This is a genomic window from Bradyrhizobium sp. JR4.1, from assembly GCF_040548605.1.
Lineage (GTDB): Bacteria > Pseudomonadota > Alphaproteobacteria > Rhizobiales > Xanthobacteraceae > Bradyrhizobium > Bradyrhizobium canariense.
The window spans coordinates 1-54,324 of sequence record NZ_JBEPRY010000001.1 but is presented as its reverse complement, the minus strand read 5'-3'; the positions used below and the strand labels follow the sequence as shown (position 1 = coordinate 54,324).

Below are 54,324 nucleotides of genomic sequence, written 5' to 3'. Positions count from 1 at the left end.
ACATAAACGGTGCCATCCCGGCGAACGCCGGGATCCATAGCCACCCATCCCAAGTGTTGAAACACGATGTCGCCCCAGCCGGGCATAACGACAGGCTCCTGTGGTTATGGGTCCCGGCCCCCGTGCGCAATTGCGCACTAGGCCGGGACGACACCATTAGCGACGCAGCGGCTTACAGACGCTCCACGATCGTCACATTCGCCATGCCGCCGCCTTCGCACATGGTCTGCAGGCCATAGCGCTTGCCACGCTGATGCAGGGCATGCACCAGCGTCGTCATCAGCTTGGTGCCGGAGCAGCCGAGCGGATGGCCGAGCGCGATGGCGCCGCCATTGACGTTGAGACGTTCCGGATCGGCGCCGGTGGTCTTCAACCACCCCGTCGGTACCGAAGCAAAGGCCTCGTTGACTTCGAACAGGTCGATATCGTCGATCGTCATGCCGGCCTTTTCCAGCGCGCGCTTGGTGGCGTGCAGCGGAGCATCGAGCATGATCACGGGATCGCCGCCCATCATGGTCATGTGGTGGACGCGCGCCAGCGGCTTCAGGCCAAGCTGCTTCAGGCCACGCTCGTTCACCACCATCACGCCGGAGGCGCCATCGCAGATCTGGCTGGCGCTGGCCGCGGAGAGCTTGCCGTTCTCGGCGATCAGCTTGACGCCCTTGATGCCGTCGAGCGTGGCGTCGAAGCGGATGCCCTCGTCGATGTGGTGGGTGTCCTTGGAGCCGTCGGCGCGGGTGATCTCGAGCGGCACGATCTCCTTCTTGAAGTGGCCGGCCTGGGTTGCCGCGATCGCGCGCTGATGGCTGTTGTAGGAGTACTCGTCGAGCTCATCCTTGGAGAGGCCGTACTTCTCGGCCATCATCTCGGCGCCGGTGAACTGGCTGAACACGATGTTCGGATAACGGTGCTCGATACCCGGGCTCTTGTAATTGCCAAAGCCGTTCTTGGCGGGAAGCTGCGACGACAGGCCCATCGGTACGCGCGTCATCGATTCCACGCCGGCGGCGATCACCACGTCCATCGCGCCGGACATCACGGCCTGGGCTGCGAAGTGCAGCGCCTGCTGCGAGGAGCCGCATTGGCGGTCGATCGAGGTGCCCGGCACGCTCTCCGGCAGCTTCGAGGCCATGATCGCGTTGCGCGCGACGTTGTTGGACTGCTCGCCGACCTGCATGACGCAGCCCATGATCACGTCCTCGACCAGCGCAGGATCGACCTTGGTGCGGTCGACCAGCTCGTCCAGCACCTTCGCGGCGAGATCGGCCGGATGCCATCCGGCGAGGCGGCCCCCCTTGCGCCCACCGGCGGTACGCGCAGCGGCGACGATGTAAGCCTCGGCCATGTCGGTTTCTCCCTGGATTATTCTGAATGGTTGGTTGTCGGGGCGGATTTAAGGGGCGACTGGTCGTTTAGTCAATCGATCAATTAACTCTTGTGGAGAGGCGCTGCTTGGGCTTATCTGCGGCGGCTCTCGCGCTAAATCGGGGATCTCCGTGACTACCAGCGTACCGAACAGGCTCCCCAGCGGAAAGAATTCCACGGCAGAGAAATTGCTCGTGGCCGCGAGCGAGCTGATGATCGAACGCTCCTCGATCGAGATTTCGCTGAGCGACATCGCCCAGAAGTCCGGCGCCAACGCCGCGCTGGTCAAATATCACTTCGGCAACAAGGACGGCCTGCTGTTGGCGCTGCTCGAGCGCGACGCGGGGACGGAACTGTCCAATCTCGAATATCTGCTGGCTCAGTCGATCACGCCGACCGCGAAGCTGAAGCTGCACATCGGCGGCATCATCCGCGCTTATCACCGGTTTCCCTACATGAACCGGCTGATCCACTATCTGTTGCACGAGAGCGTCGCGGGCTCCGCGGACGAAGTCTCGAAATTCTTCGTCGCGCCGCTGCTGGATTTCCATCGCCGCCTGCTCGCCGAAGGCGTCAGCCGCGGCGAATTCCGCGCCACCGATCCGGTGCTGTTCTACACCAGCCTGATCGGCGCCTGCGATCATTTGTTCTTCGGCCGGCACGCGATGTCGCGCGCGACCGGCGTCGGCCCGGTCACCGACGACGTCTGCCGGCAATACATCAAGCACATGGAAACGCTGATCTGCGGCGGCATCCTCACGAATATCGAGGAAGCTGCCGCGGCCGGATAATCTGGCCAGAACGCAGAAGTCTAGAGAAGAAACGCCCAAGGAAAAGGTAGAGGAAAGGTATTTGCGATGCAGTTGAAAGACGTAGCCGTTCTTATCACCGGCGGCGGGTCGGGCCTTGGTGCCGCGACCGCCCGCGCCATGGCCGCCAAGGGCGCCAAGATCGGCGTGATCGACCAGAGTAAGGAAAACGCTGAGAAGGTCGCCGCCGAAGTGAAGGGCATCGCGCTCCACGCCGATGTCACCAGCGAGGAGCAGATCAAGGCGGCGATCGCCAAGGCGGAAGCCGCGCACGGCGTCGCGCGCGTGCTGATGAACTGCGCCGGCATCGGCGGATCGCAGCGCATCGTCGGCCGCGACGGCGTCTACCCGCTGGAAAAATTCGCGCGCATCATCAACGTCAATTTGATCGGCACCTTCAACTGCCTGCGTCTGTTCGCCGAGCGCCTCGTCACGATCGAGCCGGTCGGTGAAGAGCGCGGCGTCATCGTCAACACGGCGTCGGTCGCGGCTTACGAAGGCCAGATCGGCCAGATCGCTTATGCGGCGTCGAAGGGCGGTGTCGTTGGCCTTACCCTGCCGGCGGCGCGCGATCTAGCGAGCCAGAAGATCCGCGTCAACACCATCGCGCCCGGCCTGTTCCTGACGCCGCTGCTGATGGGCTTGAACGAAGAGGCCCGCAAGAGCCTCGGTGCCCAGGTGCCGCATCCCGCGCGACTCGGCGACGCCAATGAATACGGCTCGCTCGCCGTGCACATCGTCGAGAACCCGATGCTCAATGGCGAGACAATTCGCCTCGACGGCGCGATCCGCATGGCGCCGCGTTAGGGCTCTTTTTCCTTCTCCCCTTGTGGGAGAAGGTGGCGCGCGTAGCGCGCCGGATGAGGGGTCTCTATCCACGGAGACAGACCCCTCACCCAGGCGAATTCCGAGCTCACAGCGTACATGCCCTCTCCCACAAGGGGAGAGGGCGCAGCAATCGGCACCGCGAATGGCGGCAAGCACGAGGCGCCTCATGTCCCAACCGCTGCTGATCGAGCACAACGACGGCGTCGACACCGTGACGCTCAATCGTCCCGAACACCTCAACGCGCTCGATCCTGCGCTGATCGACGCGCTCAATGTCTACTTCCAGGGCCTTCAGCGCAACCGCGACACGCGCGTCGTGGTGCTGAAGGGCGCCGGCAAGAATTTTTGCGCAGGGCTCGATCTCAAGGCGGCGATGGCGCGTCGTGCCGGCCAGCAGGAGCCGCCCGGTGTCACGGAGTCGCTGGACTCGCAGCGGCGCATCGCCGACATCGTGATGCTGATGCGGCGCTGTCCGCAGCCGATCCTCGCGCTGGTACAGGGCGCGGCGGCCGGCGGCGGCTTTGCGCTGGCGCTCGCCTCCGACATTCGCATCGCGACGAGATCGGCGCGGATGAACTGCGCTTTCATCAAGCTCGGCCTTGGCGGCTGCGACATCGGCACCAGCTATTTCCTACCGCGCCTGGTCGGTGTCTCCGTGGCCTCGGAGCTGATTCTCACAGGGCGCTTCATCGGCGCCGAACGGGCGCTCGCGGTCGGGCTGGTCTCCGAGGTCGTCGAGGAGGACAAGCTCGATGATGCCGCCGAACCCTATGTCGACGCGATGATCACGGCCTCGCCCGTGGGCTTACGCCTGTCCAAGGAATGTCTCAACATGAGCGTCGATGCCGGATCGCTGGAAGCCGTGATCGCGATGGAGGATCGCAACCAGGTCCTGTGCAGCCGCTCCGAGGAGTTTTCGGAAGGCATCAGGGCCTTCCTTGAGAAGCGAAAGCCTGTCTATATCAGGCGCTGACAATGAAGATCCGTAAAGGACGAGAAATTCCGGGAGACGCACAATGAGTGGAAGCGCGGCGGCGGTGATGACGAAGCCCGCCTTTCGCAAGGTCAAGTGGCTTGCGCGCGACATCGATGTCGAGCGCCGCGACGACGGCACGGTGGTGCTGAAGTCGCGCATCCCGCTGCAGACCTACGAGAAGCATATCCCGGCTTCGCTGGCAAAATGGGCGAAGGAAGCGCCCGAGCGGATCTGGCTTGCCCAGCGCGGCGGCCCTAACCGCGAATGGCGTAAGGTGTCCTATGGGAAGGCCAAGCGCACCGTGGATGCGCTGACGCAAGGCCTGCTTAACCTTGCGCTCGACGGTCGCCCGGTCACGATCCTCTCCGGCAATTCGATCGAGCACGCGCTGATGACGCAGGCGGCGATGCAGGCGCGCGTCCCGGCCGCGCCGGTCTCGCCGGCCTACTCCTTGATGAGCCATGATCACGTCAAGCTGAAATATTTGTTCGACCTGATCAAGCCGGGCGTGGTGATGGTGCAGGACGGCCCGACCTTCGAGAAGGCGCTGAAAGCGCTCGATCTCACAGGCGTCACCGTCGTTCACGTCTTGCGGCCCTGCGAGGGTATCGCGAGCGTCAGCTTTGCCGAGCTCGCGGCGACGGCCGTGACTGCCGATGTCGAAGCGTCGATTGCGAAGATCACGCCTGAGACCGTCGGCAAGCTGCTGTTCACGTCAGGCTCGACCGGCATGCCCAAGGCCGTCGTCAACACGCAAGCGATGATGTGCGCCAATGCGGCGATGATGATGCAGGTGCGGCCGCGCGATCCCGGCGGTCCGATCTCGACCATGCTGGATTGGATGCCCTGGAACCACACCATGGGCGGCAACGCGGCGTTCCACCCGATCCTGGTCGATGGCGGCACGCTCTATATCGATGACGGCCGGCCGATGCCGGGCCAATTCGATGAGACGCTGCGCAATCTGCGCGAGATCTCGCCGACCTATTACGCCAACGTGCCCGCCGGCTATGCCGCGCTCGCCGCGGCCATGGAGAAGGACGAGGCGCTGTGCCGCTCCTTCTTCAAGAATCTCTCGATCATGGCCTATGGCGGCGCGCGGCTGCCTGACGATCTCTACGACCGCATGCAGGCCCTCGCCGTGAAGACCACCGGCGAGCGCATCGTGTTCTACACCGGCTGGGGCTCGACCGAGACCGCGCCAACCTCGACCGGCACCTATTGGGACACCGACCGCGTCGGCCTGATCGGCCTGCCGTTCCCCGGCGTCGAGTTGAAGATGGTGCCTTGCGGCTCGAAATACGAGCTGCGTCTGCGCGGCGTCAACGTGACGCCGGGATATTTCGGCCAGCCTGACCTGACGAAGAAAATGTTCGACGAGGAAGGTTTTTATTGCATCGGTGACGCCGGCGTCTTCGTCGACGAAACCGATCCGGTGAAAGGCATCATCTTTGCTGGGCGCGTGGTCGAGGATTTCAAGCTGACCACCGGCACCTTCGTCCATGTCGGCTCGCTGCGTACAGATGCGATCGCCGCCGCGACGCCGGTCGTGCATGATGCGCTGGTCGCGGGGCAGGATCGCGCCTTCATCGGCCTGCTGGCCTGGCCGAACCTGCATGCCTGCCGCCAACTCGTCGGCAAGCCCGACCTCAGCTTCGAGGATGCCGTGAAGCATCCCGAGGTGATCGCTTGCTTCAGGCGCGGGCTGGAGGCTCACAACAACGAGTGCGAAGGCGCCAGCAGCCGCATCATCGCCCGCGCCATGCTGATGGCGGAGCCGCCCTCGATCGATGGCAACGAGCTCACCGACAAGGGCTACATCAACCAGCGCGCCGGCCTGGAGCGCCGCGCGGGGCTGGTGGAGCGGCTTTATGCCGAGAAGCCTGACCAGGACGTCATCATTCTCAAGTAATCGACATCATCAACACGGATACGCGCCATGAACTTCGATTTCTCCGACGACCAAAAGCAGCTCCGCGATCAGGCGCGCAAATTCCTCACCGAGAAGTGCCCACCCAAAGCTGTGCGCATGGTTCTCGACGGCAAGGCGCCATACGACAAGGAGCTGTGGAAGAGCCTCGCCGAGATGGGTTTTCTCGGTGTCGCCATTCCCGAGGATTTTGGCGGCGCGGGCGCCGGTCATCTCGAACTTTGCGTGATCGCTGAAGAGATGGGCCGGGCGAACGCACCGGTGCCGTTTTCCTCCACCGTCTATCTCGCAGCCGAAGCGCTGCTGATCGCCGGCAGCGACGCGCAGAAGAAGAAATGGTTGCCGGCAATTGCCTCGGGCGAGGCGATCGGAACGCTGGCGCTGTTCGAGGGCAAGGGCAATCCGTCGCCGAAGAACGTCAAGCTGACGGCTGCGAACGGCGTGCTCAACGGTGTCAAGAAGCCGGTCCCCGATGGCGCGATCGCCGACTTCGCGGTGGTCGCGGCACGCACGGGATCGAGCGGGCGCGACGGCGACATCTCCTTATTCATCGTCGATCTCAAGGACGGCGGCGTCGAGGTGAAAAGCCTGACCAACCTCGATCCGACCCGCGGACAGGCCGAGATCACTTTCAGGGATTGCAAGGCAGAGCCGCTAGGCGCGGCCGGCGAAGGCTGGAGCATCTTGACTCAAGTGCTCGATCGCGCCGCGGTGCTCTGCGCGTTCGAGCAGGTGGGCGGCTCCGACCGCGCGCTGGAGATGGGCCGCGACTACGCGCTCGACCGCATCGCCTTCGGCCGACAGATCGGCTCGTTCCAGGCCGTCAAGCACATGCTGGCAGACATGTACGTGTCGGCGACGCTGGCACGTTCCAACAGCTATTACGGCGCTTGGGCGCTCTCGACCAATGCATCCGAATTGCCGGAAGCGGCTGCAGCCGCGCGCATCAGCGCGACGCAGGCGTTCCAGCACTGCGCCAAGAACAACATCCAGGTTCACGGCGGCATGGGTTTCACCTGGGAGTTCGACTGCCACATGTACTACCGCCGTGCCAACGCCATGGCGCTCGGGCTCGGCAGCCTGTCCTATTGGGAAGACCAGTTGATCGACCGTATGCGCAAGAAGAACGCGGCGTGACGTTATCGTCATTCAGGGGCGCCGCAGAGCGGCGAACTATGATGTGCAATTGCACATCCGAGAATCCAGAGATGAGTGAATAACGTCGAGATTCCGGGTTCGCGCTTCGCGCGCCCCGGAATGACAGAGAGAATAGAACCATGAACTTCGACGATACCCCGCAGGAAGCTGAATTTCGCGCCACTGCTCGCGCCTGGATCGCGGCCAATGCACCGAAGCAGTATGAGGAAGAGCTTCGCAAGTCCTCGCTCGGCCGCACGCAATTGAAGAACGCCAACATCCTCGACGTCGCAAAGGCCTGGCAGAAGAAGAAGGCCGATGCCGGCTGGGCCTGTCTGCACTGGCCGAAGGAGTATGGTGGCCGCGGCTCGTCGCCGATCGAGCGTGTGATCTGGCAGCAGGAAGAGGGGCCGTTCGGCCAGCTATCCCGCATGTTCATCATCGGCCACGGCATGTGCGGGCCGACCATGATGGCGTTCGCGCGCGAGGAGCACAAGCGCGCCTATCTGCCGCCGCTCGCCTCCGGCGAAAAGGTCTGGTGCCAGCTGTTCTCCGAGCCCGCGGGCGGCTCCGACGTTGCGGGCCTGCGCACGCGCGCGGAGAAAGACGGCGACGAGTGGGTCATCAACGGCCAGAAGATCTGGACGTCGGGCGCGCACTATTCCGATTACGGCATTTTGCTCACCCGCACCGATCCGACCGTGCCCAAGCACAAGGGCCTGACCATGTTCTTCCTGGACATGAAGAGCCCCGGCGTCGAGGTGCGGCCGATCAAGCAGGCGAGCGGCGCGTCCGACTTCAACGAGGTCTATTTCACCAATGTGCGCATTCCGGATCATCAACGCCTCGGCGAGGTCGGTGACGGCTGGAACGTCTCGCTGACCACGCTGATGAACGAGCGCAGCGCGATCGGCGCGGCCGTCTCGACCGGCTTCCCCGAGCTGTTCGAATATTGCACGAGCCTGATGCTCGATGACGGCCCGGCGATCGAGGATCGCGCGGTGCGCGCGAAGCTGGCGAACTGGGCTGTGAAGGCGAGCGGGCTGAAATATACCAGCATGCGCGCGATCTCGGCGCTGTCGAAGGGCGAGCGCCCGGGACCGGAAAACTCCATCGGCAAGCTGGTCGCTGGCTCGATGATCCAGGATGTCGCGACCTGCGCGCTGGATTTGCAAGGCGCCGCCGGTGTGCTTAGCGGTGCTGAAGATTCCGAACTCGCCGGCCGCTTCCAGGCGATGCTGCTGCGTGCGCCCGGTACCCGCGTCGAAGGCGGCACCGACGAGATCATGCGCAACATCATCGCCGAGCGGGTGCTGGGCCTGCCCGGCGACATCCGGGTCGACAAGGACGTGCCGTTCAACAAGATCCCGACGAAGGGAAGGAATTAGCCGTCATTCCGGGGCGGCTCGAAGAACCGAACCCGGAATCTCGAGATGTGTAGGTAAAGCTCTGGATTCCGGGTTCGCGCGTTGCGCGCCCCGGAATGACAATAAAAAGGAAGCGCCATGAATTTCGACGACACCCCGCAGGAAGCCGCATTCCGCGAGACCGCGCGCAAATGGGTCGAGGCCAACGCGCCGAAGGAGTTTTTGGCCGAGCTGTCAAAATCCTCGCTCGGCCGTATCCGGCTCGCCAACCACGACATCGTCGATGTCGGCAAGGCCTGGCAGAAGAAGAAGGCCGAAGGCAATTGGGCCTGCCTGCATTGGCCCAAGGAATATGGCGGCCGGGGTGCAACGCCGATCGAGCGGGTGATCTGGCAGCAGGAGGAAGGCGTCTATGGCAAGCTGACGCAGCCGTTCCAGATCGGCGAGGGCATGTGCGGCCCAACCGTGATGGCTTGGGGCAGCGAGGAGGCCAAGCGGCGCCATTTGCCGAAGCTGGCCGCGGGCGAGGAGATCTGGTGCCAGCTGTTCTCCGAGCCGTCGGCGGGCTCTGACGTCGCGGGCTTGCGCACGCGCGCGGAGAAGAAGGGCGACAATTGGGTCGTCAACGGCCAGAAGATATGGACCTCCGGCGCGCACTATTCGGACTACGGCCTTTTGATCGCGCGCACGGATCCGAATGTCCCCAAGCACAAGGGTCTCACCATGTTTTTCCTGGACATGAAGAGCCCTGGCGTCGAGGTGCGGCCGATCAAGCAGGCCAACGGCATGCAGGAGTTCAACGAGGTCTATTTCACCGATGTGGTGATTCCGGACAGCCAGCGGCTCGGCGCCGTTGGCGAGGGCTGGAGCGTGTCGCTGACCACGCTGATGAACGAGCGAATGTCGATCGGCTCGCGGCTTGCGACCGGCGTGCCTGAATTGTTCGAGTTCTGCTCCAATGTAATGCTGGAGGATGGGCTCGCGATCGACGATCCTGCCGTGCGCTCCAGGCTTGCGAGCTGGGCGGTGAAGTCGAGCGGGCTGAAATACACCAGCTACCGGGCGATCTCGGCGCTGTCCAAGGGTGAACGGCCGGGGCCGGAGAATTCGATCGGCAAGCTCGTGTCCGGCATGATGCTCCAGGACATCGCGACCTATGCCATGGACCTCCAGGGCGCGGCCGGCGTTCTCACCGGCACTGACGAGGAGACCGTGCAGGGCCAGTTCCAGCAGATGCTGCTGTCCTCGCCTTCGATGCGCATCGCGGGCGGCACCGACGAGATCTTGCGCAACATCATCGCCGAGCGCGTGCTGGGATTGCCGGGCGACATCCGCGTCGACAAGGACGTGCCGTATAACAAGATCCCGACCAAGGGACGGTGATCTAGCCTCTCGCTGCATCTCGTAGGGTGGGCAAAGCGAAGCGTGCCCACCATATGCAGATGCGCCGAGGTAAGTCTGTCGGTGGGCACGGCGCTATGCGCCTTTGCCCACCCTACGAGAAAAGTGCGAGCTGATCCATGGACGCTGCAGTCAATCAGAACAACCGCATCGGCGTGCTCGAAGAGCTGCTCAACGAGCGCTACTCGGTCCGTGCCTTCCTGGCCAAGGAGGTCGATCGCGCGACGATCGAGCATGTGCTGACCACCGCGCAGCGCACGGCGTCCTGGTGCAACAGCCAGCCCTGGCAGATCGTCATCGCCAGCGGCGAGGCCAAGGAGCGTTTCCGCAATCTGATTTATAAGGAGGCTTCGGGCGGTCTCGGGGACGACTATGATTTCCCGCCGCCACGCGAATATCTCGGCGCGTACCTCGAACGCCGCCGCGAGAGCGGTTTTCAGCTCTACAACACGCTCGGCATCGCGCGCGGAGACAAGACGGCGTACGCGAAGCAGGCGCTAGAGAACTACAATTTCTTCGGCGCGCCGCATGTGGCCATCATCCACACCGACGAGCCGCTCGGCATCTACGGTGCGATCGATTGCGGCGCCTATGTCTCGAACTTCATGCTGGCCGCGCAGGCGCTCGGGCTCGGTACGATTCCGCAGGCGGCGCTCGCGCGCCACTCCGGCCTGATCCGCCGCCATTTCAATCTGCCTGATGATCGCCGCATCGTTTGCGGCATTTCGTTCGGCTATGCCGACAACGCCCATAAGGTCAACAGCTACCGCACGTCGCGTGCGAGTGTGGCCGAGACCGTGACCTTCGTGGACAAGTAATCAGGCGTGGACCGGTGATCGAGGCGGCGCACGCCCCGCATCACGTTTCAGACGCGATCACGTCAGACATACGAAGACGGCCGCGGAAGCGGCCGCCTTCATCGCGGTCTCAATCCGAATAACGCCCGCCGTCAGCCGCCGCTGCCGCCGATCACGGCGCGAATGGTCTCGTCGGGCCCGAAATCCTCCGCGCCGTCGACATAGAGCAGCGCCGCGAGCTTGGAGCGCGCGCGGTTGACGCGGCTCTTGATCGTGCCCACCGCGCAGCCGCAGATCGAGGCCGCATCCTCATAGGAGAAGCCGGAGGCGCCGACGAGGATCAGCGCTTCACGCTGGTCCTGCGGAAGCTTGTCGAGCGCCGTGCGGAATTCCTCGAACTCGAGATGGGCGTTCTGCGAGGGCTGCGTCTTCAGCGTCTTGGCATAGTTGCCTTCGGCATCCTCGACTTCCCGCCGCCGCTTGCGATAGTCGGAGCGGAACAGGTTGCGCAGGATCGTGAACAGCCACGCCGGCAGATTGGAGCCGGGCTGGAACGAGTCGATGTTGGCGAGCGCGCGCAACAGCGTCTCCTGGACAAGATCGTCGGCGCGATCGGCATTGCCGCTGAGCGAGATGGCGAACGCGCGCAGACTGGGCACGGCCGCCAGGATGTCGTTACGCAGGGAGTCCGTGAGAGGCATCAATCCCTCCCATTGTTGTTGTCGTTGGAGCCGCCACCATTTTCCACTTGGGGTGTCGCTCCCGGCGCATCAAGTTTCTTGATCAGTTCCGCGAACCGGTCCGGAACCCCCTGCCGCACCACGTCGTCGTACATGGCGCGCAGCTGGTGCCCGATCCGGGACTGAATCTCCGGAGTGAGCCCTCCCTTGCCGGGGGTCGTGCTTTTGCTGGCTTGAGACTTGAGATCTTTCATGACCTGTTCCACGTTTCCCCGAGTTAAGTAACTGTAAAATCGAGAAGTTCTCTCAACCGGGAGCCGTTCCCTGGATAGGCTCAATGCGAGTTGCGAGAAAAAGTTCCGCCCCGATGCGGAACTTTTCTTGGTCTGAGGCGTAATCAGCCCAGCAGGGGAACCCGGGCCCCCCGCCTAACGCCTGCACGTCAAGGTCGGCCCGAAGATGATATGGAGTGGGGATGTCCCGTTCACAGCTCGTTGCTGAACACTTGCCGTTGTTGCGCCGGTACGCACGCGCCCTGACGGGCAGCCAGTCCTCCGGTGACGCCTATGTCGCAGCCATGTTGGAAGCCATGCTGGGAGATCCGTCGGTGCTCGACGAGAGCCACGGGCCGCGCGCCGGCCTGTTCCGGCTGTTCACCCAAATCTGGAATTCCGTTTCCGTCAACGACGATTCGGAAGTGACGAACCTGCCGATGCCCCCGGAGCGACGGCTGTCCAACATCACGCCGTTGCCGCGGCAAGCCTTCCTGCTGCTCTCGCTCGAGGGATTCTCGGAAGAAGAGGTCGGCTACATTCTCGGCACCGACGTCGGCGAGACGCGCCGGCTTGCGGATGCCGCAGGGCGTGAGATGGCCGCCGAGATCGCCACCGACGTGCTGATCATCGAGGATGAGACCTTCATCGCCATGGATCTCGAGAGCCTGGTGAAGAATCTCGGCCACAATGTCGTCGGCGTCGCCCGCACCCACGCCGATGCGGTCGCGCTGGCAAAGAACAAGCGTCCTGGCCTGATCCTCGCCGACATCCAGCTCGCCGATGGTTCGTCGGGCCTCGACGCCGTCAACGAGCTGCTCCGCACCTTCGAGGTGCCGGTGGTGTTCATCACGGCATACCCTGAGCGCTTCCTCACCGGCGAGCGTCCCGAGCCGGCGTTCCTGATCTCAAAGCCATTCCAGCCGGCGATGGTGTCGGCGGTGGCGAGCCAGGCGCTGTTCTTCCAGCGCAACTCCCGCAACCGCGCGCCGAAAGTGCCGGCGGCGTAAGGAAGCGCCTGCGCCCGGCATTTGACGAAATCCCGATCCGGCGTGCCGCAAGGTGCGCCGGATTTTCGTTGATCCGGTTGCCGCGCTTGACGGCCATCGAATTCGCCGCTCATACCTCGTGTAGCGGCCGCGTTGCAGCCGCGGTGCCATCGGAGACGTGTTCATGGACCAGCAACTCCTCGATCGCCTCGCCATCCGCGACCTCGTCGAGAACTGGGCGGTGTGGCGCGATGCCGGCGACTGGGAGCGCTTTGCCACGGTCTGGCACGAGGAAGGCTGGATGTCCGCCACCTGGTTTCAGGGGCCGGCGCGGGATTTCATGCGGGTCAGCCAGGAGGGGTTCGCCAAGGGCGTGCGCATCCTGCATTTCCTCGGCGGCACCAGTATCGACCTCGAGGGGGCGCGCGCCATCGCGCAGACCAAGATGACCATCTCGCAGCGCGCGCCGGTGCACGACTTGCCCTGCGACGTGGTCTGCACCGGGCGCTTCTACGATTTCCTGGAGAAGCGGCAGGGAAAATGGGGCATCGTCCGCCGCCAGCCGATCTACGAGAAGGACCGGATCGACCCGGTCGATCCCGCCGCGACACTTCAGCTCGACCAGAAAGCCCTTGCCGCGCTCCCGGAAGGCTACCGCCACCTCGCCTACATGCAGGAGCTGATCGGCTACAAGGTCAAGCGCGACATGCCGGGCCTGACCGGGCCTGAGGTCGAGAAGCTCTATGCCGAGGGTCGGGATTGGCTGGCGGGGAAGGCGAACTGAACTCCAGACAAAAGTAAGGCGCGACTGGCATCACCACAGTCGCGCCCTACGTCACCGGCTTATGGGGCAGGGGGGAATAGCCGGCTGTTGAGACGACTCCCGTCCGCGAAAGTCGTTCCAGGCGGTTGCGAAATTTTTTTCGCGGGGACCGTGCCCTTTCGCACACGGTTAAGTGATCTTAACGACTGAGAACTCTGGGTCCTCTCCTCGCGTTGTTCCCGCGATCGCCATGGGGCGAGGGACCGACAGCCATGTCACAGATTCAAAAGGTATTTTTAGGCGCGGTCGCGATCGCCGCGACGCTTGGCGCCGTCCAGGTGGGCGCCGTGCAGCTGGCCTCCGGCCATGATCTGGCCGACCGCTGGCAGGCGGTCGCTGACAAGCCGGGCCATAACGTCAATCGCGCCAGCAAAGCCGACCGGCTGGCCGACATCAAGCAGGCTGAGGTTCCGACCCGCACCGTGTCGATGCGGCTGAACGATCTGGCCGACACGTCGGTGCTGTTGCGGGTCCCCGCAGTGATCGAGGCCGGTAACGCCAAGCCGCCGGTGTTGCTCCCGGACCAGAAGCAGAGCCGCAAAAAGCCGACGATCGCCTGCGAGCCGATGGTCAGCTCCCTGACCGAGGTCGCAAAACTGCTCCAGCCCGGCCGCTGCGTGACCTGACCGGCATTTGCCACGGACAAGTCGCCCTCCGTCCGGAGGGCGATTGCTGCCGTCCACTTGATCCCCTGCCCCCTCGCGTTATATCCCGGGTTTCTTCCCCTTTCGATTGACCGGGTAAACGCATGACGACGTCAGACACGGCTGTGCATACGCAGCCCTTCCAGGCCGAGGTTTCCGAGCTTCTGCACCTGATGGTGCACTCCGTCTATTCCGAGACCGACATCTTCCTGCGCGAGCTCGTCTCGAACGCATCGGACGCCTGCGACAAGCTGCGCTATGAGGCTATCGCTACTCCGGCGCTGCTGGGTGACGGCGACGCGCTCAAGATCCGGATCATTCCGAACAAGACGGCCGGAACGCTTGCGATCGCCGACAATGGCATCGGCATGGAGCGGCAGGAGCTGATCGACCACCTCGGCACCATCGCCCGCTCCGGCACCAAGGCCTTCGTGTCGAAGCTCAAGGAGGCCAAGGATGGTCTGGGCCTGATCGGCCAGTTCGGCGTCGGCTTCTATTCCGCCTTCATGGTCGCCGACAAGATCGTCGTGGTGAGCCGCCGCGCCGGCGAGAGCGACGTCTGGACCTGGACGTCCTCGGGCGGCTCGGGCTTCGAGATCGCGCGTGCCAGCGAGGAGGATGCGGCCCGCGTGCAGCGCGGCACCGAGATCGTCCTGCATCTCAAGGACGAAGCGAAGAAATATCTCGAAGCCTACGAGATCGAGCGTATCGTCGGCGCTTATTCCGACAACATTCTCTTCCCCATCGAGCTCGTGCCCGAAGAGGGTGAGCCGCGTCAGATCAATTCTGCGAGCGCGCTATGGCAGCGCTCGAAATCCGAGCTCACGCCGGAAGACTACAAGAAGGCCTATCAGCAGATCGCCTCCGCCTTCGACGATCCCGCGATGACGCTGCATTATCGTGCGGAGGGGCGTTACTCCTACGCCGTGCTGCTGTTCGCGCCCTCGACCAAGCGGTTCGACCTGTTCGAGCCGAACCGCAAGGGGCGCGTCAAGCTGTATGTCCGCCGCGTGTTCATCACTGACGATGCCGATCTGCTGCCGGGCTACCTCCGCTTCATCCGCGGCGTGGTCGACAGCGAGGATCTCCCGCTCAACATCTCCCGCGAGATGCTTCAGAACAATCCGCAACTCGCGCAGATCCGCAAGGCCGTAGCGACCCGCGTACTGTCCGAGCTCGAAAGCCTTGCGGAGAAGGATCCGGAGAACTTCGCGAAAATCTGGGAGGCCTTCGGCGCGGTGCTGAAAGAAGGCATCTACGAGGATTTCGAGCGCCGCGAAAAGCTGCTCGCGCTGTCGCGTTTCACCACGACCTCGGGCGAGAAGCGCTCGCTCAAGGACGTCATCGCCGATTTCAAGCCGAACCAGACCGAGATCTATTACCTCGTCGGCGACAGTATCGAGCGGCTGAAGTCGAACCCCCGGCTCGAGGCGGCGACTGCGCGCGGCATCGAAGTGCTGCTGCTGTCCGATCCCGTCGACGCCTTCTGGACCTCGATGCCCTCGGAGTTTGACGGCAAGCCGCTGAAGTCGCTGAGCCAGGGCGATCTCAATCTCGACCTCATCCCGCGCGTCGACGAGGCGAACAAGGACGAGCCGGCCGCCGACGAGGCCGCCACCATCGCGGTGATCAAGGCCGCGCTCGGCGAGCGCGTCAGCGACGTCAAGGCCTCGACGCGTCTGACCAGCTCCGCTTCCTGCCTCGTCGCCGACAGCCAGGGCCCGAGCCGCGAGCTCGAGCGCATCCTGGCCCAGCAGAACCGTGGCATGCGCACCAAGCCGATCCTCGAGATCAACCTGCGCCATCCGCTGGTCACGGCGATCACGAAGGCTCAGGCCGGCTCGAAGGCGGTCGACGATCTCAGCCTGCTCCTGCTCGAACAGGCGCAGATCCTGGACGGCGAGCTGCCGGAGGACCCTGCGGCGTTTGCGGCAAGGTTGAACCGGCTGGTGTTGCAGGGGCTCGGCGGGTAGCCGGCGCAGGCCATATGTGCCGCCGCGCTCATTCCGCCGCGTGATCCTTCCGCTCATCGCACGCGACGGTAGCTTGCGGCTTCTTCTCCATCCAGCGCGAGAGCAGGTCGGAGAAGCGGTCGAGGTAGAGGTAGACGACCGGGGTCGTGAACAGCGTCAGCGCCTGGCTCACGAGAAGGCCGCCGACCATCGCATAACCGAGCGGTTGGCGGATTTCGGAGCCGGTGCCGCTTCCGAGCATCAGCGGCACGCCGCCTAGCAGGGCGGCCATCGTTGTCATCATGATCGGGCGAAAGCGCAGCAGCGCCGCCTGGCGGATCGATTGCTCCGGGGTGAGATGCTGCTCGCGTTCGGCCGCGATGGCGAAATCCACCATCATGATGCCGTTCTTCTTGACGATGCCGATCAGGAGAATGACCCCGATCAGGGCAATGAGACTGAAGTCGAAGCCGAAGATCATCAGGATCGCGACGGCGCCGACGCCAGCCGAGGGCAACGTGGACAGGATGGTCAGAGGATGGATGTAGCTCTCGTAGAGCACGCCCAGAATCAAATAGACCACGACCAGTGCGGCGAGGATCAGCAACGGCACGGTGCCGAGCGATTGCTGGAATGCCTGCGCGGTACCCTGAAAACTTGTTGCCAGCGCCGGCGGCGCGCGCATCTCGCGGACCGCGTGCAGCACCGCGTCGGTCGCCTGTCCCAGCGCCACGCCCTCGGCAAGATTAAAGCTGATCGTCACCGACGGAAATTGGCCTTGATGCGAGATCGCAAGCGGTCGCACGGGCACATTGGTCCAGTTGCAGAACACCGAGAGCGGCACCTCGTCGCCGGTAAGCGGTGATTTGAGATAGATCTTGTCGAGCGTACCGAGCTGGCCTTGCAGGTCCGGTGTGATCTCCAGGACGATGTGATAGCTGTTGGTCTGGGTAAAATATTGCGCGACCTGACGCTGGCCGAACGCGTCATAGAGGGTGTCGTCGATCAGCTGCGGCTGAATGCCGTAGCGTGCGGCGGTGTCGCGATTGATCCTGAGTTGAACCGTCGTGCCTTCGGTTTGCTGGTCGGTCGCGACGTCGCGCAGTTGCGGCAGCGTCTTCATCGCATCGAGGATTTTCGGCGCCCATTCGTTCAGTTCGGCGAGGTTAGCGTCCTGGAGCGTGAATTCGAACTGAGTGCGGGTGGCGCGGCCGCCGAGACGAACGTCCTGCGAGGCCTGCATATAGAGCTTGGCGCCCTCCACCTTGGCGATCTTGGGCCGCAGCCGCGCGATGATCTGCTGTGCGCCGGCATCGCGCTCCTCCAGCGGTTTCAAGGTGATGTACATGCGCCCCGAGTTCAGTGCCGTACCGCCGCCGCCGATGAACATCGCGATCGAAGCGACGGCGGGGTCGGCCTGCACGATGGTGTTGAGCTCCACCTGGCGCCGTTTCATCTCGGCAAAGGAGATGTCCTGGGGCATCTCGGACACGGCTGTGAGGAAGCCGTTGTCCTGCTGCGGGAAGAAACCCTTCGGGATCAGGATGAAGAGGTAGATCGAGAGTGCTACGGTCGCGAAGAAGATGCAAAGGGTGACGAAACTGTGGCGCAGCGCGACGTCGAGCCCGCGTTCGTAGGCGCCGAGCACCCTTTCGAACATCCGCTCGCTCCACTGGTAAAAGCGGCCGTGCCGAGCCTCGTGGTTGGCGCGCAGGAAGCGCGAAGCCATCATCGGCGTCAGGGTCAGCGACACCACCAGAGAAACAAGGATCGCCATCGCCAGCGTGACCGCGAATTCGCGGAACAGCCGGCCGATGATGCCGCCCATCAGGAGCAACGGGATCAGCACCGCGATCAGAGAGATGCTGATCGAGACGATCGTAAAGCCGATTTCGGCCGCGCCCTTGTAGGCCGCAGCAAGCGGCCTCTCGCCCTGCTCGACGTAACGGGTGATGTTCTCCAGCATCACGATGGCGTCGTCCACCACGAAGCCGACCGCGATCGTCAGCGCCATCAAGGAGAGGTTATCCAGCGAATAGCCGAAGACCCACATCAGCGAGCAGGCTCCCAGTAGCGCTAGCGGCACAGTGATGCTCGGGATGATCGTCGCCCAGAAGCTGCGGAGGAAGATGAAGATCACCATCACAACGAGCGCGATAGTGGTCATGAGCGTGATCTGTACGTCCTCGACGGCGGCGCGGATGGTGATGGTGCGGTCGCTGATGATCTTGATCGAGATCGCGGGCGGGATGGCCGCGATCAGCCGCGGCAGCTGCGCCTTGATGCGATCGACGGTCTCGATGACGTTGGCGCCGGGTTGCTTGAAGATGACGAGGAACACGCCGCGCTTGCCGTCGGCCCAAGCCGCCGTCTTCATGTCCTCCGGCCCTGCCACGGCCTCACCGATGTCGCGGATCCGCAATGGAGCGCCGTTGCGATAGGCGACGATGACGTCCTGCCAATGCTGGGCCTGGGTGAGCTGGTCGTTGGCGTAGATCGTGTAGGCGCGCTTGGCCCCGTCGATGCTGCCCTTCGGGCTGTCGGTGGTCGCAGCCGCGATCTGGGCGCGCACGTCTTCCAGCGACAGGCCCTTGGCGACGAGCTTGGCCGGATCGATCTGTATGCGTACCGAGGGTTTCTGCTGTCCGCCGACGAACACTTGGGCGACGCCGGATAACTGGCTGATCTGTTGCGCGAGCTGCGCATCGGTGCGGTCGCTGACGACGGTCAGCGGCAGCGTGTCGGACGTCGCGGACAGGATCATCACCGGCGAATCCGCCGGGTTGACCTTGCGATAGGTGGGAGGCGAGGGCAGGTTCTTCGGCAATTGGCCGCTCGCTGCATTGATCGCTGCCTGCACATCGTTGGCGGCGGCGTCGATCTTCCGGTTGAGGTCGAACTGGATCGTGATCGACGCCGAACCCAGCGAGCTGGTCGACGTCATCTGCGTGATGCCGGGGATCTGTGCGAGCTGGCGTTCGAGCGGCTGCGCCACGGAAGAGGCCATGGTCTCGGGGCTGCCGCCGGGGAGCGAGGCCGAGAGCTGAATGGTCGGAAAGTCGACCTGGGGCAGCGGTGCAACCGGCAGCAGAGGATAGGCCACGAGGCCAACGAACAGGATACCCGCCATCAGCAGTGAGGTGCCGATCGGATAGCGGATGAACGGAGACGAGAAGCTCTCTTGCATGCCCTGACACCACAGCCCTGGCCAGCGCATCTTCTCCCCGCGCACAGCGGAGTCGCGCCCGAGAGCGCAAGTGCGTTTCCTTCAGCCCATTTGCTTGTTCATTGCCCTGGAACGTCGTCGGTCCGGGCCGGCGTTGTGATAGAAAGACTAGTACGTTCGCTTGGGCCAGCGAACGGATTCCTGCGCTGGATGCTTTGCGACCTTTGTCGAAGGAGAGCTGCAGCGAGTTATGCGTTCCGCGCAGGCCGGAAAACTGGGTGCTTTCCGCTTCCGCATCTTTGCGGCGCTGTGTCTCACTCATTTCGTCGCGTGTCACAAGCCGGAGAGGTATGAAATAGGAACAATCGCTTCTGCCGCGCAGTTGTGCCATATCGAAATGACATAACGCGTGCCGTTGCCACCGATTCGAGGAATGTCCGATGCGCCTGCCGATCCTGACCCTCACCGCAATTGTCACGCTGTTCGCGGCGGCAGATGCCAGCGCCCAGACCTACGATCCGCGTTACCCGGTCTGCATGCACGTCTACATGCCCGGCGGTTTTGGCGGTGGTGGCGGCGACTATTTCGACTGCTCCTTCACCTCGCTGCCGCAGTGCCGCGCCACGGCTTCGGGCCGCTCGGCAAGCTGCGACGTCAATCCCTACTACGCGTTCGACCAACCCCCGCCGCCGCCGCGCCGGCGCCACAAGAACGTGCACTAGCGATCCGCAATGCGGCCTTCAGGGGGAATTTTCATGCGTCGCTTATTCGGCCTGATCACGACCGTCGGTGCCCTGCTCACGGCCGCGCCATCGCATGCACAGACCTTCGATCCGCGCTATCCCGTCTGCATGCACGTCTATTCCGGTGCGAACGGGGGTGGCGGGGAGTGGTACGATTGCTCCTTCACCTCAGTCCCGCAGTGCCAAGCTACCGCTTCAGGCCGCTCGGCCAGCTGCGATCTCAATCCGTATTATCCGTTCAACGCACCGCCGCAGCGCTTACGCCATCAGCGAGGCGGCTAGCGCTGGGCAATTACGTCCCGGCGGTCCATGGGGCATCGCGGATGAGCCGCCGCGTGCCTTTAGGAGCGCGGCGCCATGTTGACAGCGTCGACGATTGCGTTGGTCAATTGCCACGTCATCTTGTCCGTGGTCCAGTCGCTTGCGTGCAGCCTGTCGTCGTCGCCTGGGTCGACCATGCGGTCGAACGAAATCCCGGCGACATCATGCCAGCCCTTCATCAGCGCGAAACGGCCGAAGACGTTGACGCGCTTCTCCTGCGCGATCTGGCTGATCGCCTCGACCATGGCGCTCGCCTTCCTGGCCTTGGCCGGTGTCAGCAGCGCCGGCACATATTGAAGGTCCATCAGGATCACATCGATCTGCTTGGCGTCGAGCAGCCGGTCAACACCCTCGCGGATCGCTTGCGTGGTGTCCTCGAACGAGGGACCGGCGGATTGCCACACTGAATTGGTACCGACCTGCCAGATCACCAGATCGGGCTTCAGATCGAGGACGTCATGCTCGAACCGATTCAACTCCAAACGAGCATCTTCGCCGCCGACGCCGCGGTTGATCACCTCGATTGCGACGTTTGGAAATTTTATCCGAAGGTCCGACAGCAGCCGCTGCGGATAGGGCGCAATACCCCCTTCGCCCGCCGTGGTCGACGAGCCGATCGCGACCAGCCTGGCCTGTCCGCCCTTCACTCGGTGAGCAAAATTTGTCAGCGGCTGCTCGAAAGGCGCGGCCCGGACGGGAAACTCTAAGGGATCGAGAGCCACGGGTCGCTTTCCTTTCGCAGCCAGAACAACGCCGGCAGAAAGAATAGCCCGTTTCCCCGAGGTCACCTAGCGTCGCGAGGCCCGCTTGCTATTGCGTCCGGATGCCTGACAGCTCCACCACCTTGCGCCAACGGTCGGTCTCCGCCGTCAGCATGCCGCCGAATTCGCTGGCATTGCCGTGCAGCGGGATCGCGCCGAGCCCAGCGATGCGGGACTTGATCTCCGCATCGGACAGCGCGGCGTCGATTTCGCGATTGAGCAGGTCGATGATCTCGCGCGGCGTGTCGTGTGGAGCGCCGACACCGTAGAATGAACTCGTCTCGTAGCCGCTGAGCGTGTCCGCGATCGGCGGCGCGTCCGGCAAAATCTCCGAACGCTCGCGCGTGGTGACGCCGAGTGCGCGCAGCTTGCCGGCGCGCACGAGCTCGAAGGATGAAGTGACGTTGTCGAACATGCCCTGAATCTGGCCGCTCATCACGTCGGTCAATCCGGGTGCCGAGCCGCGATAGGGCACGTGGATGAACTGCACGCCGGCCAGCGACTTGAACAGCTCGCCGGAGAGATGCAGCGAGGTGCCGATGCCGGAAGAGGCAATCGACATCTTGCCGGGATTGGACTTGGCGTAGGCCATGAAGTCGGCGACGCTCGTCACCGGCAGGTCGTTGTTGACAACCAGCACCAGCGGAATTCGTGCGACGCCGGCGACCGGCGCGATGCCCTTGGCGAAATCATACGGCAGCGCCGGGTCGAACGAGGCGTTGATGGCGTTGGCGGTCGAGGTCAACAGCAGGGTGTGACCATCGGGGGCGGACGTAATCACCGCCTGTGTCCCGATATTGCTGCCGGCGCCGGGCTTGTTCTCGACGACGAAGGTCTGGCCGAGCCGGTCGGAGAGGCGCTGGCAGAGCAGCCGCGACAGCACGTCGGTGGCCCCACCCGGCGCATAGGGTACCACCCATTTCACGCTGCGCGAGGGATAGGAGGGATTGCCGATCGCAAAGGCGCGTGGCGTGGCGAGCACGGTTGCGGCAGAGGCTGCAGCCTGAAGGAAATGTCGCTTGGTGATCAATGCATGCATCCCGCTCTTCTTCCTTCTCCCTTGTGGGAGAAGGTGGCGCGAAGCGCCGGATGAGGGGTCACTCTCCGCACGTGAACTCGCGGAGAGTGCCCCCTCACCCGTCTCGCCGCTATGCGGCGAGCCACCCTCTCCAACAAGGCGAGAGGGGAAGCTTCCACGCACGATGAGATACTGCAAAGGCTGTGGCTGCGCACGCCCATCCCACCGGTTTGGTAAAGGATGACTAGAGTTAATCGCGCACTAACCCGGTTTTACCTTGTCTCTTAACACCTGGGCAGGGCGTGCGAGCTAAGCTCTCGGAACCAGCAGACACGTTCCGAAAGAATGAACGGCATGACAACCGGCGTCATCGAGCAACCGAAAGCCGCGCGCGCACCTTCGGCTTCGAAAATCTGGCTGAAGGCGATCGAGCTCACCGCACGGATCGAGACGTTGCCGGGCCGGCTGTTCGCCGACGTCGTCGATGATTGGGCGCAGCGCCAGCCCGATCGCATTGCGCTGGCCACCGATGACGCGAGCCTCGACTATGAGGGGCTTTCGAAACGCATCAATCGCTATGCGCGGTGGGCGCGCTCGGCCGGTGTGGCCAAGGGCGACAGTGTCGCGCTGATCATGCCGAACGGCATCGACTATGTCGCGGCCTGGCTCGGCATCAGCCGGGTCGGTGGCGTGGTCGCGCTGATCAACACCAAGCTCGTCGGCCGGTCGCTCGCGCATTGCATCGGTGTCGCAAGGCCCGCTCACATCATTGTCGCGCACGAGCTCAAGGATGCGCTGGACGGCGCGTCGCCACCCCTGAACACGGAAGCAAAGGTCTGGACTCATGGCGATGCCCGCAGCGAACGTGCGATCGATGTCGCGCTTGCCGCCCTCGACGACGGGCCGCTTTCGCCGGACGAGCGCGGCGACGTCACCATCGACGACCGGGCCCTGCTGATCTACACGTCCGGGACGACCGGCCTGCCGAAAGCCGCCAGCATCAGCCACCGCCGCATCCTCAATTGGGGCTTTTGGTTCGCCGGCCTCACCGGCGCGACGCCGCAGGATCGGCTCTACGATTGCCTGCCGCTGTTCCACTCGGTCGGCGGCATCGTCGCGCCATGCAGCATGCTCGCTGCCGGCGGTGCGGTGGTGATCGCGGAAAAATTCTCGGCCTCGAATTTCTGGCCCGACATTGTGCGCCACGACTGTACGCTGTTTCAGTATATCGGCGAGCTCTGTCGCTACCTGCTCAAGGCGCCGCCGTCGGAATACGAGAACCGGCATCGCCTGCGGCTCGTCTGCGGCAACGGCCTGCGCGGTGATATCTGGGACGATTTTCAGGCGCGTTTCGCCATTCCGCGTATCCTCGAATTCTACGCGGCGACGGAAGGCAATTTCTCGCTGTTCAACGTCGAGGGCCAGCCCGGCGCGATCGGTCGCGTTCCGCCGTTGCTTGCGCATCGTTTCCCTGCCGGTCTCGTCAAGCTCGATCCCGATAACGGCGCGCCGCTGCGCAATGCAGAGGGGTTTTGCATCGCCTGCGCGCGCGGCGAAGCCGGCGAAGCCATAGGCCGCATCGGCACGGCGGATGAGGGCGGCGGCCGCTTCGAGGGCTACACCGAGGCGAGCGAGACCGAGAAGAAGATCCTGCGCGATGTCTTTGCCAAGGGCGATTCCTGGTTCCGCACCGGCGACCTGATGCGGCTCGACGAGAAGGGATTCTTCCACTTCGTCGACCGCATTGGCGACACCTTCCGCTGGAAGGGCGAGAACGTCGCGACCTCGGAGGTCAATGACGCCGTTCGCAATTTCACCGGCGTGATCGACGCCACCACCTACGGCGTCAACATCCCCGGCACCGATGGCCGCGCCGGCATGAGCGCGATCGTGGTGAACGAGGGCTTTGCTGTCGAGGCGCTGCCCGCCCATCTCGCACAGCGCCTGCCGGCCTATGCTCACCCCGTCTTCATACGCATCTCGCGCGAGCTCGATGCGACCGAGACGTTCAAGCAAAAAAAGGCCGAGCTCGCGCGCGAGGGATTTGATCCGGGCGCGGTCTCCGATCCGCTGTTCATGCTGGACCCGAAAACCGGCGCCTATGTCGCGCTGGACGCAGAGACATATGCGCAAATCAACGAGGGTACGATCCGGCTCTAGCCGCGCGAAAATCCGCCAGATAGGTCCAATTTTATCCGAATTGTCCAAGAAGCCATTTACTTCTGTCGGGTAAACAAGCGGCCAAGGGAGGCGGTCATCAAGAGCCGCCGGAACACGAACGACAACAGAAGCGAGCCAGCCATGTCGGTACGGTCTAAGGTCATCGAAGCGATCCAGCAGATCGCCAAGGAACAGCACGTCGCGCTTCCCGCACTCTCGGACGATCTGTCCCTGCACGAGACGGGCTTCGACTCGCTCGCCTTCGCCATCCTGGTGGCGCGCCTCGAGGACGAGACCGGCGTCGACCCTTTCACCATTTCCGAGGACGCAGCGTTCCCTGCCACCGTGGGCGATTTCGTGCGGGCCTACGAAAATGTCCCCGCGTGAGATCTTTGCGCTCCGCGACCATCTTGGCGCGGAGCTGACCGGACGCACGCTGTCGGACGCGCAGGATGTCGTGTCGCTGACGGATATCCTGTCGCAGACGGTCCTGGCTGGCCGCCTGGGCGAGCTGTCCGGCCGCGCCGTGCTGCTGAAATTGTCCGACCAGCTCCGATCGGGTCTTGCCATGATCGAGCTCGACGGTATTGCCCGCCGCATGCTGCTATGCCCGCCCGATCTCAACCCCGCGCATCTCGATGCGCTGATGGCGGATGCCGGGATCGATGCCGTCGTCACCGACGAGCCCGATCGCTGGGCCGAGACCGGCGTGCCGCTGGTCGTCACCGCACAACTGCCGCTTCAAGCCACTGCGCCGGCCAGGACCGAATGTGCCACGGAGTGGCTGATGCTCACTTCGGGCACGTCGGGCGTGCCGAAAATCGTCGGCCATACGCTGGAAGCACTCACCGGCGCCATCGTCGCCGAAGGCCCGGCGCGCGGACCCGCGCCAATATGGGCGACGTTCTACGACATCCGCCGCTATGGCGGCCTGCAGATATTCCTCCGCGCCGTCCTCTCGGGCGGCTCGATGGTGCTGTCCGATCCGCATGAGGCGCTCGGCGATCACGTCACGCGGCTGAACGCGCGCGGCGTCTCCCATATCTCCGGCACGCCCTCGCACTGGCGCAAATTGTTGATGAGCGGCTCGGCCGCGCAGTTCGCGCCGCGCTATGTCCGCCTCTCCGGCGAGATCGCCGACCAGGCGGTGCTGGACGGCCTGAAGGCGGCGTTCCCGAATTCCTCCGTCGGCCATGCCTATGCATCAACCGAGGCCGGCGTCGGCTTTGCCGTCAATGACGGGCTGGAAGGCTTTCCGGCGGACTATCTCGGCAACCGCAACGGCGTCGAAATGAAGGTCGTCGACGGCTCGCTACGCATCCGTTCGACCCGCACAGCGCACGCCTATATCGGCCGCGACGCGGCCGCGCTCACCGATGCGGACGGGTATGTCGATAGCGGCGATATCGTCGAATTGCGCGGCGACCGCTACTATTTCGTCGGCCGCCGCGGCGGCATCATCAATATCGGTGGGCTGAAGGTTCACCCCGAAGAGATCGAGGCGGTGATCAACCGTCATCCCGACGTACGGATGTCGCGGGCGAAGTCACGCAAGAGCCCGATCACCGGCGGCATCGTCGTCGCCGACGCGATCCTCGCCGACGGTACCGATACGGCGCGCGCGAAAGAGATCCGCGACCAGATCCTGGATCAGTGCCGCGCGCAGCTCGCGTCCCACAAGGTGCCGGCGGTGATCCGCTTCGTCGAGGCGCTCGACGTCACCCCGGCCGGCAAACTGGCGCGCACCGATGCATAATGTTCTCGTCACGGGTGGTAGCCGCGGCATCGGCCTTGCAATCGGCCAGCGGCTTGTTGATGGCGGCTACAACGTGATCGCGGCGGCGCGGCGCGAGAGCGACGCGCTCAAGGCGGCGATTGCCGGGTCGGAGGGGCGCCTGCATTTCCGCGCCTGCGACCTCGCCGTGATCGACGCGATTCCCGCTTTCGCAAAACTCGTGCGCGATGAATTCGGCCCGATCTACGGCCTCGTCAACAATGCCGGCCTCGGCACCGAAGGCCTGCTCGCGACCATGCACAATTCCGAGATCGAGGCGCTGGTGCAGCTCAACGTGCTGTCACCGATCATTCTCACCAAATATGTCGCACGGCAGATGATGGCCGACGGTGCCGGCCGCATCATCAACATCTCGTCGATCATCGCGACCACCGGCTATAACGGCCTCTCCGTTTACGGTGCGACCAAGGCCGCCGCTACCGGCTTCACCCGTTCGCTTGCGCGCGAGGTCGGCAAGCTCGGCATCACCGTGAACGCGATCGCGCCCGGTTTCATCGACACCGAGCTGACGCACAATCTCTCCGACGATAGCCGAAAGCGCATCGCCGGCCGCAGCGCGCTGCGGCGCCTGCCGGAGACCGACGACGTCGCGCGCATGGTGGAATATCTGCTGGGCGAGGGCGGGAGCAACGTGACGGGTAGCGTGTTCACGGTCGACGCGGGCAACACGGCGTAGGCGGAACTCTACTGCCACAATTGCATTGATCCGGCGCAATGACATCATCCGGATTTGGTCCTAAGATGCCGCGCAATTGATTGGCTTACGTCAATCGATCTGCCCTAATCGACAGGGAGCAGTCCATGACCGCTGCGAGCCCGGACAAGGCGTCGGCAAAGCCATCTTCCGCACAGCAAAGCGACGTCCACTGCCAGACCGTTCACTGCCAACCGATGTCTCATCAAAATTCAGGTGATCACGGTTACGAAATGTATCCGCAGAAATTCGTGCGTCTGGTCGGCTGCCATGACGTACCCTCATCCGCGCTACGCAAGCGCGAGGTCGAGAAGTTGCACTAGACGTTCAGGTCCGGTGCTTCGGCAGGTCAATCCGTTCGTGTGAGAACTCCGGCGGGCCGTCGGTCAGGCGGCGGATCCGGCGCTCGCGTTCGTCTTCAGACAGGGCAGGATCGAGCAGCGCCTCGAGTTCATGCACTGCAAGCTCTTCGATCCTGGTGGCATCCGAGGCGAGCGGGTGCCCTGGCGGGAGTGCCGGGGGCGCGACCTTTAGGCCCAGCTCGACCAGCGTACGAATGGCATCGGAGCGCGACAGGTGATGGGTTTCCGCCCAGCTATCGACGGCCGCGGTCAGGCTTTCCGGCATCTTCACCGCGCTGATCGGATCACGGCCAGTGCGCCGGCTTACCGGAGCGATGGAGTCCTTCCTGTCGAAGTCGGACACGTCGATGTTCCCGCGCAACCGTGTGAGATCATCGAGACTAGACGCCATTTACGGCCAACTGTTTGATGCCGATCAATGACCTTCTGTGGCATTGCAGCGCGCCCTCATCTTGTTGTCCGGGTCCATTTCGGCCAATGGTTGCAAGGGCGCCCCCCGGCGAACCCGAATCGGTTCTTCCACGTATGTCTCTTTGGACGTGCGTCCCAACTATCCGGCATCATCCGATGACATCAGCGTTCTATAGCGGCATTCCGGTCTTTCGCGGCTTCACCAGCCTGATGGACCCCGCTTTGTATTCGCCGCTGCCCGACGACTGGAGCATCGGCGTTGCCGACATCGTGGATTCCACCAAGGCCATCGCGGCGCAGCGCTACAAGGCGGTGAACATGGCCGGTGCCGCCGTGATCGCGGCGGTGACGAACGCATTGGAGGGACGCGAATTTCCCTTCGTGTTCGGCGGAGACGGCGCGAGTTTTGCGGTCGCGCCTAATGATCTCGAACTGGCCCGCGAGGCTTTGGCTGCGACCGCGACCTGGGTCCGGGAAGATCTCGACTTGCGGATGCGCGTCGCGCTGGTGCCAGTCAGGGCCATCCGCGGTCACGGCCTAGACGTACGCGTCGCGCGCTTCGGTCCGTCGGCCAATTTGTCGTATGCGATGTTTTCTGGCGGCGGGCTCGCCTGGGCGGACGCTGCGATGAAGCGCAGCGAGTTTGCGATCGCCGAAGCGCCCGCGGGCACGCAGCCCGATCTCTCCGGCCTGTCCTGCCGCTTCGAGGTGATTCCGGCTGCGCGCGGCCTGATCCTGTCCGTGCTGGTCATGCCGGCCCAGGGCGCCGATCCCTCGGCATTCCGCAACGTGATCGAGGACATCATCCATCTCGTCGAGCGCAGCCCGGATGCCGGTCGGCCCGTGCCGCCACAAGGGCCACCGCTGACATGGCCGCCGCAGGGGCTGGAATATGAGGCGCGCACCAAGCGCGGAGGTCCGCTGTTCGCACGCCGCGCCAGCGTGCTGGCCTACACGCTGTTCGTCTATCTGATCATGCGCTTCGACCTCAAGCTCGGCGGCTTCGTGCCGAAGCTTTATAAGCGGCAGGTCGTGGAGAACTCCGACTTCCGCAAATACGACGACGGCCTGCGCATGATCCTCGACTGTACGCCGGAGCTCGAACGCGCGCTCAGCGATCGCCTCGCGACTGCCGCGCGCGACGGCATCGTGCGTTACGGGCTCCACCAGCAGGACGCCGCGATGATGACCTGCTTCACCCCGTCGGCGCTCCGCAGCGACCACGTCCATTTCATCGACGGTGCGCGGGGCGGCTACGCCTCGGCGGCGACGGCGCTGAAGGCAATGATGGCGTGAAGCGCTAGCGCCCCGCGCGGGTCCAGGTTTCGCCGCCGCAGAGCGCGCCGACGCAGCCTTCGACCCGCAGTGAATCCGCAGATGTCACGGTCACGCTGCTCGCATAGGTGCTGCCGTCGTCGGCATTGTAGATCTGGCCCGACCATTTGTTCGGTCCTGAAGGCTGCATGCCGCTGAACAATGGCAAGCCGATCATCGGGCGCCTGGCGAGGGCGGGATTGGGATTCTTGCTATCGGTAGCGGGCTGGCCGGTCGCGGTGTCGTGGGGTTCACGCAGCCAGACGACGTTGCCGCAGATGCCGCCGCCGCATTTGCTGATCTTGACGCGGGCATCCCCGGCCTGGGTGAGCCAGGTCCCGTCGGCGCTCTGCGCATGGGCGGCAGTCGCGCCAAGGAACGCAGCCAGAAGGACGATGAGAGCAGCGAATCTGGAAGTCATGAAGAGAGCCCCGAGGTGGAGCGCCTCCATAGCAGCCCAGCAGGATAGTGCAACGCTGGATGGAATCACATTCCTGCGTTTATCTGCCTGCGTGCATTGACCTGCGCTCATTTGCCCCAGCGCACCAAGGCGACCGAGCCTGCGGTCGACAGCCCGAACACCACCATGGCGCCGCCGACCAGTGCGAACAGGGTCCAGGCTGGAGCCTGCGCCATCATGAGGGTGCCGCCGCCGATCGCGACGATCAGAAGGCGCGCGGTGGAGGCGAGCACGGGACCGCCGACCCGCGCCGCGCCTTGCGAGGAGAAATACAGCGACACGCCCATGCCGAAGAACACAAAGGTCGGGCCCGCCCAGTGGAAGTAGCTGTGCGCGGCGGCGGCGACGCCGGCATCCCTGGTGAAGAGCGAAACCCACAGAGACGGATCGAGCGCGATGACGAGGCCGATCAGGCCGACCGTAATTCCCGAGGCCGCGGCCGCGGTCCAGGCCACGCGCCGCGCGCGTTTCACCTGTCCGGCGCCCATCGCAATGCCGACCATCGGCACCGATGCGATGCCGAAGGCGAAGGTGATCGGGATCAGCAAGAATTCCAGTCGCGAGCCGATGCCGTAACCGGCCAACATCTCGGTGCCGAAGGTCGCCAGGATCTTGGTGAAGATCAAAATGGTGAGCACGGTCTGGAGCGGCGACAGGCAGGCGACCGCGCCGACCTTGAGGATGTCGAAGAACAACGCGCGATCGAAATGGAAGGCGCGGAAATCCAGCGGCAGCCGGCTGCGGCCGGACCAGAGATACCAGAGGAAAAAGATCGCAGCACAGGTGAACGCGATCAACTGACCGGCGGCGACGCCGGGCATGCCGAATTGCGGCACGCCGAATAGGCCAAGCCCCAGCGTGCCGCCGAGCGCGATCTGGAGCACGCTCGTCCCGATCAGCGCCATCGAGGGCAGACGCATGTCGCCGGTGCCGCGGATCACCGAGGCCAGCGTGTTGACGAGCCAGATCGCGACCGCGCCGGAGAACAGCATTTGCGAATAGCCGCTGGCTTCCTCGAGTACACGCTCGCGCCCGCCCAGCAGCATGAAGAACGAGCGGCCGAAGACGAGCATCGTCACCGTGAAGAAAAGCCCGCCGCAGAGGCCGATGATGGCGGCGTGCAGCGCCAGCGTCGCCGCACGGGTCCGATCGCCGGCGCCGAGCGCGCGGCTGATCGCAGACGAGACGCCGCCGCCCATCGCGCCCGCGCTCATCATCTGCGTCAGCATGGCGAACGGAAACACCAGCGCGATCGCTGCGAGCGGGATGGTGCCGAGCCGGCCGATATAGGAGGTCTCGGCGACCGCAACGAGCGTGCTGCCGACCATCGCGATCATGTTGGGGATCGCAAGCCGCAGCAGTGTGGGCAGGATCGGTGCCGTCAGCAAGCCGGCGATGGGGGAGGCGACCGGGGCAGGCGGCGGCACGGCGTCTATCGAGGCGTCGATCGTCATGTGTCACCGCGCGGAATATTGGATGATGACCGACATATTATATGGCGTGCGGCGCCGGCGCCAGCCTCGCTTCACGCAGGGCTCACCAGGGCAGGCCGCAGAGGTCGATGGTGCCCAGCGTCGGCGCGCTGACGATGTTGCAGACATAGGGCGCCATGTGGGTGAAGCGGATCCGCCCCTCCGGCTGCTCGCAATAGACCTCGCCCTTGAAGGGGAGCCAGCTGCGGTTCTGGTAGAACGCGACATTGTGCGGCTCGCAGAACAGCAGCGCGAAGCGGACCGCCTCGTTGGCACGCATGGTATGCAGCGCGGCGTCGATCGCCATGGTGGCATAGCCGCGGCCGCGCCGGTCCTCCCGCGTGCAGACGCCGCCGATGCCGCCGATGTGAACCTTCTGCCCGTTCCAGGTGACGGTGCGGAAATAGATGCCGACATGGCAGACGAGACCATCCTCGGGCGTCTCGATCAGCACGCGCAAATCGGCATTGGCCCATTTGACGTGAGCCCAGGAGGGCTTCTCGACGGCGTCGCGTCCCCAGACGGCGCTGAGCAGGGGCTGTGCGATCGGCCATGAGGCGTCGCCGTTCAAAATGTCGATCTCGATGCTCATCGCTCTCTCTTTCGCATCTCCGTGCCGCCGGTGCGTTTCGTTCTGCCATAAGCACCTCAAAGGCAATGATATTTTACGGCCCGGTTGAAACGACCGACATCCTTGCGACGATTTTATGCAATCCGGCCAAGCCGCCGCACCATGCCTTCTGGAAAATTCGCGGTATTTAACGGCCACGGAACCTTCTATAAGGGGTGACCGTTAAGTCTCGTTCCCCCATCAGTCGCGGACAACACCCATGACCTTTACGCTGCCCCCACTCCCCTACGCCTATGACGCCCTCGGGCAATTCATGTCGAAGGAAACGCTCGAATTCCACCACGACAAGCATCATCAGGCCTATGTCACCAACGGCAACAACGCGCTCAAGGGCACCGAATGGGAAGGCAAGTCCCTTGAGGAGATCGTCAAGGGCTCGTTCGGCAAGAACCCCGCGGTGTTCAACAATGCCGGCCAGCACTACAACCACATCCATTTCTGGAGCTGGATGAAGCCCAATGGCGGCGGCACCAAGCTGCCGGGCAAGATCGAGAAGAAGATCAACGAGGATCTCGGCGGCTTCGAGAAGTTCAAGACCGACTTCCAGGCGGCCGGCGTCGGCCAGTTCGGCTCCGGCTGGTGCTGGCTCCAAGTCAAGAACGGCAAGCTCGAGATATCCAAGACCCCGAACGGCGAGAATCCGCTGGTGCACGGCGCCACCCCGATCCTCGGCTGCGACGTCTGGGAGCACTCCTACTACATCGACTATCGCAACCGCCGTCCGGACTATCTCAAGGCGTTCGTCGAGAACCTCGTGAACTGGGAATACGTCGAGTCCCTGTTCGACAAGGCGTAAGATTTTACGCCACCATTCCGGGATGGTGCGCTAGCACCAGACCCGGAATCTCGAGATTCCGGGTTCGGCTTCGCCGCCCCGGAATGACGGAAACAACGGAAGGCGGTCGCACGTGCGGCCGCCTTTTTGCTGTGCGGAATTCGGCCCCGCATGGCCCTGCGCGAGGTGCGCATCGCTCCCGTCATCGTACTGTTTGCATCGCATCTGCGGCGCCCTTAATCAGGACGGGCATCACCCTCGAGCCGAACGCGCCCGTTGTCAGAACCCTCCCCGAAAGACCCGGCGCCCGCCGAGGACGCGGACTCCGAGCCACGGCCGGGGCGCGTGCGCAAGCCGATCGGCTGGTCGACCATCATCATCGCAGCGCTGGTGGCGGTGAGCGCGGGTCTGGTCTGGCGGCGTGACGGCACCGACGGTGTTCTCGAGATCCTGACCCACGATCTCTCGCTGTTCGGCGGCATCCTGCCGCGCGTGCTGGCCGGGTGCCTGCTCGGCGCCTTCATCTCGGAAATCCTGCCGCACGAAAAAGTCTCGCGCGCGCTCGGGCCGAAATCGGGCCTGAAAGGCCTTCTGATCGGCACTGCCTTCGGCGCGATCCTGCCCGGCGGTCCCTTCACCGCCTATCCCGTGGCGAGTGCGCTGCTGGCGGTCGGTGCCGATTTCGGTGCCACCATCGCCATGGTCGTGAGCTGGACCTTGATCGGCTATGGCCGGGCGGTGGCTTGGGAAATCCCGATCATGGGTACCGACTTCACGCTGTGGCGCATCGTCATCTCGCTGCCGTTGCCGGTGCTCGCAGGCGCGCTCGGCCGCTTCGTCTATGTCCGGCTCTATCCGAAGCCAGCCCTGAAGGACGACGAGAATTGAGCGCCGCGCTTCTAATCGACATCCTGTTGTGGGGCTCGGTGTTCGGCGTCGGCCTGATCGCCTTTCGCCGCGGCCCACCGGTGTTCAAGGCCTCGCTGCGCGAAGGCTCCATGGACTTCATCAACATCGTGCCCCGGATCGCGCTGGGGGTGATCGGCTCCGGCTACATCGCCGCCATCATCCCGCAGGAGGTGATCAGCGGCTGGCTCGGCCCGGACAGCGGTTGGCTCGGGGTCGCGACTGCCGTGGTCGCCGGGGCCGCGACCCCCGGCGGCCCGGTGATCGGGTTCTCGATCGGTACGGTGGCGCTGAAATCGGGCGGTGGGGTACCGCAGGTGGTCGCCTATGTCGTCGCTTGGGCGCTGTTTGCCTTCCAGCGGGTGATTTTGTGGGAAATTCCGTTCATGCCGGCCCGTTTCGTCTGGTTCCGCTGTGCGGTTTCGGTGCCGTTCCCGTTCGTCGCCGCCGCCATCGCCATGGTGATCGGGAAGCCCTAGAGCCCGGCGTGGACAGAGGTAATGTTATAATATAACGTTTCGGCATGGTTCCCGCCGCGTCCCAAGCCCATCATCACGATCATGCTCATGGCCATTCCCATGATCATTCCCGTGACCACGGGCATTCGCATGGACACGATCACACCCACGCACACATCCATGGTGCGGCCTCTCCGCATCCGGCTCAGGCGGCGCATTGGTCGATCCTGCGCATGACGATGGCCGCCCGCCTCGCGGCCGCGCTCGTGGTCTGCGCCGTGCTCTGGGGCGTGGTCTTCCTGGCGATGAGGTGACCATGGCGGCGCTGCATTTCCACAACGTTACGCTCGGCTATGACCGTCACCCGGCCGTGCACCACCTCAATGGTGAGGTCGCCCCGGGCGCGTTGCTGGCCGTGATCGGCCCGAACGGGGCCGGCAAGTCGACACTGCTGCGCGGCATTGTCGGCATCCTCAGACCACTCGACGGCAGCATCCATCTCGGCGGGCTCGACAGCCGCGATATCGCCTATCTGCCGCAGAGTGCGGAGATCGACCGCAGCTTCCCGATTTCGGTGCTGGACTTCGTTGCCACCGGGCTGTGGCGCGGGACCGGCCTGTTCGGCGGCATCGGCAAGGCGGCGCGCGAAAAGATCCTCCGCGCAATCGCTTCCGTCGGTCTCAACGGTTTCGAAAACCGCCCGATCGGCACACTCTCGGGCGGCCAGATGCAGCGCGTGCTGTTTGCGCGCGTGCTGCTCCAGGACGCGCGGCTGATCGTGCTGGACGAGCCCTTCAACGCCATCGACAGCAAGACCACGGCCGATCTGCTGGCGCTGGTGAAGCACTGGCATGGCGAGGGCCGCACCGTCCTCGCCGCGCTGCACGACATGGAGATGGTGCGCACCCATTTCAGCGAGACGCTGGTGCTGGCGCGCGGGCCCGTGGCGTGGGGCCCGACGGCAGAGGTGCTGACGCCGGAAAACCTTATGGTCGCGATGCGGATGTGCGAAGCCTTCGACGACAGCGCCGCCGCCTGCTCGGCCGATGATGCCCGCTCACGGGCGGCTTGATATCCGATGCTCTATGACGCGCTGATCGGCCCGTTCACCGAATTCGAGTTCATGCGACGTGCGCTCGCGGCCGTCATCGCGCTGTCGCTCGCGGGCGCGCCGATCGGCGTGTTCCTGATGTTGCGGCGAATGAGCCTGGTCGGCGACGCCATGGCGCATGCCATCCTCCCCGGCGCCGCTGTCGGTTTCCTGCTTTCCGGTCTCAACCTGTTCGCGATGACGGCCGGCGGCCTGATCGCGGGTTTTGCCGTCGCGATCCTCGCAGGCCTCGTCGCACGCTCGACCGGGTTGAAGGAGGATGCCTCGCTCGCGACCTTCTATCTGGCCTCGCTGGCACTGGGCGTGACCATCGTCTCGATCAAGGGCACCAATATCGACCTGCTGCACGTGCTGTTCGGCAATATCCTCGCGATGGACGATCAGACGCTGCTGGTCGTCGCCTTCAACGCCACGGTGACGCTGCTGGTGCTCGCCGTGATCTATCGCCCGCTGGTGATCGAGAGCGTCGATCCCTTGTTCTTGCGCACCGTGAGCCGGGCTGGCGGGCCTGCGCATCTCGCTTTCCTTGCGCTGGTCGTGATCAACCTCGTCAACGGCTTTCAGGCGCTCGGCACGCTGCTCGCGGTCGGCCTGATGATCCTGCCGGCCGGCATCGCGCGGTTCTGGTCGCGCGATCTCACCGTCATGATCTGCATCGCGGTCGTCGCTGCCGCCGTCTCCGGCTATGCAGGTCTTGTGCTGTCGTTCCAGACCCGTGTGCCCTCGGGCCCTGCGATCATTCTGGTGGCGAGCGCGCTTTACACCGTCTCCGTCCTGTTCGGCCGGGTCGGCGGCGTCGTCAGGCAGCTGTTTCCCGGCCGGCATCTGGAAGCGTGACAGCGATGCGGCGCATCCTGCTTTGTGTGCTCTTGCTGATCGCCTCGCCGCTGCACGCTGCGGAGCAGCTGAAGGTCGTTGCGAGCTTCTCGATCCTCGCCGATTTCGTCCGTAATGTCGGCGGCGACCGGATCAATCTGACGACGCTGGTCGGGGCCGACAGCGACGTCCACGTCTACACGCCCGCGCCCAGCGATGCGAAGCGGATCGCGGACGCAAAGCTGGTCATCGTCAACGGCCTTGGTCTCGAGGGCTGGCTGCCGCGCCTCGTGCAGTCCTCCGGATCCAAGGCGCAGGTGATCACCGCGAGCGCCGGCATCGCGCCGCTCAAGCTCGGTTCGGCCGCCGACCCGCATGGCTGGCAGTCCGTTCCCAACGCCAAAATCTACGTCACCGACATCGCCAATGCGCTGGCCGCGGCCGACCCTGATGACGCGGAGCTCTTCCGCGCCCAGGCCAAGGCCTATCTGGAAAAGCTCGAAACGCTGGACCGCGAGGTCCGCGATGCCGTGGCCAAAATCCCGCCCGAGCGGCGCAAGGTGATCTCGACCCATGACGCCTTCGGCTATTTCGCCGCCGAATACGGCGTCCAATTCATCGCGCCGCTCGGCGTCTCCACGGAAACCGAGCCCAGCGCGCGGGACATCGCCACCATCATCGGCCAGATCAAGGCCCAGAAAATCCCAGCCGTGTTCCTGGAAAATATCAGCGACGACCGGCTGATCCGGCGGATCGCGGCGGAGACCGGCTCAAAAGTCGGCGGGACCCTGATTTCGGACGGTTTGACCGGCGAAAAGGGGCCTGCACCCACTTACATTGATATGGTCAGGCACAATATAAAGGCCCTGACCAGCGCGCTTGACCACTAGGGCAGGGGCCACCCCGCCTCGCGTCGCGCGAAAAGCCCGAAGTCCGGAGTTGTTATGTCTGAAGCGACCGCCCCAAAAATTCCCGTGACCGTCCTGACCGGCTATCTCGGTGCCGGCAAGACCACGCTGTTGAACCGCATCCTGTCGGAAAACCACGGCAAGAAGTACGCCGTCATCGTCAACGAATTCGGCGAGATCGGCATCGACAACGACCTCATCATCGGCGCCGATGAGGAAGTGTTCGAGATGAACAACGGCTGCATCTGCTGCACCGTGCGTGGCGATCTCGTGCGCATCATGGAAGGCCTGATGAAGCGCAAGGGCAAGTTCGACGCCATCATCGTCGAGACCACCGGTCTTGCCGATCCGGCACCGGTGGCCCAGACCTTCTTCGTCGACGAGGACGTGCAGAAGAACGCGCGTCTCGATGCGGTGGTCACGGTTGCGGACGCAAAATGGCTGTCCGACCGTCTCAAGGACGCGCCCGAGGCCAAGAACCAGATCGCCTTTGCCGACGTCATCGTGCTGAACAAGACCGATCTCGTCACCAAGGGCGAGCTTGCCGAGGTCGAGGCCCGCATCCGTGCCATCAACCCCTATGCGAAGCTGCACCGCACCGAGCGCTGCTCGGTGGCTTTGGCCGACGTGCTCGACCGCGGCGCCTTCGACCTCGATCGCATCCTCGACATCGAGCCGGACTTCCTGAATGCCGATGATCATGACCACGACCATGATCATCATCACCACGGCCACGACCATCATCACGATCATGATCACGGCCACGGCCTGAAGCACTATCACGACGAGGATATGCAATCGCTGTCGCTCAAGACCGACAAGCCGCTCGATCCCAACGTGTTCATGCCCTGGCTCCAGAATCTGGTGCAGGTGGAGGGCGGCAAGATCCTGCGCTCCAAGGGCATCCTCGCCTTCCACGACGACGACGACCGTTACGTCTTCCAGGGCGTCCACATGATGCTGGAGGGCAACCACCAGCGGAAGTGGAAGGACGGCGAGCCGCGCGAGAGCCGCCTCGTCTTCATCGGCCGCGAATTGCCGCAAGATCTCATTCGCCAGGGTTTTGAGAGCTGCATCGTCTCGTGATGAAAGAGTTTACGCCGCCCGCCGATTCCGCCTCGATCGTCTCCGTCACCGAGCGCGTCAAGCCGCTCGCGCTCGGCATGGTCGTGACCTCCGCGCATTTCCTTGGGCCCCGCGCTGCCTTCGTCGGCGGCGAGGAGAATGTCGCGTTCGTGGATGGCCAGGGCGAGATCAGCAAGGTCGCCGTGCACAGCGGCGGCATTCTCTCGGCCGCCTCCGATGGCAAGCGCCTCGTGATGGGCGGCGACGATGGAAAAGTCGTGTCGCTCGACGCCAAGGGCGAGGTGACGCTGCTTGCGAGCGACCCGAAACGGCGCTGGATCGATGCGGTGGCGCTGCATCCGGACGGTGCCTACGCCTGGTCGGCCGGCAAGACCGCTTTCTTCAAGAGCGGCAAGAGCGAGGAGAAGTCGCTTGAGGTGCCCTCAACCGTTGGCGGCCTCGCGTTTGCGCCGAAGGGCCAGCGTCTCGCGATCGCCCATTACAACGGCGCGACGCTGTGGTTTCCCAACATGGCGGGATCGGCCGAATTCCTGCCCTGGGCTGGCTCGCATCTCGGCGTCACCTTCAGCCCGGACAACAAATTCCTGGTCACCACGATGCACGAATCCGCGCTGCACGGGTGGCGGCTTGCCGACAACAGGCACATGCGTATGACCGGCTATCCCGGCCGCGTCCGCTCGATGTCGTGGAGCGCGGGCGGCAAGGCGCTGGCGACCTCGGGCGCCGACACGGTGATCCTGTGGCCGTTTGCCAGCAAGGACGGCCCGATGGGCAAGGAGCCCGCGATGCTCGCGCCGCTCCAGGCGCGCGTGTCGGTCGTCGCATGCCATCCCAGGAACGACATCTTCGCCGCCGGCTATAGCGACGGCACCGTGCTGATGGTGCGTCTGGAGGACGGCGCCGAGATCCTTGTCCGCCGCAATGGCACGCCGCCGGTGGCCGCGCTCGCCTGGAACGCCAAGGGGACGCTGCTGGCGTTCGCCGACGAAAATGGGGATGGCGGGCTGCTGGAGCTTTGATCTGTCATCGTTCCGGCCGTAGATGGGGCCATGCGGTTTCTGACGACCTTCCAGATCGCTGACTTTGCGGACACGCTGGTCAGTCTGTTCACGGCCTTCGTGCTGGGCACGCTGATCGGTGCCGAGCGGCAGTACCGCCAGCGCACCGCGGGCCTGCGTACGAACGTGCTGGTCGCGGTCGGCGCCGCCGCCTTCGCCGATCTCGCCATGCACCTGACCGGCGCCGACGGCGCGGTGCGGGTGATCTCCTACGTCGTCTCGGGCATCGGCTTCCTCGGCGCCGGCGTCATCATGAAGCAGGGCATGGACGTGCGCGGGCTCAATACCGCGGCGACGCTATGGGCTTCAGCCGCGGTCGGCTCCTGCGCGGGCGCCGACATGATTGCCCAGGCGGCGGCGCTGACGGTGTTCGTGATTGCCGGCAACACCATGTTGCGGCCATTGGTCAACGCCATCAACCGCATTCCGCTGAACGAGAAGACCTCCGAGGCGACCTATTACTTCAAGCTCGCGGTCGCACCGGACGCCTTGCCCGACATGCGCGACCGGCTGGTCGAGAAGCTCGAGGGCGCAAAATATCTGGTGGCCGATATCGAAATGGTCGAAACCGGGGATGATTTGATCGAGATCGTGGCAAAGCTGGTCGCGAGCGCCGTCGATCCGAACGAGCTGAATGCGGTGGCGACCGATCTCCAGCACCTGCCCGGCGTCCGCCACGCCACCTGGGAAGTCAGCACCACGGATTGAGCGCGTAGGCGTCGAGTTCCGGCCGTCACGGGCAGGGAACCGCAGACCGGCGATTTCGTTGATCCCCTGGAAAAAGGCGGTGATCGACATGCCCGGCCAATATGACAAGCGCAGACTGAAGCTCGACCTGATGGTTGCCTGCTCGCTGTTCGCGGCAGGCGTCGTGGTGTCAGGCATGTCGCTGGCGCAAATCCGCGCCGAGACCCGGATGCAGACGGCCCAGGCGACGCAACCCCTTCAGGGCACGCCGTCCGACGATCAGAACAAGCCCGCGGAAGCCAAGCCCGGCGGCGACCGGCCGACCACGCCCGCCCCAGAGCCGGCGCGACCCGACCCACAGACGCAAGGGGCTGCCGGTGCGGCTAAACCAGCATTGCCGCCAGCGCCAGCCGAGAAGATCGCGCCGCCGATTGAGAGGAAGTAGGCTCCCCTGTCATTCCGGGCTCGCGCCAAGTGGCGCGCCTCGGAATGACGAGCGGAGAGTTGGGTGACGGCTCTCACCGCACCAGAACGTTCCGGAATTGCCACGGATCTGACGTATCGATATCCTCCGGAAACAGTCCCGGACGATCCGTCAGCGGCGTCCAGTCGGTATAAAACCCCTTCACCGGGCCGAGATACGGCAGCTGAATTTCCAGCAGGCGATCGAAATCCATCTCGTCGGCTTCGACGATGCCTTCCTTCGGGTTTTCGAGCGCCCACACCATGCCGCCGAGCACGGCGGAGGTCACTTGCAGGCCAGTGGCGTTCTGGTAGGGCGCGAGCTTGCGGGTCTCTTCGATGGAGAGCTGCGAGCCGTACCAATAGGCATTGTTGTCATGGCCGAACAGCAGCACGCCGAGTTCGTCGATACCGTCGACGATCTCGTTCTCGTCGAGGATGTGGTGCTTCTCCTGCATCTTCGCGGCGCGGCCGAACATTTCATGCAGTGACAGCACGGCATCGTCAGCCGGATGATAGGCATAGTGGCAGGTCGGACGGTACACCGCCGTGCCCGATGCGTCGCGCACGGTGAAATAGTCGGCGATCGAGATCGACTCGTTGTGGGTGACGAGGAAGCCATACTGCGCGCCGCGGGTCGGGCACCAGGTGCGCACGCGCGTGTTGGCGCCGGGCTGCATCAGATAGATGGCAGCGCCACAGCCGGCTTCGTGAGTCCGCGCATTTTCGGGCATCCATTTTTCATGGGTGCCCCAGCCGAGTTCTGATGGCTGCACGCCTTCCGACAGAAAACCTTCCACCGACCAGGTGTTGACGAAGACATCCGGCTCTTTCGGCTTCTTGGAGCGCTGGGTGTCGCGTTCAGCGATGTGGATGCCCTTGATGCCGGCCTGTCGCATCAAGTCCGCCCATTCGGCTTTGGATTTCGGCTTGGGGGCATTGAGCTTCAGATCGGCGGCGACATTGAGCAGCGCCTGCTTCACGAAAAACGAGACCATGCCGGGATTGGCGCCACAGCAGGAGACCGCCGTCGTCGAGCCTGCAGGGCGCGCCTTCTTGGCAGCCAGCGTCGCTTCGCGAAGGGCGTAATTGGAGCGCGCTTCCGGGCCTTTCGAGGAGTCGAAATAGAAGCCGAGCCAGGGCTCGTTGACGGTGTCGATATAGAGAGCGCCGAGCTCGTTGCAGAGCTCCATGATGTCGGTGGAACCGGTATCGACCGAGAGATTGACGCAAAAGCCCTGGCCGCCGCCCTCAGTGAGCAGCGGGGTCAGCAACTCGCGATAATTGTCCCTGGTCACGGCCTTCTGGATGAAACGCACATTGTGCTTCTCGCAATGCGCCTTGCGGCCCTCGTCCTTGGGATCGATCACGGTGACGCGCGACTTGTCGTAATCGAGATGCCGCTCGATCAGCGGCAACGTGCCTTTCCCGATGGAGCCGAAGCCGACCATGACGATGGGACCAGTGATCTTCGCGTAGATCTGCGAGGCGGGGCTCATGGGATGGTTTCTCCGGAACGTGCTGGCGGACAAAGGGTGGGTGGATCAAGCGCTACGGCGCTTGGCGGTGACTTCGATCTCGACCTTCATCTCGGGCTTGGCGAGGCCGCTGACGACCACCAAGGTCGCGGCCGGCCTGATGTCACCGAGAACCTCGCCGCAGACGGCGAAATGGGCATCGATATAGCTAGCGTCGGTGACGTAATAGGTCGCGCGGACGATATCGGCCATCTCGAATCCGCCCTCCTGCAGGGCGGCTTCGATGGTCTTGAAGCAGTTGCGTGACTGGCTCGTGACATCGGCCGGCATGGCCATCGTCGTGTAGTCATAGCCGGTGGTGCCCGCGACGAAGGCGAACTCGCCGTCGATCACGGCGCGGCTGTAGCCGACGGTCTTCTCAAGCGGAGAGCCGGTGGAGATCAGGCGACGGGACATGGTCTTGGGCCTCGACTGAAGGGGGCGTTTGGCGGGTTAAAGGGCGTTTCTCAGGCCCGCGCAACCCTAAAGCAAAGGGTCGCGCGAGCATCTCCGCTCGCCGCGGCTTTGGTCATCGCGATCATGGCAATCCCTTACGCCGCGCGCGCCTCGAGGCCGCGAACTAGCCTCCGTTTGGGTAGGGCCGCGCCAGTCGGGACGATCATCCCGGCGGCGCCATCCAGCGCACCCGCTTCGAATTCGATCGCCAGCAGGCGGTCGCGCTCGAACGGACCGGGCAGCGACAGCTCGCCGGTGTTGGCGGCTGAGAAGCCGAAGCGGGCGTAATAAGGGGCATCGCCAAGCAGGATCACGGCGGCATGCCCGCGCGCCCGGGCGGCAGCCAGCGCTTGTTGCATCAGCGCGGCGCCGATCCCGAGCTCGCGGCAAGCAGGGTCCACCGCCAGCGGTCCGAGGACCAGAGCGGGCCTGCCTCCGGCGCTGACGTGCCACAGCCGCACGGTTCCCACGAGCTTCCCCTCGCGCATCGCGGCCAGCGCAAGGCCGGCTGCGGGTGCGCGTCCGTCGCGCAGGCGCTGGCAGGTGCGGCCATGGCGGTTATCGCCAAAGGACGCATCGAGCAGCGCTTCACGCATCGCAACGTCGCCAGCACGCTCCGCACGGATCGCGAACGGAGCGGCTTTCGAGGTGGGGTCAACCTGTGTCTTCCGAAGAGCAGTCATGGCGCGTCAGTCCCCGCTTGAAGCCGACGTGCGCAAAGCACGCCGGTCCAAGGCGTCGTCAGAAATCGAAATGTCAGGGAGGGAGCCGGCAAGCCGGCTCCCGGGTTCGTCAGGCCTCAGACGAGAGGCGGATCAGATGTGGTAGGTCTTCAACGGCGGGATGCCGTTGAACGCCACCGCCGAGTAGGTCGACGTATAGGCCCCGGTGCCTTCGATCAGCAGCTTGTCGCCGATCTCGAGCGTCACCGGAAGCGGATACGGGTTCTTCTCGTACAGCACGTCGGCGCTGTCGCAGGTTGGCCCAGCGAGCACGCACGGTGTCATGTCCGCACTGTCATGCGGGGTGCGGATGGCGTAACGGATCGACTCGTCCATGGTCTCGGCGAGACCGCCGAACTTGCCGATGTCCAGATAGACCCAGCGCACCTCGTCCTCGTCGCTCTTCTTGGAGATGAGCACGACCTCGGACTCGATGATGCCGGCGTTGCCCACCATGCCGCGGCCCGGCTCGATGATGGTCTCCGGAATCTGGTTGCCGAAGTGCTTGCGCAGCGCGCGGAAGATCGAGCGCCCGTAGGTGACCACCGGCGGCACGTCCTTCAGGTACTTGGTCGGGAAACCGCCGCCCATGTTGACCATGGTCAGGTTGATACCGCGCTCCGCGCAGTCGCGGAACACCTGCGAGGCCATCGCCAGCGCACGGTCCCACGCCTTCACCTTGCGCTGCTGCGACCCGACATGGAAGGAGATGCCGCACGGCTCCAGGCCCAGACGCTTGGCAACGTCGAGCACGTCGACGGCCATCTCCGGGTCGCAGCCGAACTTGCGCGACAGCGGCCATTCGGCGCCGGCGCAGTCATAGAGGATGCGGCAGAACACCTTTGCGCCGGGAGCGGCACGGGCGACCTTCTCGACTTCGGCGGCGCAATCGACCGCGAACAGCCGAATGCCGAGCGCGAAGGCACGCGCGATGTCGCGCTCCTTCTTGATCGTGTTGCCGAAGGAGATGCGGTCGGGCGTCGCACCGGCGGCCAACGCCATCTCGATCTCGGCGACCGTGGCGGTGTCGAAGCAGGAGCCCATGGAGGCGAGCAAAGCCAGCACTTCCGGCGCCGGGTTCGCCTTGACCGCATAGAACACGCGGCTGTCGGGCAGCGCCTTGGCAAAGGTCTGGTAATTGTCGCGCACGACTTCGAGGTCGACGACGAGGCACGGTTCGGTGTCGAGGCCCTCGCTGCGGCGGTTGCGCAGGAATTCCTGGATACGGTCGGTCATAGCACTCTCCCAAACGGCCCAGCGACGGGGATCCGTTCAAAAAATGACGTCGGATAAGAGCGCTCCGGCCAGATCGCGCGATGGAGGCGCGACGAGCCAAAGACTCAGATCAGACTGTGCTGCCGTGGATTGGTTGGGAATGTTCCCGCCCGCACACCTGGCAATGAAGGACAAGCCTTTTCAGTAGCCCGCGCCGGCGTTGGACTGCCGGTAGAGACCAAAAAAGCCCGATCCGTCGTTGCTTTAAGTCGCGTCCCCCGTTGAGAGCGGGGTGCGCCGGTTCGCCTCCGGCTGCCAGTCACGGTTGCAAAGAGCAAAGTCACCTTCGACAAGGCATCTCTTTGAGAGAGATGCTGGACGCTCCGGGTTTGCTTTCGTCTTCCGGCTATGAGCCTTCCGACTTCCACACTTCCGAAGAGCCCCTCGGCTTCTTCGCCCCTTGGCGGCTGTCCGGCCTCTTGTCCGGATACCTACCGACTGACACACGACCACAGGCACGTGCGAAATTGGGCAATCCGCACATAAGTGTTTTGACTCTGCTTCGCAAGAGATTTTTTAGGCTGCGAACAGAATTGCCTAACATCTGCTTGCGCAGTGTTGCGCGAGCGACGCGGAAGATGAACGCGCGTTAAGTTTTCTGTGCGGCGCGCGTCACTCGCGCGCGTGCGCGCTTCAGCCGCGCTTCGTGAACGGCTCGACGCGCTGAGCGGCGCGGATGAAGGCAGTCATGACGAGCACGCCGAGCGCGAACAGCGCGGCCTGAAGGATGTGCGTGCCCTGCTCGCCCAGCCCGAACAGGATCGCGAGCGCCCAGCCGCCGGCAAACGCCGCGCCGAACACCTCGGCGCCGATAAGGATGGCGGCGCTGATGACGGTGATGACGCTCGGCCAGACGATCCGACGGGAAGACGAGGAAGTCGCGTTCATGAGCTCAGGGGTCCTAGGCTTTGAAGGGCCGCAATCTCCCCGAAAAGGCAGCCGGGAGCAAGGGCAAATGGCCCAAAAAAGCCCTATCGCGTGCTATAGCTGGCCGCAACAATCGAGCCACAAATCGGGACTTGTAATGTCAGAAACCCGCCAAACTACGGACTCCGAGACCAACCCGCTGCTGAAGGCCTGGGTGACGCCATTTGCGACCCCGCCCTTCGATGAGATCAAGCCGGAGCACTTCCTGCCGGCCTTCGAGCAGGCCTTCGCGGACCACTCCGCCGAGATCGCTGCGATCACCAACGACCCGACCGCGGCCGACTTCGCCAACACCATCACGGCGCTGGAGCGCTCGGGCAAGCTGCTCAGCAAGGTCGCCTCGGTCTTCTACGACCTCGTCTCGGCGCATTCCAACCCGGCCATCCTGGAGATCGACAAGGAGGTTTCCTTGCGGATGGCGCGGCACTGGAATCCGATCATGATGAACGCCGTGCTGTTTGGTCGCATCGCCCAGCTGCACGAGAACCGCGCCAATCTCGGTCTGACACCGGAACAGCTCCGCCTGCTCGAGCGTACCTACACCCGCTTCCACCGCTCCGGCGCGGGCCTCTCCGAAGAGGCCAAGGCGCGGATGGCAGAGATCAACGAGAGACTCGCCCAGCTCGGCACCAGCTTCAGTCATCATCTGCTCGGCGACGAGCAGGAATGGTTCATGGAGCTCGGCGAAGCCGACCGCCAGGGCCTGCCGGAGAGTTTTGTCGCCAGTGCCAAGGCTGCGGCGGAAGAACGCGGCATGGCCGGCAAGGCCATCGTCACCCTGTCGCGCTCCTCGGTCGAACAGTTCCTGAAGAGCTCGGCCCGGCGTGACCTGCGCGAGAAGGTCTACAAGGCCTTCACCGCGCGGGGCGACAACGGCAACGCCAACGACAACAACGCGACCATCGTCGAGGTCCTGAAGCTGCGCGAGGAGAGCGCCAATCTCCTGGGCTATCCGACTTTCGCGGCCTACCGGCTCGAGGATTCCATGGCCAAGACGCCGGAAGCGGTGCGCGGCCTTCTGGAGCGGGTCTGGAAACCGGCGCGGGCGCGGGCGCTCGCCGACCGCGACGACATGCAGGCGCTGATCACGGAGGAGGGCGGCAATTTCAAGCTCGCCCCCTGGGACTGGCGCTTCTATGCCGAAAAGCTGCGCCTTCAGCGCGCCAATTTCGACGATGCCGCGATCAAGCCGTATCTCGCGCTCGATCACATGATCGCCGCCGCCTTCGACTGTGCCACGCGCCTGTTCGGCGTCACCTTCGAGGAGCGCAAGAACGTGCCGGTCTGGCATCCGGACGTCCGGGTTTGGGAGATGAAGGGGCAGGACGGCAAGCACAAGGCGCTGTTCTATGGCGACTACTTCGCCCGGCCGTCGAAGCGCTCCGGGGCCTGGATGACCTCGCTGCGCGACCAGCAGAAGCTCGACGGCGAGGTCGCGCCGCTGATCCTCAACATCTGCAACTTCTCCAAGGGCGCGGATGGGGAACCCTCGCTGCTGTCGCCGGACGACGCCCGCACCCTGTTCCACGAGTTCGGCCACGGCCTGCACGGCATGCTCTCCAACGTGACCTATCCGTCGCTGTCGGGCACCTCCGTGTTCACCGATTTCGTCGAGTTGCCGTCGCAGCTCTACGAGCACTGGCAGGAGCGGCCCGAGGTGCTGCAGCAATTCGCCCGCCACTACCAGACCGGCGAGCCGCTGCCGGACGATCTGCTGCAACGGTTCCTGGCCGCGCGAAAATTCAACCAGGGTTTTGCCACCGTCGAGTTCGTCTCCTCGGCGCTGATCGATCTCGAATTCCACACCCAGCCGGCCTCCGCCGCGCAGGATGTCCGCGCCTTCGAGAGACGCGAGCTGGAAAAGATCGGCATGCCCGAGGAGATCTCGCTGCGTCACCGTCCCACGCAATTCGGTCACATCTTCACCGGCGATCACTATGCCGCCGGCTATTACAGCTACATGTGGTCGGAGGTGATGGATGCCGACGCCTTCGGCGCGTTCGAGGAAGCCGGCGACATCTTCGATCCCGCCGTCGCAAAACGCCTGCACGATGACATCTACTCGAGCGGCGGATCGGTCGATCCGGAAGCCGCCTATGAGGCCTTCCGCGGCCGCCCGCCGGAGCCCGACGCGCTCTTGCGTCGCCGCGGCCTGCTCGACGCTCCGAAGGCGGCCTGATGGGCATGCGGGCCCTGTTGGGGCTGCTGCTCGGTGTCGCCCTGTCGCTCGCGGCAGGCGCGGCGCGGGCGCATCCGCATGTCTGGATCACTGCGACCAGCGAGTTGCTCTATGCCGCGGACGGCAGCATCACCGGCGTGCGCCACGCCTGGACGTTTGACGACATGTTCTCGGCCTATGCGGTGCAGGGGCTCGAGAGCAAGACCAAGGGCGCCTACACCCGCGAGGAGCTGGGGCCGCTGGCGCAGACCAATGTCGAGTCGCTGAAGGAATATGCCTACTTCACCTTCGCGCGAGCCGACGGCAAGAAGGAGCGATTCCAGGAGCCGGTCGACTACTTCCTCGACTACAAGGATACTGTCCTGACCCTGCACTTCACGCTACCGCTGAAGAACCCCCTCAAGCCCAGGCAATTGATGCTCGAAGTGTTCGACCGTTCCTTCTTCATCGACTTCCAGATGGCCAAGGACAACCCGGTCAAGCTGGTCGGCGCGCCCGCCGGCTGCCAGATGAAGCTGGAGCGGCCGAGCGACGGCACCGCGAGTGCGCAGAAGCTCAACGAGCAGACCTTCATGAACGGCGAGAATTCCAATTTCGGCATGATGTTCGCCAACAAGATCACGGTGGATTGCCCGTGAAGCGGCAACTCACGCCCATGGCACGCGGGCTCGCTGTCTGCGCCGGCGTTCTTCTCGTCGTGGGCGTGACCGATGCGGCGCTCCACGATCTCCTCGCGCAGAACCCGTTCGGCGCGCCGCGTTCGCCACAAGCTGCCCAGCCCGAGGCCGGCGGCTTGATCGGCTGGCTGTTGGCAAAACAGTCGGAATTCTATCGGCAGATGTCGGCGACCATCCGCGCCGCGAAGTCCGATGGCTCCGCGGTGTGGACGCTGCTGTTCATTTCCTTTGCCTATGGCATTTTCCACGCGGCCGGCCCGGGCCACGGCAAGGCGGTGATCGCCTCCTATCTCGTCGCCAATCGCGAGACCGCCCGGCGGGGCATCGCGCTGTCGTTTGCCTCGGCGTTGATGCAGTCGCTGGTGGCGATCCTGATGGTCGGCATCTCGGCCTGGGTGCTGAATGCGACCGCCAAGACTATGTGCAAGGCGGAGGGCGTGATCGAAATCGCGAGCTACGCGTTGATCGCGCTGTTCGGTCTGCGCCTGGTCTGGGTCAAGGGCCGCACTTTCATCCGTGCGCTGCAGGCGGTTCAACCGGTGCCGGCGATCGCGGGCGTGCCGCATGACCATGATCACGACCATCACCATGCGCACGCCCATCATCACCACCAGCATAACCACGTCCATGACGAGCATTGCGGCCATTCCCACGGCCCCACCCCGAGCGAGCTCGCCGGCCCCGGTGGCTGGGGGCGCGGCTTTGCCGCGATCCTGACCGTCGGCATCCGTCCCTGTTCGGGCGCGATCCTGGTGCTGGTGTTCGCGCTGGCCCAGGGCCTGTTCTGGGCCGGCATCGCCGCGACCTTGCTGATGGGGCTCGGCACCGCGATCACGGTCGCGGCCATTGCGGTGGTCGCCGTCTCCGCCAAGGACATCGCCGCCCGCCTGAGCGCCGGACGCGACGGCAGCGGCGCACTGTTCATGCGCGGCATCGAATTCGCCGCCGCCGGCCTCGTGCTGCTGTTCGGCGCAGGCCTGTTGTTGGGTTACGTCGCGGCCGAACGGACGACGTGTTTTTGAGTTTTTCCCTCGCCCCTTGTGGGAGAGGGTGGCTCGCCGCGTAGCGGCGAGACGGGTGAGGGGTTGTCTCCGCGAGCGATCCTCTTACAGCTGCGTTCGCGGATAGAACCCCTCATCCGGCGCTTCGCGCCACCTTCTCCCACAAGGGGAGAAGGAAGAAAAAAAGGGGTCACACCGGCAGAAACTGCTTCAACGCCGGCATGAAGAATATCCCGAGATTGATCGCAAAGCCGATGCTCCAGAGGATCGAGCGCAGCGTCGGGCGGTTGCCGAGATAGGTCAGCACGTAGGCGATCCGCACGATCAGGAACAGTACCGCGAGCTCGTCGATCAGGCGCTGCGGCGAATCCCTGTATTCGGCGAGCAGCACGGCGAAGGCGAAGAACGGAAAGGTCTCGATGCCGTTCTGGTGCGCGCCGAGCGCGCGCTGCGCCAGCGCGTCCTCGAAGAAGGCTGGGTCGCGCGGCCGCGAATTGTCGAAGCCGCGAAATCTGATCCATTTGATCGCGACGATCGTTAAGAGATAGAGCAGCAGCGCCCCGAAAACGCACCATTCCGCCAGCGTCATGGTTCTCTCCCCTGCGCACGGACCCTAGCGAAACCGGGCCAATCTTGACAAGTTCGGAACAACGCGCGACGCAACGGATCATGATGACAATCGCCCCCAGCCAGACCGCGATGCCGGCCACGCAGCCCGCCCCCTCGCGCGTCGGCGTGCTCCTGGTCAATCTCGGCACGCCCGATACCGCCGACGCGCGCGGCGTGCGGGTCTATCTGAAGGAGTTCCTCTCGGACGCCCGCGTCATCGAGGATCAGGGCTTGATCTGGAAGCTGGTGCTGAACGGCATCATCCTGCGCACCCGCCCCCGCGCCAAGGCGCGCGACTATCTCAAAATCTGGAACACCGAGAAGAACGAGTCGCCGCTCAAGACCATCACGCGCTCGCAGAGCGACAAGCTCGGAGCCATGCTGTCGGACCGCGACCAGGTCACGGTGGAATGGGCGATGCGCTACGGTAATCCCTCGATCAGGTCGGGCGTCGATGCGCTGATTGCGAAGGGCTGCGATCGCATCCTTGCCGTACCGCTCTATCCGCAATATTCCGCCGCGACGTCGGCCACTGTCTGCGACGAGGTGTTTCGCGTGCTTGCGCGGCTGCGCGCGCAGCCGACGCTGCGGGTGACGCCGCCTTATTACGAGGACGAAGCCTATATCGAGGCGCTCGCCACCTCCGTCGAGACGCATCTGGCGAGCCTGCCGTTCAAGCCGGAGCTGATCGTCGCCTCCTTCCACGGCATGCCGAAGGCCTATGTCGACAAGGGCGATCCCTATCAGGACCAATGCGTCGCGACCACCGAGGCGCTGCGCCGCCGGCTCGGGATGGACGAGACAAAGCTGCTGCTGACCTTTCAGTCGCGCTTCGGATTCGACGAGTGGCTGCAGCCCTACACCGACAAGACCATGGAGCGTCTGGCGAAAGAGGGCGTGCGCCGCATCGCGGTGATCACGCCTGGTTTTTCCGCCGACTGCCTGGAGACGTTGGAGGAGATCGCGCAGGAGAATGCCGAGATCTTCGAGCACAATGGTGGCGAGCAGTTTTCCGCGATCCCCTGCCTCAACGACAGCGACCCAGGCATGGATGTGATCCGAACGCTGGTGCTGCGCGAACTCCAGGGCTGGATAGAGTGAGCCTGGATCCGAGGAGCGCCCCATGAACCGCCGCGAGGTTCTGGCGCTTCTTGGGGTGGCCGCTGCGCTGCCGGCCTCAGTGCTGGCGCAGCAGCCGACGCGCCGGCTCGGCGTGCTCTCGGTCACGGCGGCCGACGATGCGATCGGGCAGACGCGTAGCGCGGTCCTGGTCCAGGCGCTTGCCGGCCATGGCTGGAAGGAGCACGGCAGCCTTGAGATCGATTGGCGCAACGGCGGCGGCGACCGCGCACGGATCGCGCAATTCGCTGACGAACTCGTGGCGCTCAAGCCCGACATCCTGCTTGCGGTCGGCACGCCCTCGGTCGAGGAGCTGCGCCGGCGCACGACGACGATCCCGATCGTTTTCGCCGTCGTCACCGATCCGGTCAGCCAGGGCTTTGTCCAGAATCTCGCCCATCCCGGCGGCAATGTCACCGGCTTCACCGATTACGACGGCCCGCTGGCCGGAAAATGGCTCGAGATGCTGACGCAGGTCGTGCCAAGACCGTCCCGTGTCTTCGTGGTCTACAATCCCGCCACCGCGCCGTTCGCGCCGCTGATGCTGGGTACGATCGAGGACGCTGGCCGCGCGCTCGATGTGACGGTGGAGCCGGCGCCGATCCATGACACGGCCTCGATCGTCGCCCTGGCTTCGCGGAAAGACGGCGGCCTGCTGGTGCTGCCGGACTTCTTCACCATGTCCAACCGTGCGCTTCTGCTGGCGGCCATCAATGAAGCGCGCGTGCCGGCGGTGTTCTGGAGCCGTACCTTCGTCGACGAGGGTGGCTTGATGTCCTACAGCACCGACAGCGCCGAGCAGCTCCGCCGCGCCGCCTCCTATATCGATCGCATCCTGAAGGGGGCGCGGGCGGCCGACCTGCCGGTCCAAAATCCAACCACGTTCGAGCTGGCGATCAACTTGAAGACGGCCAGGGCGATCGGCGTCACGCTTTCGCCAAGCCTGCTCGCAACCGCGAACGAGGTCATCGAGTAGGATTTGGCTGCGACCGCCGGCACGGCCGGATTCGTTAACGTCGTCGCTAGGTCTGCTCCAGCACGCTTTCAAGAGCGCCTCGCAAATACATAATCGCGACCATTCCCTCTCCCGGCGTCTTGTGTAGAATCCTGCCGATGCCGAAATCATCTACGACCGCTGGATCCTTTACCGAACGCTTTACTGAACCCTTGGGGTCGTGATCCCGACCAATGACAGCGCGGAAAAGGGCCTTTTCCGACAATCTTTTCCGCCTTGGAGGAAATATGAGCGGTTTCGACATTTTCGCGATTGTCCTGGTTTTGCTCGTCATCGTCACGCTGGTGGCCGGCGTAAAGACGGTGCCGCAGGGCTATGACTGGACCATCGAGCGGTTCGGCAAATACACCCAGACGCTGAGCCCCGGGCTCAATCTGATCGTGCCCTATTTCGATCGCGTCGGACGCAAGATCAACATGATGGAGCAGGTGATCGACATTCCCGAGCAAGAGGTGATCACCAAGGACAACGCCACCGTGACGGTCGACGGCGTCGCCTTCTTTCAGGTGTTCGACGCCGCCAAGGCGAGCTACGAGGTCTCAAACCTGACCCAAGCCGTCACCGTGCTGACCATGACTAACATCCGTTCGGTGATGGGGTCGATGGATCTCGACCAGGTGTTGTCGCATCGCGACGAAATCAACGAGCGCCTGCTGCGTGTGGTCGATGCCGCCGTCTCGCCCTGGGGCCTTAAGGTCAATCGTATCGAGATCAAGGACATCGTGCCGCCGGCGGACCTCGTCGAAGCCATGGGCCGACAGATGAAGGCCGAGCGCGTCAAACGCGCCGACATCCTTCAGGCTGAAGGTGCACGCCAGTCCGAGATCCTGCGCGCCGAGGGTGCCAAGCAGGGCCAAATTCTCCAGGCGGAAGGTCGCCGCGAGGCCGCCTTCCGCGACGCCGAAGCACGCGAGCGGTCGGCGGAAGCTGAGGCCAAGGCGACGCAGATGGTCAGTGAAGCCATCGCCAAGGGCGACGTCGCGGCGCTGAACTATTTTATCGCCGACAAGTATATCAAGGCGTTCGGGCAGCTGGCTGAATCGCCGAACCAGAAGGTCATCATGCTTCCGGTCGAAGCCATGAGCATGCTGGGCTCGCTCGCCGGCATCGGCGAGATTGCAAAGGCGACGTTCGGTGAAAGCGCGGCGTCCGCGGCCGCTGCCGCCCGCCGCGGCTCGGTGCCGACGACCGGCAGCACGCCACCCGCGGTGCCGCCGCGTCAGGGGTAAAGCGCATGCCCCGGAAAAGTGGACACCGGTTTTCCGACAAGGGCATGCGTCATTTCAAAGAGGTCGTGTCATGACCGACATGTTCGTATCGCTCGGCACCTGGAACTGGCTGATCTTCGGCTTCATCCTGATGGCGCTGGAGGTGCTGGCGCCGGGAGTCTTCCTGTTCTGGCTCGGACTCGCCGCGCTGCTGGTCGGGCTGATCTCGTTCGGAGTAGCGATATCCTGGCAGATCCAGCTCGTGATGTTCGCGATCTTCGCCGCCGCCGCCGTGCCGGTATGGCGCCGCCTCGCCCGGCCGAAGCCGGATGCAATTGCCGCCAGCCCCTTCCTCAACAAGCGCTCCGAGGCGCTCTTGGGCCGCGAGTTCACGCTGGAGAAGCCGATCGTCGACGGCAACGGCACCATGCGCATTGGCGACACGGTCTGGCGCGTCGCAGGCCCCGATACGCCGGCGGGCACGCGTGTGAAGGTGGTGCAAGTGGATGGCGCGAATCTGACGGTGGCGGCGGCGTAGCTGTTGCCTCCCCGTCATTGCGAGCGAAGCGAAGCAATCCAGACTGCCTCTGCGGAAAAATTCTGGATTGCTTCGCTTCGCTCGCAATGACGAGCTTGTCGGGACGGCATCGCTAGACTTACGCGCCGCTCTTGCTGCGCCACCTCTCCGCAAACCTATGCAGCGGCATGAACGTCTCGCACAATTCCCGTCCGAGCGCCGTCAGCCCGTAACCGCTGGCTTCGCCGAGCGCCACGAACCCGGCCGCGCGTAAATCGTCCAGCCGCGCCTGCAGCACCGTCGGCGAGGCCTCGTCGCAGGCGGTGCGCAATGCGCGCGAGGTGAGGGGGGCATCGCGCAATTCCCACAGGATCCGCAGGCTCCAGCGTCGTCCCAGGAGGTCGAGCAGCACCATGATCGGCCGCCCGGTGCGCGAGCCACGGACGCCGCGCGATCTGGAAGTGGTCTGTTTCGCCATTGTCGGCCTCTTGCGTGTCGCTACAAATAGTGTAGCGTAATGCTACAGTAAATGTAGCAAGGAAGACGGCCGATGTCCCAGGCCACGCCGCGCATTGCCCCGCTCACCCCGCCTTATCCCCCGGAGATCCAGGCGCAGTTCGACCGCATCATGCGCGGTGCGCCGCCGCTGCTGCTGTTCCGGGTGATGGCGGGCCAAACCCGCGCCTGGGACAAATTTCGCGCCGCCGGCCTGCTCGATCCCGGCCCGCTCTCGTTGCGCCAGCGCGAGATCGTCATTGACCGCACCTGCGCGCTGAACAAATGCGAATATGAATGGGGCGTGCACGTCGCGGTCTTCGCGGCGCCCGCGAAGCTCACCTCTGATGAGGTGCGTGCCACCGTGCAGGGCGATGCGGCGTCGCCGTGCTGGTCCCCGGCCGAGCAGGCGCTGATCGCCGCCATCGACGCGCTGCATCACCGTGCGACGCTTGGCGACGCCGAATTCGCCGCGCTGTCGGCGCATTACGACGAGGCGCAGATCCTGGAGATCATGCTGCTGTGCGGCTTCTACCGCACGGTATCCTACCTGGCGAACGGACTCCGGCTGCCGCTGGAGGACACGGCGGCAAGATTTCCGGCGTAGCTTTAACCGTCGTCATTGCGAGCGTAGCGAAGCAATCCAGAGTCTTTCCGCGGAGGCAGTCTGATCTTCCCCCAAAAAAGTGGACATGGATCAAGCCGATTTTAGCTCCATCTCGACCGGGCTGATATAGCCGATGGCCGAGTGTCTTCGGGTCTGATTGTAGAAGCCTTCGACGTAAGCGAAGATGTCGCGCTCGGCTTCATTGCGGGTCTCATATTGACGGTGATGGATCAGTTCGGTCTTGAGGGTGTGGAAGAAGCTTTCCATCGGGGCATTGTCGTAGCAGTCGGCTCTGCGGCTCATTGAAGGCCGGAAGCCGGCGGCTTGCAGTGCTTGGCGGTACTCGGTTGAAGCGTATTGGGCGGATTCAAACGGTCGTCGCAACACCAGTTACTTTCACTCATAACAGAAGATCGTCAAGCGCCTCCGCCGGCGTTTTCCAGCCTAGTGTCTTC

57 protein-coding genes and 1 pseudogene are annotated in these 54,324 nt (G+C 64.2%); 39 read left to right on the top strand and 19 right to left on the bottom strand.

All coding sequences use genetic code 11. The features are described from left to right. Positions 1-172: 172 nt before the first annotated feature. Entirely contained in the window at positions 173-1,345 is a 1,173-nt protein-coding gene (locus tag ABIB90_RS00290; protein WP_354199923.1) for an acetyl-CoA C-acetyltransferase, read from the bottom strand. Between the two features lie 208 nt (positions 1,346-1,553). On the opposite strand from ABIB90_RS00290, the gene ABIB90_RS00285 reads away from it, so the two are divergent. From ABIB90_RS00285 to ABIB90_RS00250, 8 genes are all read left to right on the top strand, one after another. Then, on the top strand, positions 1,554-2,156 hold the full coding sequence (locus ABIB90_RS00285) for a TetR family transcriptional regulator (RefSeq protein WP_502918229.1): 603 nt from the start codon (positions 1,554-1,556) through the stop codon (positions 2,154-2,156). 66 nt (positions 2,157-2,222) lie between these two features. Then, positions 2,223-2,981: an SDR family NAD(P)-dependent oxidoreductase gene (locus ABIB90_RS00280; RefSeq protein ID WP_007615252.1), complete on the top strand. Its 759-nt coding sequence runs from the start codon at positions 2,223-2,225 to the stop codon at positions 2,979-2,981. 187 nt (positions 2,982-3,168) lie between these two features. After that, complete coding sequence (locus ABIB90_RS00275; RefSeq protein WP_219680401.1) at positions 3,169-3,975, top strand: enoyl-CoA hydratase/isomerase family protein; 807 nt, start codon at positions 3,169-3,171, stop codon at positions 3,973-3,975. Positions 3,976-4,018: 43 nt separating this feature from the next. Further along, positions 4,019-5,890, top strand: coding sequence for an AMP-binding protein (locus ABIB90_RS00270; protein ID WP_354199921.1), 1,872 nt, complete (start codon positions 4,019-4,021; stop codon positions 5,888-5,890). A 27-nt stretch (positions 5,891-5,917) separates the two neighbouring features. Continuing rightward, positions 5,918-7,045, top strand: a complete 1,128-nt coding sequence (locus ABIB90_RS00265) for an acyl-CoA dehydrogenase family protein (protein ID WP_007597244.1) — start codon at positions 5,918-5,920, stop codon at positions 7,043-7,045. Between the two features lie 140 nt (positions 7,046-7,185). Then, entirely contained in the window at positions 7,186-8,433 is a 1,248-nt protein-coding gene (locus ABIB90_RS00260; protein WP_007597243.1) for an acyl-CoA dehydrogenase, read from the top strand. Between the two features lie 117 nt (positions 8,434-8,550). Further along, positions 8,551-9,795 carry an acyl-CoA dehydrogenase gene (locus tag ABIB90_RS00255; protein ID WP_354199920.1) on the top strand — a complete coding sequence of 415 codons (1,245 nt, stop codon included), beginning with the start codon at positions 8,551-8,553 and terminating at the stop codon, positions 9,793-9,795. A gap of 137 nt (positions 9,796-9,932) precedes the next feature. Continuing rightward, a complete protein-coding gene (locus ABIB90_RS00250; RefSeq protein WP_354199919.1) occupies positions 9,933-10,631 on the top strand; it encodes a nitroreductase in 699 nt (232 codons plus the stop codon). Positions 10,632-10,762: 131 nt separating this feature from the next. Here ABIB90_RS00250 and ABIB90_RS00245 read toward each other — a convergent pair whose 3' ends face one another. Both ABIB90_RS00245 and ABIB90_RS00240 read right to left on the bottom strand, forming a co-directional pair. Continuing rightward, a complete protein-coding gene (locus ABIB90_RS00245) occupies positions 10,763-11,311 on the bottom strand; it encodes a sigma-70 family RNA polymerase sigma factor (RefSeq protein ID WP_007597240.1) in 549 nt (182 codons plus the stop codon). Next, the gene (locus ABIB90_RS00240) at positions 11,311-11,544 is read right to left on the bottom strand and encodes a NepR family anti-sigma factor (protein WP_007597239.1); all 234 of its coding nucleotides are present in this window, start codon (positions 11,542-11,544) and stop codon (positions 11,311-11,313) included. The genes ABIB90_RS00245 and ABIB90_RS00240 overlap by 1 nt, the downstream gene beginning before the upstream one ends. A gap of 221 nt (positions 11,545-11,765) precedes the next feature. On the opposite strand from ABIB90_RS00240, the gene ABIB90_RS00235 reads away from it, so the two are divergent. From ABIB90_RS00235 to htpG, 4 genes are all read left to right on the top strand, one after another. Beyond that, the gene (locus ABIB90_RS00235) at positions 11,766-12,572 is read left to right on the top strand and encodes a response regulator (RefSeq protein ID WP_007597237.1); all 807 of its coding nucleotides are present in this window, start codon (positions 11,766-11,768) and stop codon (positions 12,570-12,572) included. Positions 12,573-12,735: 163 nt separating this feature from the next. Continuing rightward, positions 12,736-13,335 (top strand): nuclear transport factor 2 family protein, encoded by a 600-nt coding sequence (locus ABIB90_RS00230; RefSeq protein ID WP_354199918.1) that lies wholly within the window; start codon positions 12,736-12,738, stop codon positions 13,333-13,335. 251 nt (positions 13,336-13,586) lie between these two features. Continuing rightward, positions 13,587-14,000, top strand: coding sequence for a hypothetical protein (locus tag ABIB90_RS00225; protein WP_007597234.1), 414 nt, complete (start codon positions 13,587-13,589; stop codon positions 13,998-14,000). Between the two features lie 122 nt (positions 14,001-14,122). Then, the gene (gene htpG / locus ABIB90_RS00220) at positions 14,123-15,991 is read left to right on the top strand and encodes a molecular chaperone HtpG (protein WP_354199917.1); all 1,869 of its coding nucleotides are present in this window, start codon (positions 14,123-14,125) and stop codon (positions 15,989-15,991) included. A gap of 28 nt (positions 15,992-16,019) precedes the next feature. On the opposite strand, the gene ABIB90_RS00215 is transcribed toward htpG, so the two are convergent. Further along, the gene (locus ABIB90_RS00215; protein ID WP_354171454.1) at positions 16,020-19,157 is read right to left on the bottom strand and encodes an efflux RND transporter permease subunit; all 3,138 of its coding nucleotides are present in this window, start codon (positions 19,155-19,157) and stop codon (positions 16,020-16,022) included. A 419-nt stretch (positions 19,158-19,576) separates the two neighbouring features. Between ABIB90_RS00215 and ABIB90_RS00210 the strand changes: the two genes are divergently transcribed. Together ABIB90_RS00210 and ABIB90_RS00205 are read left to right on the top strand one after the other, a co-directional pair. Next, positions 19,577-19,858, top strand: a complete 282-nt coding sequence (locus ABIB90_RS00210) for a DUF3551 domain-containing protein (RefSeq protein ID WP_219680379.1) — start codon at positions 19,577-19,579, stop codon at positions 19,856-19,858. Between the two features lie 33 nt (positions 19,859-19,891). Beyond that, entirely contained in the window at positions 19,892-20,161 is a 270-nt protein-coding gene (locus tag ABIB90_RS00205; RefSeq protein ID WP_354199916.1) for a DUF3551 domain-containing protein, read from the top strand. Positions 20,162-20,220: 59 nt separating this feature from the next. Here ABIB90_RS00205 and ABIB90_RS00200 read toward each other — a convergent pair whose 3' ends face one another. Together ABIB90_RS00200 and ABIB90_RS00195 are read right to left on the bottom strand one after the other, a co-directional pair. Then, the gene (locus ABIB90_RS00200; protein ID WP_354199915.1) at positions 20,221-20,922 is read right to left on the bottom strand and encodes an SGNH/GDSL hydrolase family protein; all 702 of its coding nucleotides are present in this window, start codon (positions 20,920-20,922) and stop codon (positions 20,221-20,223) included. An 88-nt stretch (positions 20,923-21,010) separates the two neighbouring features. Next, positions 21,011-21,991, bottom strand: coding sequence for a Bug family tripartite tricarboxylate transporter substrate binding protein (locus ABIB90_RS00195; RefSeq protein ID WP_473367327.1), 981 nt, complete (start codon positions 21,989-21,991; stop codon positions 21,011-21,013). Positions 21,992-22,324: 333 nt separating this feature from the next. Between ABIB90_RS00195 and ABIB90_RS00190 the strand changes: the two genes are divergently transcribed. From ABIB90_RS00190 to ABIB90_RS00170, 5 genes are all read left to right on the top strand, one after another. Beyond that, the gene (locus ABIB90_RS00190) at positions 22,325-24,139 is read left to right on the top strand and encodes a long-chain-acyl-CoA synthetase (protein ID WP_354199913.1); all 1,815 of its coding nucleotides are present in this window, start codon (positions 22,325-22,327) and stop codon (positions 24,137-24,139) included. Positions 24,140-24,280: 141 nt separating this feature from the next. After that, positions 24,281-24,526 (top strand): acyl carrier protein, encoded by a 246-nt coding sequence (locus ABIB90_RS00185; protein WP_007597226.1) that lies wholly within the window; start codon positions 24,281-24,283, stop codon positions 24,524-24,526. Further along, positions 24,513-25,895 (top strand): class I adenylate-forming enzyme family protein, encoded by a 1,383-nt coding sequence (locus tag ABIB90_RS00180; RefSeq protein WP_219680371.1) that lies wholly within the window; start codon positions 24,513-24,515, stop codon positions 25,893-25,895. Before ABIB90_RS00185 ends, ABIB90_RS00180 begins: the two co-directional genes overlap by 14 nt. After that, positions 25,888-26,610 (top strand): SDR family NAD(P)-dependent oxidoreductase, encoded by a 723-nt coding sequence (locus ABIB90_RS00175; RefSeq protein WP_354126813.1) that lies wholly within the window; start codon positions 25,888-25,890, stop codon positions 26,608-26,610. The genes ABIB90_RS00180 and ABIB90_RS00175 overlap by 8 nt, the downstream gene beginning before the upstream one ends. 125 nt (positions 26,611-26,735) lie before the next feature. After that, the gene (locus ABIB90_RS00170) at positions 26,736-26,951 is read left to right on the top strand and encodes a hypothetical protein (protein ID WP_219680368.1); all 216 of its coding nucleotides are present in this window, start codon (positions 26,736-26,738) and stop codon (positions 26,949-26,951) included. Positions 26,952-26,955: 4 nt separating this feature from the next. Here the strand turns inward: ABIB90_RS00170 and ABIB90_RS00165 are convergent, their stop codons facing one another. Next, the gene (locus ABIB90_RS00165; RefSeq protein WP_219680365.1) at positions 26,956-27,381 is read right to left on the bottom strand and encodes a ribbon-helix-helix domain-containing protein; all 426 of its coding nucleotides are present in this window, start codon (positions 27,379-27,381) and stop codon (positions 26,956-26,958) included. Between the two features lie 176 nt (positions 27,382-27,557). Here ABIB90_RS00165 and ABIB90_RS00160 point away from each other — a divergent pair, with 176 nt between their 5' ends. Continuing rightward, the gene (locus ABIB90_RS00160; protein ID WP_354199912.1) at positions 27,558-28,697 is read left to right on the top strand and encodes a DUF3095 domain-containing protein; all 1,140 of its coding nucleotides are present in this window, start codon (positions 27,558-27,560) and stop codon (positions 28,695-28,697) included. 4 nt (positions 28,698-28,701) lie between these two features. Here ABIB90_RS00160 and ABIB90_RS00155 read toward each other — a convergent pair whose 3' ends face one another. The 3 genes from ABIB90_RS00155 to ABIB90_RS00145 all read right to left on the bottom strand — a co-directional run bounded on the left by ABIB90_RS00155 (position 28,702) and on the right by ABIB90_RS00145 (position 31,239). Beyond that, positions 28,702-29,136 (bottom strand): DUF2147 domain-containing protein, encoded by a 435-nt coding sequence (locus tag ABIB90_RS00155; RefSeq protein WP_088941344.1) that lies wholly within the window; start codon positions 29,134-29,136, stop codon positions 28,702-28,704. Between the two features lie 107 nt (positions 29,137-29,243). Next, complete coding sequence (locus tag ABIB90_RS00150; protein ID WP_354126810.1) at positions 29,244-30,629, bottom strand: MATE family efflux transporter; 1,386 nt, start codon at positions 30,627-30,629, stop codon at positions 29,244-29,246. Positions 30,630-30,711: 82 nt separating this feature from the next. Then, positions 30,712-31,239: a GNAT family N-acetyltransferase gene (locus tag ABIB90_RS00145; RefSeq protein ID WP_007597206.1), complete on the bottom strand. Its 528-nt coding sequence runs from the start codon at positions 31,237-31,239 to the stop codon at positions 30,712-30,714. 238 nt (positions 31,240-31,477) lie between these two features. On the opposite strand from ABIB90_RS00145, the gene ABIB90_RS00140 reads away from it, so the two are divergent. The 11 genes from ABIB90_RS00140 (at position 31,478) to ABIB90_RS00090 (ending at position 39,528) form a co-directional block, all read left to right on the top strand. Further along, positions 31,478-32,074 carry a superoxide dismutase gene (locus tag ABIB90_RS00140; protein ID WP_007597204.1) on the top strand — a complete coding sequence of 199 codons (597 nt, stop codon included), beginning with the start codon at positions 31,478-31,480 and terminating at the stop codon, positions 32,072-32,074. Between the two features lie 255 nt (positions 32,075-32,329). Next, a complete protein-coding gene (locus tag ABIB90_RS00135; protein WP_007597202.1) occupies positions 32,330-32,941 on the top strand; it encodes a permease in 612 nt (203 codons plus the stop codon). Then, positions 32,938-33,438, top strand: a complete 501-nt coding sequence (locus ABIB90_RS00130) for a hypothetical protein (RefSeq protein ID WP_148775145.1) — start codon at positions 32,938-32,940, stop codon at positions 33,436-33,438. The genes ABIB90_RS00135 and ABIB90_RS00130 overlap by 4 nt, the downstream gene beginning before the upstream one ends. Positions 33,439-33,482: 44 nt before the next feature. After that, positions 33,483-33,731, top strand: coding sequence for a hypothetical protein (locus ABIB90_RS00125; RefSeq protein WP_354126809.1), 249 nt, complete (start codon positions 33,483-33,485; stop codon positions 33,729-33,731). Positions 33,732-33,733: 2 nt separating this feature from the next. Continuing rightward, positions 33,734-34,489, top strand: a complete 756-nt coding sequence (locus ABIB90_RS00120; protein WP_007597191.1) for a metal ABC transporter ATP-binding protein — start codon at positions 33,734-33,736, stop codon at positions 34,487-34,489. A gap of 6 nt (positions 34,490-34,495) precedes the next feature. Continuing rightward, the gene (locus ABIB90_RS00115; protein WP_007597190.1) at positions 34,496-35,365 is read left to right on the top strand and encodes a metal ABC transporter permease; all 870 of its coding nucleotides are present in this window, start codon (positions 34,496-34,498) and stop codon (positions 35,363-35,365) included. A gap of 5 nt (positions 35,366-35,370) precedes the next feature. Next, a complete protein-coding gene (locus ABIB90_RS00110) occupies positions 35,371-36,234 on the top strand; it encodes a metal ABC transporter solute-binding protein, Zn/Mn family (RefSeq protein WP_354199911.1) in 864 nt (287 codons plus the stop codon). Between the two features lie 54 nt (positions 36,235-36,288). Further along, positions 36,289-37,338: a CobW family GTP-binding protein gene (locus ABIB90_RS00105; RefSeq protein ID WP_007597188.1), complete on the top strand. Its 1,050-nt coding sequence runs from the start codon at positions 36,289-36,291 to the stop codon at positions 37,336-37,338. Beyond that, the gene (locus ABIB90_RS00100) at positions 37,338-38,357 is read left to right on the top strand and encodes a WD40 repeat domain-containing protein (protein WP_354200367.1); all 1,020 of its coding nucleotides are present in this window, start codon (positions 37,338-37,340) and stop codon (positions 38,355-38,357) included. Before ABIB90_RS00105 ends, ABIB90_RS00100 begins: the two co-directional genes overlap by 1 nt. A 30-nt stretch (positions 38,358-38,387) precedes the next feature. Beyond that, a complete protein-coding gene (locus ABIB90_RS00095; protein WP_354199910.1) occupies positions 38,388-39,104 on the top strand; it encodes an MgtC/SapB family protein in 717 nt (238 codons plus the stop codon). 88 nt (positions 39,105-39,192) lie between these two features. Next, positions 39,193-39,528, top strand: a complete 336-nt coding sequence (locus ABIB90_RS00090; RefSeq protein ID WP_007597175.1) for a hypothetical protein — start codon at positions 39,193-39,195, stop codon at positions 39,526-39,528. Positions 39,529-39,601: 73 nt separating this feature from the next. Here the strand turns inward: ABIB90_RS00090 and ABIB90_RS00085 are convergent, their stop codons facing one another. The 5 genes from ABIB90_RS00085 to ABIB90_RS00065 all read right to left on the bottom strand — a co-directional run bounded on the left by ABIB90_RS00085 (position 39,602) and on the right by ABIB90_RS00065 (position 44,403). After that, on the bottom strand, positions 39,602-41,044 hold the full coding sequence (locus tag ABIB90_RS00085; protein WP_354199909.1) for a homospermidine synthase: 1,443 nt from the start codon (positions 41,042-41,044) through the stop codon (positions 39,602-39,604). Positions 41,045-41,089: 45 nt separating this feature from the next. Continuing rightward, positions 41,090-41,479, bottom strand: coding sequence for a RidA family protein (locus tag ABIB90_RS00080; RefSeq protein WP_007597171.1), 390 nt, complete (start codon positions 41,477-41,479; stop codon positions 41,090-41,092). 134 nt (positions 41,480-41,613) lie between these two features. After that, positions 41,614-42,201, bottom strand: coding sequence for a GNAT family N-acetyltransferase (locus tag ABIB90_RS00075; protein WP_007597169.1), 588 nt, complete (start codon positions 42,199-42,201; stop codon positions 41,614-41,616). Positions 42,202-42,333: 132 nt separating this feature from the next. Next, entirely contained in the window at positions 42,334-43,476 is a 1,143-nt protein-coding gene (locus ABIB90_RS00070; protein ID WP_007597167.1) for a type III PLP-dependent enzyme, read from the bottom strand. Between the two features lie 672 nt (positions 43,477-44,148). Next, the gene (locus ABIB90_RS00065) at positions 44,149-44,403 is read right to left on the bottom strand and encodes a hypothetical protein (RefSeq protein WP_007597166.1); all 255 of its coding nucleotides are present in this window, start codon (positions 44,401-44,403) and stop codon (positions 44,149-44,151) included. 136 nt (positions 44,404-44,539) lie between these two features. On the opposite strand from ABIB90_RS00065, the gene ABIB90_RS00060 reads away from it, so the two are divergent. From ABIB90_RS00060 to ABIB90_RS00050, 3 genes are read left to right on the top strand one after another with little or no spacing between them, the layout of a single operon-like run. Continuing rightward, on the top strand, positions 44,540-46,621 hold the full coding sequence (locus tag ABIB90_RS00060; RefSeq protein WP_354199908.1) for a M3 family metallopeptidase: 2,082 nt from the start codon (positions 44,540-44,542) through the stop codon (positions 46,619-46,621). Next, the gene (locus tag ABIB90_RS00055; RefSeq protein ID WP_354199907.1) at positions 46,621-47,259 is read left to right on the top strand and encodes a DUF1007 family protein; all 639 of its coding nucleotides are present in this window, start codon (positions 46,621-46,623) and stop codon (positions 47,257-47,259) included. The genes ABIB90_RS00060 and ABIB90_RS00055 overlap by 1 nt, the downstream gene beginning before the upstream one ends. Beyond that, a complete protein-coding gene (locus ABIB90_RS00050) occupies positions 47,256-48,320 on the top strand; it encodes a nickel/cobalt transporter (protein ID WP_354199906.1) in 1,065 nt (354 codons plus the stop codon). The genes ABIB90_RS00055 and ABIB90_RS00050 overlap by 4 nt, the downstream gene beginning before the upstream one ends. Positions 48,321-48,489: 169 nt before the next feature. Here ABIB90_RS00050 and ABIB90_RS00045 read toward each other — a convergent pair whose 3' ends face one another. Continuing rightward, positions 48,490-48,888, bottom strand: a complete 399-nt coding sequence (locus ABIB90_RS00045) for an MAPEG family protein (protein ID WP_354199905.1) — start codon at positions 48,886-48,888, stop codon at positions 48,490-48,492. An 80-nt stretch (positions 48,889-48,968) separates the two neighbouring features. On the opposite strand from ABIB90_RS00045, the gene hemH reads away from it, so the two are divergent. Next, entirely contained in the window at positions 48,969-50,009 is a 1,041-nt protein-coding gene (gene hemH / locus ABIB90_RS00040; protein ID WP_354199904.1) for a ferrochelatase, read from the top strand. A 22-nt stretch (positions 50,010-50,031) separates the two neighbouring features. Beyond that, entirely contained in the window at positions 50,032-51,003 is a 972-nt protein-coding gene (locus tag ABIB90_RS00035) for an ABC transporter substrate-binding protein (protein WP_354199903.1), read from the top strand. 46 nt (positions 51,004-51,049) lie between these two features. Here the strand turns inward: ABIB90_RS00035 and ABIB90_RS00030 are convergent, their stop codons facing one another. After that, positions 51,050-51,247 (bottom strand): hypothetical protein, encoded by a 198-nt coding sequence (locus ABIB90_RS00030; protein ID WP_354199902.1) that lies wholly within the window; start codon positions 51,245-51,247, stop codon positions 51,050-51,052. A 22-nt stretch (positions 51,248-51,269) separates the two neighbouring features. On the opposite strand from ABIB90_RS00030, the gene ABIB90_RS00025 reads away from it, so the two are divergent. Together ABIB90_RS00025 and ABIB90_RS00020 are read left to right on the top strand one after the other, a co-directional pair. Then, positions 51,270-52,271: an SPFH domain-containing protein gene (locus tag ABIB90_RS00025; RefSeq protein WP_219680333.1), complete on the top strand. Its 1,002-nt coding sequence runs from the start codon at positions 51,270-51,272 to the stop codon at positions 52,269-52,271. 70 nt (positions 52,272-52,341) lie between these two features. Continuing rightward, a complete protein-coding gene (locus ABIB90_RS00020) occupies positions 52,342-52,788 on the top strand; it encodes an NfeD family protein (RefSeq protein ID WP_219680332.1) in 447 nt (148 codons plus the stop codon). Between the two features lie 118 nt (positions 52,789-52,906). Here ABIB90_RS00020 and ABIB90_RS00015 read toward each other — a convergent pair whose 3' ends face one another. Further along, a complete protein-coding gene (locus ABIB90_RS00015; RefSeq protein ID WP_354199901.1) occupies positions 52,907-53,245 on the bottom strand; it encodes a winged helix-turn-helix transcriptional regulator in 339 nt (112 codons plus the stop codon). 72 nt (positions 53,246-53,317) lie between these two features. Here ABIB90_RS00015 and ABIB90_RS00010 point away from each other — a divergent pair, with 72 nt between their 5' ends. Further along, the gene (locus ABIB90_RS00010) at positions 53,318-53,869 is read left to right on the top strand and encodes a carboxymuconolactone decarboxylase family protein (protein ID WP_354199900.1); all 552 of its coding nucleotides are present in this window, start codon (positions 53,318-53,320) and stop codon (positions 53,867-53,869) included. A gap of 90 nt (positions 53,870-53,959) precedes the next feature. Here the strand turns inward: ABIB90_RS00010 and ABIB90_RS00005 are convergent. Beyond that, positions 53,960-54,229 (bottom strand): annotated as a pseudogene (locus tag ABIB90_RS00005) (IS3 family transposase); the annotation flags it as partial. Between the last annotated feature and the right edge of the window lie 95 nt (positions 54,230-54,324).

What these genes read in the sequence shown, in the direction of transcription:
- ABIB90_RS00045 (WP_354199905.1), bottom strand. Translation starts at nt 48,888, where the DNA reads ATGACGCTGGCGGAATGGTGCGTTTTCGGGGCGCTGCTGCTCTATCTC.
- ABIB90_RS00010 (WP_354199900.1), top strand. Translation starts at nt 53,318, where the DNA reads ATGTCCCAGGCCACGCCGCGCATTGCCCCGCTCACCCCGCCTTATCCC.
- ABIB90_RS00225 (WP_007597234.1), top strand. Translation starts at nt 13,587, where the DNA reads ATGTCACAGATTCAAAAGGTATTTTTAGGCGCGGTCGCGATCGCCGCG.
- ABIB90_RS00105 (WP_007597188.1), top strand. Translation starts at nt 36,289, where the DNA reads ATGTCTGAAGCGACCGCCCCAAAAATTCCCGTGACCGTCCTGACCGGC.
- ABIB90_RS00070 (WP_007597167.1), bottom strand. Translation starts at nt 43,476, where the DNA reads ATGACCGACCGTATCCAGGAATTCCTGCGCAACCGCCGCAGCGAGGGC.
- ABIB90_RS00180 (WP_219680371.1), top strand. Translation starts at nt 24,513, where the DNA reads ATGTCCCCGCGTGAGATCTTTGCGCTCCGCGACCATCTTGGCGCGGAG.
- ABIB90_RS00060 (WP_354199908.1), top strand. Translation starts at nt 44,540, where the DNA reads ATGTCAGAAACCCGCCAAACTACGGACTCCGAGACCAACCCGCTGCTG.
- ABIB90_RS00065 (WP_007597166.1), bottom strand. Translation starts at nt 44,403, where the DNA reads ATGAACGCGACTTCCTCGTCTTCCCGTCGGATCGTCTGGCCGAGCGTC.
- ABIB90_RS00175 (WP_354126813.1), top strand. Translation starts at nt 25,888, where the DNA reads ATGCATAATGTTCTCGTCACGGGTGGTAGCCGCGGCATCGGCCTTGCA.
- ABIB90_RS00025 (WP_219680333.1), top strand. Translation starts at nt 51,270, where the DNA reads ATGAGCGGTTTCGACATTTTCGCGATTGTCCTGGTTTTGCTCGTCATC.
- ABIB90_RS00170 (WP_219680368.1), top strand. Translation starts at nt 26,736, where the DNA reads ATGACCGCTGCGAGCCCGGACAAGGCGTCGGCAAAGCCATCTTCCGCA.
- ABIB90_RS00160 (WP_354199912.1), top strand. Translation starts at nt 27,558, where the DNA reads ATGACATCAGCGTTCTATAGCGGCATTCCGGTCTTTCGCGGCTTCACC.
- ABIB90_RS00260 (WP_007597243.1), top strand. Translation starts at nt 7,186, where the DNA reads ATGAACTTCGACGATACCCCGCAGGAAGCTGAATTTCGCGCCACTGCT.
- ABIB90_RS00115 (WP_007597190.1), top strand. Translation starts at nt 34,496, where the DNA reads ATGCTCTATGACGCGCTGATCGGCCCGTTCACCGAATTCGAGTTCATG.
- ABIB90_RS00020 (WP_219680332.1), top strand. Translation starts at nt 52,342, where the DNA reads ATGACCGACATGTTCGTATCGCTCGGCACCTGGAACTGGCTGATCTTC.
- ABIB90_RS00165 (WP_219680365.1), bottom strand. Translation starts at nt 27,381, where the DNA reads ATGGCGTCTAGTCTCGATGATCTCACACGGTTGCGCGGGAACATCGAC.
- ABIB90_RS00250 (WP_354199919.1), top strand. Translation starts at nt 9,933, where the DNA reads ATGGACGCTGCAGTCAATCAGAACAACCGCATCGGCGTGCTCGAAGAG.
- hemH (WP_354199904.1), top strand. Translation starts at nt 48,969, where the DNA reads ATGATGACAATCGCCCCCAGCCAGACCGCGATGCCGGCCACGCAGCCC.
- ABIB90_RS00255 (WP_354199920.1), top strand. Translation starts at nt 8,551, where the DNA reads ATGAATTTCGACGACACCCCGCAGGAAGCCGCATTCCGCGAGACCGCG.
- ABIB90_RS00085 (WP_354199909.1), bottom strand. Translation starts at nt 41,044, where the DNA reads ATGAGCCCCGCCTCGCAGATCTACGCGAAGATCACTGGTCCCATCGTC.
- ABIB90_RS00245 (WP_007597240.1), bottom strand. Translation starts at nt 11,311, where the DNA reads ATGCCTCTCACGGACTCCCTGCGTAACGACATCCTGGCGGCCGTGCCC.
- ABIB90_RS00155 (WP_088941344.1), bottom strand. Translation starts at nt 29,136, where the DNA reads ATGACTTCCAGATTCGCTGCTCTCATCGTCCTTCTGGCTGCGTTCCTT.
- ABIB90_RS00145 (WP_007597206.1), bottom strand. Translation starts at nt 31,239, where the DNA reads ATGAGCATCGAGATCGACATTTTGAACGGCGACGCCTCATGGCCGATC.
- ABIB90_RS00150 (WP_354126810.1), bottom strand. Translation starts at nt 30,629, where the DNA reads ATGACGATCGACGCCTCGATAGACGCCGTGCCGCCGCCTGCCCCGGTC.
- ABIB90_RS00185 (WP_007597226.1), top strand. Translation starts at nt 24,281, where the DNA reads ATGTCGGTACGGTCTAAGGTCATCGAAGCGATCCAGCAGATCGCCAAG.
- ABIB90_RS00035 (WP_354199903.1), top strand. Translation starts at nt 50,032, where the DNA reads ATGAACCGCCGCGAGGTTCTGGCGCTTCTTGGGGTGGCCGCTGCGCTG.
- ABIB90_RS00230 (WP_354199918.1), top strand. Translation starts at nt 12,736, where the DNA reads ATGGACCAGCAACTCCTCGATCGCCTCGCCATCCGCGACCTCGTCGAG.
- ABIB90_RS00080 (WP_007597171.1), bottom strand. Translation starts at nt 41,479, where the DNA reads ATGTCCCGTCGCCTGATCTCCACCGGCTCTCCGCTTGAGAAGACCGTC.
- ABIB90_RS00015 (WP_354199901.1), bottom strand. Translation starts at nt 53,245, where the DNA reads ATGGCGAAACAGACCACTTCCAGATCGCGCGGCGTCCGTGGCTCGCGC.
- ABIB90_RS00090 (WP_007597175.1), top strand. Translation starts at nt 39,193, where the DNA reads ATGCCCGGCCAATATGACAAGCGCAGACTGAAGCTCGACCTGATGGTT.
- ABIB90_RS00215 (WP_354171454.1), bottom strand. Translation starts at nt 19,157, where the DNA reads ATGCAAGAGAGCTTCTCGTCTCCGTTCATCCGCTATCCGATCGGCACC.
- ABIB90_RS00095 (WP_354199910.1), top strand. Translation starts at nt 38,388, where the DNA reads ATGCGGTTTCTGACGACCTTCCAGATCGCTGACTTTGCGGACACGCTG.
- ABIB90_RS00140 (WP_007597204.1), top strand. Translation starts at nt 31,478, where the DNA reads ATGACCTTTACGCTGCCCCCACTCCCCTACGCCTATGACGCCCTCGGG.
- ABIB90_RS00240 (WP_007597239.1), bottom strand. Translation starts at nt 11,544, where the DNA reads ATGAAAGATCTCAAGTCTCAAGCCAGCAAAAGCACGACCCCCGGCAAG.
- ABIB90_RS00055 (WP_354199907.1), top strand. Translation starts at nt 46,621, where the DNA reads ATGGGCATGCGGGCCCTGTTGGGGCTGCTGCTCGGTGTCGCCCTGTCG.
- ABIB90_RS00290 (WP_354199923.1), bottom strand. Translation starts at nt 1,345, where the DNA reads ATGGCCGAGGCTTACATCGTCGCCGCTGCGCGTACCGCCGGTGGGCGC.
- ABIB90_RS00270 (WP_354199921.1), top strand. Translation starts at nt 4,019, where the DNA reads ATGAGTGGAAGCGCGGCGGCGGTGATGACGAAGCCCGCCTTTCGCAAG.
- htpG (WP_354199917.1), top strand. Translation starts at nt 14,123, where the DNA reads ATGACGACGTCAGACACGGCTGTGCATACGCAGCCCTTCCAGGCCGAG.
- ABIB90_RS00190 (WP_354199913.1), top strand. Translation starts at nt 22,325, where the DNA reads ATGAACGGCATGACAACCGGCGTCATCGAGCAACCGAAAGCCGCGCGC.
- ABIB90_RS00120 (WP_007597191.1), top strand. Translation starts at nt 33,734, where the DNA reads ATGGCGGCGCTGCATTTCCACAACGTTACGCTCGGCTATGACCGTCAC.
- ABIB90_RS00265 (WP_007597244.1), top strand. Translation starts at nt 5,918, where the DNA reads ATGAACTTCGATTTCTCCGACGACCAAAAGCAGCTCCGCGATCAGGCG.
- ABIB90_RS00275 (WP_219680401.1), top strand. Translation starts at nt 3,169, where the DNA reads ATGTCCCAACCGCTGCTGATCGAGCACAACGACGGCGTCGACACCGTG.
- ABIB90_RS00210 (WP_219680379.1), top strand. Translation starts at nt 19,577, where the DNA reads ATGCGCCTGCCGATCCTGACCCTCACCGCAATTGTCACGCTGTTCGCG.
- ABIB90_RS00125 (WP_354126809.1), top strand. Translation starts at nt 33,483, where the DNA reads ATGGTTCCCGCCGCGTCCCAAGCCCATCATCACGATCATGCTCATGGC.
- ABIB90_RS00110 (WP_354199911.1), top strand. Translation starts at nt 35,371, where the DNA reads ATGCGGCGCATCCTGCTTTGTGTGCTCTTGCTGATCGCCTCGCCGCTG.
- ABIB90_RS00100 (WP_354200367.1), top strand. Translation starts at nt 37,338, where the DNA reads ATGAAAGAGTTTACGCCGCCCGCCGATTCCGCCTCGATCGTCTCCGTC.
- ABIB90_RS00235 (WP_007597237.1), top strand. Translation starts at nt 11,766, where the DNA reads ATGTCCCGTTCACAGCTCGTTGCTGAACACTTGCCGTTGTTGCGCCGG.
- ABIB90_RS00280 (WP_007615252.1), top strand. Translation starts at nt 2,223, where the DNA reads ATGCAGTTGAAAGACGTAGCCGTTCTTATCACCGGCGGCGGGTCGGGC.
- ABIB90_RS00205 (WP_354199916.1), top strand. Translation starts at nt 19,892, where the DNA reads ATGCGTCGCTTATTCGGCCTGATCACGACCGTCGGTGCCCTGCTCACG.
- ABIB90_RS00075 (WP_007597169.1), bottom strand. Translation starts at nt 42,201, where the DNA reads ATGACTGCTCTTCGGAAGACACAGGTTGACCCCACCTCGAAAGCCGCT.